50 protein-coding genes (2 of these 50 running past the window's edge) are annotated in these 57,671 nt (G+C 67.3%); 28 read left to right on the forward strand and 22 right to left on the reverse strand.

Going from position 1 to position 57,671, the window contains the following annotated elements; translation table 11 throughout:
• The 7 genes from AB3K92_RS20910 to AB3K92_RS20940 all read left to right on the forward strand — a co-directional run.
• Window positions 1-4,854: the 3' portion of an ESPR-type extended signal peptide-containing protein gene (locus tag AB3K92_RS20910; protein WP_369465801.1), read on the forward strand. Its footprint begins 3,018 nt before the window's first position; the window shows 4,854 of its 7,872 coding nt (coding positions 3,019-7,872); its start codon lies off the left edge, out of view; the stop codon is at window positions 4,852-4,854.
• Window positions 4,855-4,978: 124 nt separating this feature from the next.
• A complete protein-coding gene (locus tag AB3K92_RS20915; protein ID WP_021164373.1) occupies window positions 4,979-5,647 on the forward strand; it encodes an OmpA family protein in 669 nt (222 codons plus the stop codon).
• 403 nt (window positions 5,648-6,050) lie between these two features.
• On the forward strand, window positions 6,051-7,196 hold the full coding sequence (locus AB3K92_RS20920; protein ID WP_048025465.1) for a DUF2827 domain-containing protein: 1,146 nt from the start codon (window positions 6,051-6,053) through the stop codon (window positions 7,194-7,196).
• Window positions 7,197-7,210: 14 nt separating this feature from the next.
• Window positions 7,211-8,365, forward strand: a complete 1,155-nt coding sequence (locus AB3K92_RS20925; RefSeq protein ID WP_048025464.1) for a DUF2827 domain-containing protein — start codon at window positions 7,211-7,213, stop codon at window positions 8,363-8,365.
• 26 nt (window positions 8,366-8,391) lie between these two features.
• Window positions 8,392-8,859: a DUF4019 domain-containing protein gene (locus tag AB3K92_RS20930; RefSeq protein ID WP_021163030.1), complete on the forward strand. Its 468-nt coding sequence runs from the start codon at window positions 8,392-8,394 to the stop codon at window positions 8,857-8,859.
• Window positions 8,860-8,889: 30 nt separating this feature from the next.
• On the forward strand, window positions 8,890-10,026 hold the full coding sequence (locus AB3K92_RS20935) for a DUF2827 family protein (protein WP_369465736.1): 1,137 nt from the start codon (window positions 8,890-8,892) through the stop codon (window positions 10,024-10,026).
• A 23-nt stretch (window positions 10,027-10,049) separates the two neighbouring features.
• Entirely contained in the window at window positions 10,050-12,017 is a 1,968-nt protein-coding gene (locus tag AB3K92_RS20940) for an FkbM family methyltransferase (protein ID WP_369465737.1), read from the forward strand.
• Window positions 12,018-12,120: 103 nt separating this feature from the next.
• Here the strand turns inward: AB3K92_RS20940 and AB3K92_RS20945 are convergent, their stop codons facing one another.
• Complete coding sequence (locus tag AB3K92_RS20945; RefSeq protein ID WP_048025461.1) at window positions 12,121-12,537, reverse strand: hypothetical protein; 417 nt, start codon at window positions 12,535-12,537, stop codon at window positions 12,121-12,123.
• A gap of 93 nt (window positions 12,538-12,630) precedes the next feature.
• The gene (locus tag AB3K92_RS20950) at window positions 12,631-13,434 is read right to left on the reverse strand and encodes an EAL domain-containing protein (protein WP_027790583.1); all 804 of its coding nucleotides are present in this window, start codon (window positions 13,432-13,434) and stop codon (window positions 12,631-12,633) included.
• On the opposite strand from AB3K92_RS20950, the gene AB3K92_RS20955 reads away from it, so the two are divergent.
• Window positions 13,348-13,647 (forward strand): hypothetical protein, encoded by a 300-nt coding sequence (locus tag AB3K92_RS20955; RefSeq protein ID WP_162175308.1) that lies wholly within the window; start codon window positions 13,348-13,350, stop codon window positions 13,645-13,647. The genes AB3K92_RS20950 and AB3K92_RS20955 overlap by 87 nt on opposite strands.
• 572 nt (window positions 13,648-14,219) lie before the next feature.
• On the opposite strand, the gene AB3K92_RS20960 is transcribed toward AB3K92_RS20955, so the two are convergent.
• A complete protein-coding gene (locus tag AB3K92_RS20960) occupies window positions 14,220-15,362 on the reverse strand; it encodes a DUF2827 domain-containing protein (protein WP_042977538.1) in 1,143 nt (380 codons plus the stop codon).
• Window positions 15,363-15,676: 314 nt separating this feature from the next.
• Here AB3K92_RS20960 and AB3K92_RS20965 point away from each other — a divergent pair, with 314 nt between their 5' ends.
• Window positions 15,677-16,375 (forward strand): bifunctional 2-polyprenyl-6-hydroxyphenol methylase/3-demethylubiquinol 3-O-methyltransferase UbiG, encoded by a 699-nt coding sequence (locus AB3K92_RS20965; RefSeq protein WP_193094632.1) that lies wholly within the window; start codon window positions 15,677-15,679, stop codon window positions 16,373-16,375.
• A gap of 100 nt (window positions 16,376-16,475) precedes the next feature.
• Here the strand turns inward: AB3K92_RS20965 and AB3K92_RS20970 are convergent, their stop codons facing one another.
• The 6 genes from AB3K92_RS20970 to AB3K92_RS20995 form a co-directional block, all read right to left on the reverse strand.
• On the reverse strand, window positions 16,476-18,590 hold the full coding sequence (locus AB3K92_RS20970) for a phosphocholine-specific phospholipase C (protein WP_060125095.1): 2,115 nt from the start codon (window positions 18,588-18,590) through the stop codon (window positions 16,476-16,478).
• Window positions 18,591-18,632: 42 nt separating this feature from the next.
• On the reverse strand, window positions 18,633-18,836 hold the full coding sequence (locus tag AB3K92_RS20975) for a hypothetical protein (RefSeq protein ID WP_021163021.1): 204 nt from the start codon (window positions 18,834-18,836) through the stop codon (window positions 18,633-18,635).
• Between the two features lie 321 nt (window positions 18,837-19,157).
• Complete coding sequence (locus tag AB3K92_RS20980; protein WP_369465738.1) at window positions 19,158-21,155, reverse strand: acetyl-CoA carboxylase biotin carboxylase subunit; 1,998 nt, start codon at window positions 21,153-21,155, stop codon at window positions 19,158-19,160.
• Between the two features lie 36 nt (window positions 21,156-21,191).
• A complete protein-coding gene (locus tag AB3K92_RS20985; RefSeq protein WP_059619767.1) occupies window positions 21,192-21,977 on the reverse strand; it encodes an enoyl-CoA hydratase/isomerase family protein in 786 nt (261 codons plus the stop codon).
• Between the two features lie 19 nt (window positions 21,978-21,996).
• Entirely contained in the window at window positions 21,997-23,604 is a 1,608-nt protein-coding gene (locus AB3K92_RS20990) for a carboxyl transferase domain-containing protein (protein ID WP_369465739.1), read from the reverse strand.
• A gap of 31 nt (window positions 23,605-23,635) precedes the next feature.
• Window positions 23,636-24,817, reverse strand: coding sequence for an isovaleryl-CoA dehydrogenase (locus AB3K92_RS20995; RefSeq protein WP_021163017.1), 1,182 nt, complete (start codon window positions 24,815-24,817; stop codon window positions 23,636-23,638).
• Between the two features lie 170 nt (window positions 24,818-24,987).
• On the opposite strand from AB3K92_RS20995, the gene AB3K92_RS21000 reads away from it, so the two are divergent.
• A complete protein-coding gene (locus AB3K92_RS21000) occupies window positions 24,988-25,734 on the forward strand; it encodes a TetR/AcrR family transcriptional regulator (protein ID WP_021163016.1) in 747 nt (248 codons plus the stop codon).
• A gap of 54 nt (window positions 25,735-25,788) precedes the next feature.
• Here AB3K92_RS21000 and AB3K92_RS21005 read toward each other — a convergent pair whose 3' ends face one another.
• On the reverse strand, window positions 25,789-26,277 hold the full coding sequence (locus AB3K92_RS21005) for a MarR family winged helix-turn-helix transcriptional regulator (RefSeq protein ID WP_369465740.1): 489 nt from the start codon (window positions 26,275-26,277) through the stop codon (window positions 25,789-25,791).
• 199 nt (window positions 26,278-26,476) lie between these two features.
• Between AB3K92_RS21005 and AB3K92_RS21010 the strand changes: the two genes are divergently transcribed.
• From AB3K92_RS21010 to AB3K92_RS21030, 5 genes are all read left to right on the forward strand, one after another.
• On the forward strand, window positions 26,477-27,556 hold the full coding sequence (locus tag AB3K92_RS21010) for an aromatic ring-hydroxylating dioxygenase subunit alpha (RefSeq protein WP_059648887.1): 1,080 nt from the start codon (window positions 26,477-26,479) through the stop codon (window positions 27,554-27,556).
• Window positions 27,553-28,518, forward strand: a complete 966-nt coding sequence (locus AB3K92_RS21015) for a PDR/VanB family oxidoreductase (protein WP_048025453.1) — start codon at window positions 27,553-27,555, stop codon at window positions 28,516-28,518. Before AB3K92_RS21010 ends, AB3K92_RS21015 begins: the two co-directional genes overlap by 4 nt.
• Before the next feature lie 64 nt (window positions 28,519-28,582).
• Entirely contained in the window at window positions 28,583-29,638 is a 1,056-nt protein-coding gene (locus AB3K92_RS21020) for a Rieske 2Fe-2S domain-containing protein (protein ID WP_369465741.1), read from the forward strand.
• A gap of 154 nt (window positions 29,639-29,792) precedes the next feature.
• Window positions 29,793-31,136, forward strand: coding sequence for an MFS transporter (locus tag AB3K92_RS21025; protein WP_318827458.1), 1,344 nt, complete (start codon window positions 29,793-29,795; stop codon window positions 31,134-31,136).
• A gap of 101 nt (window positions 31,137-31,237) precedes the next feature.
• Window positions 31,238-32,344: a porin gene (locus tag AB3K92_RS21030; protein ID WP_369465742.1), complete on the forward strand. Its 1,107-nt coding sequence runs from the start codon at window positions 31,238-31,240 to the stop codon at window positions 32,342-32,344.
• A 22-nt stretch (window positions 32,345-32,366) separates the two neighbouring features.
• Here AB3K92_RS21030 and AB3K92_RS21035 read toward each other — a convergent pair whose 3' ends face one another.
• The 3 genes from AB3K92_RS21035 to AB3K92_RS21045 form a co-directional block, all read right to left on the reverse strand.
• The gene (locus tag AB3K92_RS21035) at window positions 32,367-32,810 is read right to left on the reverse strand and encodes a hypothetical protein (RefSeq protein WP_021163009.1); all 444 of its coding nucleotides are present in this window, start codon (window positions 32,808-32,810) and stop codon (window positions 32,367-32,369) included.
• 301 nt (window positions 32,811-33,111) lie between these two features.
• The gene (locus AB3K92_RS21040) at window positions 33,112-33,366 is read right to left on the reverse strand and encodes a PAAR domain-containing protein (protein WP_081058140.1); all 255 of its coding nucleotides are present in this window, start codon (window positions 33,364-33,366) and stop codon (window positions 33,112-33,114) included.
• A 320-nt stretch (window positions 33,367-33,686) separates the two neighbouring features.
• Window positions 33,687-34,562, reverse strand: a complete 876-nt coding sequence (locus AB3K92_RS21045) for a LysR family transcriptional regulator (RefSeq protein WP_369465743.1) — start codon at window positions 34,560-34,562, stop codon at window positions 33,687-33,689.
• Between the two features lie 408 nt (window positions 34,563-34,970).
• Between AB3K92_RS21045 and AB3K92_RS21050 the strand changes: the two genes are divergently transcribed.
• The 4 genes from AB3K92_RS21050 to AB3K92_RS21065 are packed head-to-tail and all read left to right on the forward strand — an operon-like array spanning window position 34,971 to window position 38,526.
• Window positions 34,971-35,762, forward strand: coding sequence for a transcriptional initiation protein Tat (locus tag AB3K92_RS21050; protein WP_369465744.1), 792 nt, complete (start codon window positions 34,971-34,973; stop codon window positions 35,760-35,762).
• Between the two features lie 8 nt (window positions 35,763-35,770).
• On the forward strand, window positions 35,771-36,844 hold the full coding sequence (locus AB3K92_RS21055; RefSeq protein WP_369465745.1) for a molybdate ABC transporter substrate-binding protein: 1,074 nt from the start codon (window positions 35,771-35,773) through the stop codon (window positions 36,842-36,844).
• Window positions 36,845-36,904: 60 nt separating this feature from the next.
• The gene (locus AB3K92_RS21060) at window positions 36,905-37,591 is read left to right on the forward strand and encodes a c-type cytochrome (RefSeq protein ID WP_060218594.1); all 687 of its coding nucleotides are present in this window, start codon (window positions 36,905-36,907) and stop codon (window positions 37,589-37,591) included.
• On the forward strand, window positions 37,588-38,526 hold the full coding sequence (locus tag AB3K92_RS21065; protein WP_021161189.1) for a c-type cytochrome: 939 nt from the start codon (window positions 37,588-37,590) through the stop codon (window positions 38,524-38,526). The genes AB3K92_RS21060 and AB3K92_RS21065 overlap by 4 nt, the downstream gene beginning before the upstream one ends.
• Window positions 38,527-38,578: 52 nt before the next feature.
• On the opposite strand, the gene AB3K92_RS21070 is transcribed toward AB3K92_RS21065, so the two are convergent.
• Window positions 38,579-40,501 carry an SMP-30/gluconolactonase/LRE family protein gene (locus AB3K92_RS21070; protein WP_021161188.1) on the reverse strand — a complete coding sequence of 641 codons (1,923 nt, stop codon included), beginning with the start codon at window positions 40,499-40,501 and terminating at the stop codon, window positions 38,579-38,581.
• Between the two features lie 59 nt (window positions 40,502-40,560).
• Here AB3K92_RS21070 and AB3K92_RS21075 point away from each other — a divergent pair, with 59 nt between their 5' ends.
• Window positions 40,561-40,815: a hypothetical protein gene (locus tag AB3K92_RS21075; RefSeq protein WP_124475770.1), complete on the forward strand. Its 255-nt coding sequence runs from the start codon at window positions 40,561-40,563 to the stop codon at window positions 40,813-40,815.
• A gap of 141 nt (window positions 40,816-40,956) precedes the next feature.
• Here the strand turns inward: AB3K92_RS21075 and AB3K92_RS21080 are convergent, their stop codons facing one another.
• Both AB3K92_RS21080 and AB3K92_RS21085 read right to left on the reverse strand, forming a co-directional pair.
• Window positions 40,957-41,388, reverse strand: coding sequence for a GFA family protein (locus AB3K92_RS21080; protein ID WP_021161185.1), 432 nt, complete (start codon window positions 41,386-41,388; stop codon window positions 40,957-40,959).
• A 100-nt stretch (window positions 41,389-41,488) separates the two neighbouring features.
• On the reverse strand, window positions 41,489-42,682 hold the full coding sequence (locus tag AB3K92_RS21085; RefSeq protein ID WP_059486986.1) for a porin: 1,194 nt from the start codon (window positions 42,680-42,682) through the stop codon (window positions 41,489-41,491).
• A gap of 305 nt (window positions 42,683-42,987) precedes the next feature.
• Here AB3K92_RS21085 and AB3K92_RS21090 point away from each other — a divergent pair, with 305 nt between their 5' ends.
• From AB3K92_RS21090 to AB3K92_RS21105, 4 genes are all read left to right on the forward strand, one after another.
• Window positions 42,988-43,620: a LysE family translocator gene (locus AB3K92_RS21090; RefSeq protein WP_021161182.1), complete on the forward strand. Its 633-nt coding sequence runs from the start codon at window positions 42,988-42,990 to the stop codon at window positions 43,618-43,620.
• A gap of 12 nt (window positions 43,621-43,632) precedes the next feature.
• Window positions 43,633-44,169 carry a GNAT family N-acetyltransferase gene (locus AB3K92_RS21095; RefSeq protein ID WP_369465746.1) on the forward strand — a complete coding sequence of 179 codons (537 nt, stop codon included), beginning with the start codon at window positions 43,633-43,635 and terminating at the stop codon, window positions 44,167-44,169.
• A 228-nt stretch (window positions 44,170-44,397) separates the two neighbouring features.
• Window positions 44,398-45,132, forward strand: a complete 735-nt coding sequence (locus AB3K92_RS21100) for a metallophosphoesterase (protein ID WP_060057942.1) — start codon at window positions 44,398-44,400, stop codon at window positions 45,130-45,132.
• Between the two features lie 53 nt (window positions 45,133-45,185).
• Entirely contained in the window at window positions 45,186-45,797 is a 612-nt protein-coding gene (locus AB3K92_RS21105; protein WP_021161179.1) for an alpha/beta fold hydrolase, read from the forward strand.
• A gap of 234 nt (window positions 45,798-46,031) precedes the next feature.
• Here AB3K92_RS21105 and AB3K92_RS21110 read toward each other — a convergent pair whose 3' ends face one another.
• Together AB3K92_RS21110 and AB3K92_RS21115 are read right to left on the reverse strand one after the other, a co-directional pair.
• A complete protein-coding gene (locus AB3K92_RS21110; protein WP_059486978.1) occupies window positions 46,032-47,360 on the reverse strand; it encodes an ATP-binding protein in 1,329 nt (442 codons plus the stop codon).
• A complete protein-coding gene (locus tag AB3K92_RS21115) occupies window positions 47,357-48,097 on the reverse strand; it encodes a response regulator (RefSeq protein WP_021161177.1) in 741 nt (246 codons plus the stop codon). The genes AB3K92_RS21110 and AB3K92_RS21115 overlap by 4 nt, the downstream gene beginning before the upstream one ends.
• Window positions 48,098-48,339: 242 nt before the next feature.
• Between AB3K92_RS21115 and AB3K92_RS21120 the strand changes: the two genes are divergently transcribed.
• Window positions 48,340-48,921 carry a thioredoxin family protein gene (locus AB3K92_RS21120; protein WP_059486976.1) on the forward strand — a complete coding sequence of 194 codons (582 nt, stop codon included), beginning with the start codon at window positions 48,340-48,342 and terminating at the stop codon, window positions 48,919-48,921.
• A gap of 91 nt (window positions 48,922-49,012) precedes the next feature.
• Here AB3K92_RS21120 and AB3K92_RS21125 read toward each other — a convergent pair whose 3' ends face one another.
• Complete coding sequence (locus AB3K92_RS21125; RefSeq protein ID WP_021161175.1) at window positions 49,013-49,651, reverse strand: FMN-binding negative transcriptional regulator; 639 nt, start codon at window positions 49,649-49,651, stop codon at window positions 49,013-49,015.
• 123 nt (window positions 49,652-49,774) lie between these two features.
• On the opposite strand from AB3K92_RS21125, the gene AB3K92_RS21130 reads away from it, so the two are divergent.
• Window positions 49,775-51,310, forward strand: coding sequence for a PLP-dependent aminotransferase family protein (locus AB3K92_RS21130; protein ID WP_369465747.1), 1,536 nt, complete (start codon window positions 49,775-49,777; stop codon window positions 51,308-51,310).
• 97 nt (window positions 51,311-51,407) lie between these two features.
• Window positions 51,408-53,639, forward strand: a complete 2,232-nt coding sequence (locus tag AB3K92_RS21135) for a penicillin-binding protein 1A (protein ID WP_369465748.1) — start codon at window positions 51,408-51,410, stop codon at window positions 53,637-53,639.
• 46 nt (window positions 53,640-53,685) lie between these two features.
• On the opposite strand, the gene AB3K92_RS21140 is transcribed toward AB3K92_RS21135, so the two are convergent.
• Both AB3K92_RS21140 and AB3K92_RS21145 read right to left on the reverse strand, forming a co-directional pair.
• Complete coding sequence (locus tag AB3K92_RS21140) at window positions 53,686-55,602, reverse strand: WG repeat-containing protein (protein ID WP_369465749.1); 1,917 nt, start codon at window positions 55,600-55,602, stop codon at window positions 53,686-53,688.
• A gap of 68 nt (window positions 55,603-55,670) precedes the next feature.
• Window positions 55,671-56,123 carry a hypothetical protein gene (locus AB3K92_RS21145; RefSeq protein WP_244113306.1) on the reverse strand — a complete coding sequence of 151 codons (453 nt, stop codon included), beginning with the start codon at window positions 56,121-56,123 and terminating at the stop codon, window positions 55,671-55,673.
• A gap of 279 nt (window positions 56,124-56,402) precedes the next feature.
• Between AB3K92_RS21145 and AB3K92_RS21150 the strand changes: the two genes are divergently transcribed.
• A complete protein-coding gene (locus AB3K92_RS21150; RefSeq protein WP_059496471.1) occupies window positions 56,403-56,849 on the forward strand; it encodes a nuclear transport factor 2 family protein in 447 nt (148 codons plus the stop codon).
• 33 nt (window positions 56,850-56,882) lie between these two features.
• On the opposite strand, the gene add is transcribed toward AB3K92_RS21150, so the two are convergent.
• Window positions 56,883-57,671, reverse strand: the 3' portion of a protein-coding gene (add, locus tag AB3K92_RS21155; protein ID WP_369465750.1) for an adenosine deaminase. The gene runs 312 nt beyond the window's last position; 789 of the gene's 1,101 nt are visible here — the last part of the coding sequence; its start codon lies off the right edge, out of view; the stop codon is at window positions 56,883-56,885.

The raw sequence follows: 57,671 nt of genomic DNA on the forward strand, positions 1-57,671 counted from the left end.
AACAATTCCGTCGCGCTGGGCGCCGGCTCGAAGGCCGACGCCGCGCCCGTCGGCACGAGCAGCGCAACCGTCGGCGGCGTCACGTTCGGCGGATTCGCAGGCACCACGCCGGTTGGCACCGTTAGCGTCGGCAGCGCCAACAACGAGCGGCAAATCACCAATGTCGCCGCCGGCCAGGTAACGTCGACCAGTACCGACGCGATCAACGGTAGCCAGCTTTATTCCGTCGCCCAACAGGTCGGTACCGCGACCAGTGCCATTTCGTCGCTGTCGACTTCGACCTCGACGGGCCTGTCGTCGGCTAACAGCTCGATCACGTCGCTGTCGACTTCCACGTCGACCGGCCTCTCGTCGGCCAATAGCTCGATCACGTCGCTGTCCACGTCGACCTCGACCGGCCTCTCGTCGGCCAACAGCTCGATCACGTCCCTGTCGACCTCGACGTCGACCGGCCTCTCGTCGGCGAACAGCTCGATCACTTCGCTGTCGACTTCCACGTCGACGGGCCTGTCGTCGGCCAATAGCTCGATCACGTCGCTGTCGACTTCAACCTCAACGGGTCTGTCCTCGGCTAACAGCTCGATCGATTCGCTGTCGACTTCGACCTCGACGGGCCTCTCGTCAGCTAACAGCTCGATCACGTCCCTGTCGACCTCGACGTCGACCGGCCTCTCGTCGGCGAACAGCTCGATCACTTCGCTGTCGACCTCGACCTCGACGGGTCTCTCGTCGGCCAACAGCTCGATCACTTCGCTGTCGACTTCAACCTCAACGGGCCTGTCCTCGGCTAACAGCTCGATCGATTCGCTGTCGACTTCCACCTCGACGGGCCTGTCGTCGGCCAATAGCTCGATCACGTCGCTGTCGACTTCGACCTCGACGGGTCTCTCGTCGGCCAACAGCTCGATCACGTCCCTGTCGACTTCAACCTCGACGGGTCTGTCGTCGGCCAACAGCTCGATCGATTCGTTGTCGACCTCGACGTCGACCGGTTTGTCGTCGGCTAACAGCTCGATCACCTCCCTGTCGACCTCGACCTCGACCGGCCTCTCGTCGGCCAACAGCTCGATCACGTCCCTGTCGACTTCAACCTCGACGGGTCTGTCGTCGGCCAACAGCACGATCACCTCGCTGTCGACCTCCACGTCGACCGGTCTGTCGTCGGCCAATAGCTCGATCACGTCGCTGTCGACCTCGACCTCGACGGGTCTGTCGTCGGCTAACAGCTCGATCGATTCGCTGTCGACGTCGACCTCGACGGGCCTGTCCTCGGCGAACAGCTCGATCACATCCCTGTCGACTTCGACCTCGACGGGTCTGTCCTCGGCCAACAGCTCGATCACGTCCCTGTCGACCTCGACCTCGACGGGTCTGTCGTCGGCTAACAGCTCGATCGATTCGCTGTCGACGTCGACCTCGACGGGCCTGTCCTCGGCGAACAGCTCGATCACGTCGCTGTCGACCTCGACCTCGACGGGCCTCTCGTCGGCTAACAGCTCGATCACGTCGCTGTCGACCTCGACCTCGACCGGCCTCTCGTCGGCCAATAGCTCGATCGATTCGCTGTCGACTTCGACTTCGACCGGCCTGTCCTCGGCGAACAGCTCGATCACGTCCCTGTCGACTTCCACCTCGACGGGTCTGTCGTCGGCGAATAGCTCGATTACCTCGCTGTCGACTTCGACGTCGACCGGTCTGTCGTCGGCTAACAGCTCGATCGATTCGCTGTCGACCTCGACCTCGACTGGCCTCTCGTCGGCCAATAGCTCGATCACGTCGCTGTCGACTTCGACCTCCACGGGTCTGTCGTCGGCTAACAGCTCGATCGATTCGCTGTCGACGTCGACCTCGACGGGCCTGTCCTCGGCGAACAGCTCGATCACGTCGCTGTCGACCTCGACCTCGACCGGCCTCTCGTCGGCCAATAGCTCAATCGATTCGCTGTCGACCTCCACGTCGACCGGTCTGTCGTCTGCTAACAGCTCGATCACCTCGCTGTCGACCTCGACCTCGACCGGTCTGTCGTCGGCCAATAGCTCGATCGATTCGCTGTCGACCTCCACGTCGACCGGCCTCTCGTCGGCCAATAGCTCGATCGATTCGCTGTCGACCTCCACGTCGACCGGCCTCTCGTCGGCCAATAGCTCGATCACGTCGCTGTCGACCTCGACCTCTACGGGTCTGTCGTCGGCTAACAGCTCGATCACGTCGTTGTCCACGTCGACCTCGACGGGCCTCTCGTCGGCTAACAGCTCGATCACGTCGCTGTCGACTTCGACCTCGACCGGTCTCTCGTCGGCCACCAGCTCGATCGGCTCGCTGTCGACCGGCCTCTCGTCGACCAACAGTTCGGTCACCTCGCTGTCCACGTCGACCTCGACGGGTCTGTCGTCGGCCAACAGCTCGATCACGTCGCTCTCGACTTCGACGTCGACCGGCCTGTCGTCGGCTAACAGCTCGATCGATTCGTTGTCGACCTCGACCTCGACCGGTCTGTCCTCGGCCAACAGCTCGATCACCTCGCTGTCGACCTCCACGTCGACCGGTCTGTCGTCGGCCAATAGCTCGATCACGTCGCTGTCCACGTCGACGTCGACCGGCCTGTCCTCGGCTAACAGCTCGATCGATTCGCTGTCGACCTCGACCTCGACCGGCCTCTCGTCGGCCAACAGCTCGATCACGTCGCTGTCCACGTCGACCTCGACGGGTCTCTCGTCGGCCAACAGCTCGATCACGTCGTTGTCGACCTCGACCTCGACGGGCCTCTCGTCGGCCACCAGCTCGATCGGCTCCCTGTCCACCGGCCTGAGCAGCACGAACAGCTCGATCACGTCACTGTCGACTTCGACCTCGACCGGCCTCTCGTCGGCCACCAGCTCGATCGGCTCCCTGTCCACCGGCCTGAGCAGCACGAACAGCTCGATCACCTCGCTGTCGACCTCGACCTCGACCGGCCTGTCGTCGGCGAACAGCTCGATCAGCTCGCTGTCGACCTCCACGTCGACCGGCCTCTCCTCGGCCACCAGCTCGATCACGTCGCTGTCCACGTCGACCTCGACCGGCATCAGCTCGTTGTCCACCGGCCTGAGCAGCACGGACAGCACGATCCTGTCGCTGTCCACGTCGACGTCGACCGGTATCGGCTCGCTGTCCACCGGCCTGAGCAGCACGAACAGCAACGTGGCCTCGCTGTCGACTTCGACCTCGACCGCGATCAACGCCGCGAAGACGCACTACTACAGCGTCAACGACAACGGCACGCAGCAGGCCAACTACGACAACACGGGCGCCACCGGCACCAACGCCCTCGCCGCCGGCGTGAACGCCAGCGCGGCAGGCGCGAGCAGCGTGGCAGTCGGCGACGGTTCGAACGCGCAGTCGGCAGGCGCGGTCGCGATCGGCCAGAACGCATCGGCCACGGGCGGCAAGGCCGTGTCGATCGGCTCCGGCAACACGGCCACCGGCGACGGCGCAGTCGCGATCGGCGACCCGAGCATCGCGACGGGTACCGGCGCGGTCGCACTGGGCGCGAACGACACGGCGACCGGCAACGGCGCAGTGGCGCTCGGCAACGCGAACACCGCAACCGGTGCCAGCGCGCTCGCCCTCGGCAGCTCGAACCAGGCCACCGCGGACAACACGATCGCGCTGGGCAACCAGTCGACGGCCAGCGCCGTCGGTGCACAGGCCTACGGCTCGAGCGCCACGGCCAGCGCCGCCGACGCGCTCGCCCTGGGTTCGAACGCCACCGCGAACGTCGCCAACTCGATCGCACTCGGCGCGAATTCGGTCACGGCCCCGGCCGTCGGTACCTCCAGCGCCACGATCGGCGGTGTCACGTACTTCTTCGCGGGCAGCTCGCCGGTCGGCGTGGTGAGCGTCGGCGCACCGGGTGCGGAACGCCAGATCACGAACGTCGCCGCGGGCCGGATCTCGGCCAGCAGCACGGACGCGATCAACGGCAGCCAGCTCAACGCGACGAACAACGCGGTCAACGCGCTGTCGACGTCCACCGCATCGAACGTCGCGTCGCTGTCGACCGGCATCAACTCGCTGTCGACGGGCCTGAGCACGACGAACAGCAACGTGGCCTCGCTGTCCACGTCGACCTCGACCGCGATCAACTCGCTGTCGACCGGCCTGAGCACGACGAACAGCAACGTCAACTCGCTGTCGACGTCGACCTCGACGGGCATCGGTTCGCTGTCCACCGGCCTGAGCACGACGAACAGCAACGTGGCCTCGCTGTCGACCGGCGTGAACAACATCAACAACACGTTGAACCAGCTGTCGACGACGATCAACAACAACACGACGCGCACCGCCAACAACAACGGCGTCGCGGCCGACATGAACGGCAAGGGCACCGACGTCCCGACCGTCACCGCGGGTTCGAACTCGGTGGCGATCGGCGCGAATTCGAACGACGGCGGTCGCTCGAACGTGGTGTCGGTCGGCAGCGACACGCAGCAGCGCCAGATCACGAACGTCGCGCCGGGTACGCAAGGCACCGACGCGGTGAACGTGAACCAGCTGACGCAGGTGCAGACGACGCTGTCGACGGCACTGTCGGGCCAGCAGGCGCAGATCAACTCGCTGGGTTCGCAACTGCAGCAGACCGACCAGATGGCGAAGCAGGGTATCGCGGCCGTCGGCGCGATGGCATCGATCCCGCAGCTCGATCGCGATGCCAACTTCGGGATGGGCGTGGGTACGTCGACCTTCCTCGGCCAGAAGGCGATGGCGGTCAACATGCAGGCGCGCATCACGGAGAACCTGAAGGCGTCGATCAACGGCGGCTTCAGCGGCGGTCAGAAGGTGATCGGCGCCGGCATGCTGTACCAGTGGAAGTAACGCGTCGCGCCGCCAGGCCGCCCGGCTCGCCAGCCGGACGGCCCGCGGCGGCCCCGACGGCCGGACGAGCCCGCCGCGCACCCCGTGGCGGGCTTCAGTCAACCCAAGTTTTGAGGATGTAACCGTGAACAAACTCGCTCTTGCGCTCGCGCTTTCCGCAACGGCCCTCGCCGCGTGCTCGACCGCATCCGGCCCGACCTTCAGCGCCTCCGAACTGCAGCCGCGCGACGGCGTGCGCACCTTCCAGGTGGACTGCCACGGCCTGCTGTCGGGCCCAGAGACCTGCATGAAGGCCGCCCGCAAGATCTGCGGCGAAGAGCCCGTGCGCGCTGTCGACTCGGCCCGCGCGCTGCGCGACAAATCCGATCCGGCCACGCTGATCTTCCAGTGCGGCGCGGCACCGGCCGAAGCGGCCCCGGCCGCCACGCCGGCGCCGGCGGCTGCCGTCGTCGAACAGGTCAACCTGTCGGGCGACGCGCTGTTCGCCACCGACCACGCGACGCTCGCCCCGACCGCGCGCGAATCGCTCGACCGTTTGCTGAGCGAGCGCGCCGACCACACGTACTCGCAGGTGAGCGTCACCGGCTTTACGGATTCGGTGGGCAGCGACGACTACAATCTCGCGCTGTCGAAGCGCCGCGCCGAATCCGTCGCGGCATACCTGAAGGCACACGGCCTGAAGACCGATTCGCTGACGGTCTCGGGTCGCGGCAAGGCCGACCCGGTCGCGTCGAACGCGACGCCCGAAGGCCGCGCCAGCAACCGCCGCGTCGAAATCCGCCTGCAGCACTGAGCGGGCCGCCGCCGCGCGCGGCGCCCCGATCCGGCCGGCCGTCAGCGCCGCGCCGGCCCGCACCCGCCCCCCTGCCGGACGAGCCAGGCGCCGCTTCGCCGGCGCCCGGCTCGCATGGGCCGGCGGCTATGTCAAAGTTCGTCACGTCCCGCCAAAACCGGCGGTTTCCGTGCCACAATCGCCGCAGACAGTCGCCGGGGCAACCTGTCCGAATCACGCGCCGTGCCAGGCGTGCCCGATGACACGCCGGAAACCGGCTGCCGCCCTCGCGAACCAGGTCGCCCGATTCGCCCGCCGCGGCGCACCGGCGCAAATGCAACCATGACAATCCACGGCGCGCCGCTTCCAGGCCAGACGCTCGACGCGATGCCCGGACGCACGACGCCGCAGAGGAAACCAACCGGTGACGGACATCAATGAAGCCGCCTCGGGCGGCACCCGCAAGCAACGGCCGGCGGTCGGCATCTCGCTGTTTGCGCGCGACGGCCAGGCGATCTGGGAAAACGGCATCCACCAGAACATCGCGTTCCTCGCGATGATGCTCAAGCGCTCGGATCGCGTCGGCCCGGTCTACTTCCTGAACGGCGGCGACGCCAACGCGCTGCCGGCCGGCCTCGAACTCGACGGCCTCGACATTCCGCTCGTGAAACCCTCCGACGTCACGCACGAACTCGACGTCGTGATCGAAATGGGCGCGCAATTGCCGGTGGAGTGGCTCCGACACATGAAGGCGCTCGGCAAGAAAATCGCCGCGTTCTTCTGCGGGCACGTGTACGCCGGCCTGTGCGAAACCCCGATCTTCGGGAAACCGTCGGGACACGTCTTCAACGGCGCGCCGTTCGACGAGGTCTGGTTGCTGCCGCAATACGACAAGACCGCGGCGCCGATGCTGCGGACCATCCTGCGCGCGCCCGTCCACCTGATGCCGCACATCTGGTCGCCGTACTTCCTCGATCGGCGCATCGCCGCGCTCGCCGCGGAAGGCGCGACGTTCGGCTATCGGCCCGGCCGCCGCCCGTGGTACCTCGCGATGCTCGAGCCGAACATCTCGGTCGCCAAGTCCTGCCACTATCCGATGCTCGCGTGCGACGCGTTCTACCGTGCGCGTCCGGACGCGGTTCAGCACATGTTCGTCGTGAACTCGTTGCACATGAAGGAGCATCCGACCTTCGTGCACTTCGCGAACAGCCTCGATCTCGTGCGCCAGCACAAGGCGACCTTCGAGCCGCGCCTCGACCTGCCGGGCTTCATGGCGCGTCACGCGGATGCGGTCGTGTCGCACCACTGGGAAAACGGGCAGAACTATCTGTATTACGACGTGCTGTACGGCGGTTATCCGCTGATCCACAACTCGACGCTGATCGGCGACGCCGGTTATTACTACCCGGACTTCGATTCCGCCGCGGGCGGCCGTGCACTGCTCGACGCGTGGCTGCATCACGACGAACGCCTCGACGACTACCGCGCGAAGGCCGGCCGGCTGCTGCAGTCGGTCTCGATCGACAACCCCGCGAACCTCGACGCGTTCGTCTCGCGTCTGGTCGCCTGAACCGGAGAATACGCATGTCGGACTCCAATGCCCGTCAAGCGCCCGGCGAGGGCAAGCGTCTCGTCGTCGGCGTGTCGCTGTTCGTGCGCGGCGCCGGCCAGTCGCTGTGGGAAAACGGCATCTTCCAGAACTGCCTGCTGCTGATCCTGCTGCTGCGCCAGTCGCCGCTCGTCGCGGAAGCCGTGATGGTGAACGGCGGCGAACAGGTCGCCGATCCGCAGATGATGCTCGGCGAATGGGACGTGCCGCTCCTGTCGATGGATGAAGCACTGCAGCGCTGCGACGTGCTGATCGAAATGAGCGCGCAGTTCGGCGCGGATTACCTGCGCGCATTCCGCGAGCGCGGCGGCAAGGTCGTCACGATGCGGGTCGGCAACGACTACGTGATCGACATCGAACGCGCGATGTTCAACAAGCCGTCGGGTTTCCTGTTCTCGGGTGCGCCGTACGACGCCGTGTGGACGATTCCCGAATTCGAGCGCTCATGCCTGCACTATTACCAGACGGGCCTGCGCGCGCCCGTCACGATCGTTCCGCACATCTGGCACCCGATGCTGTTCGACAAGGCGCGCGCGACACTCGGTGCCGGGCTGTCGTTCGGCTATGAACCCGGCAAGCCGCGCTGGCGCGTGACGATGTTCGAGCCGAACATCTGCATGGTGAAGACGAGCGTCATCCCGATGCTGGTGGCCGAGGAAGCGTATCGCGCGAAGCCCGATTTCCTCGAGTTCGTGCGCGTATGCAACACGCTGCACCTGAAGGAACATGCGACGTTCGTCCATTTCGCGAAAAGCCTCGACATCGTGAACCACGGGATCACGACGTTCGAGAGCCGCTACGCGGTGTACGAGTTCATGGCCGCGTTCGGCGACGCGGTGGTGTCGCACACGTGGGAAAACGCGCAGAACTACCTGTACTACGAACTGTTGTACGGCGACTACCCGCTGATCCACAACTCGCCGTTCCTCGGCAAGGCCGGGTATTTCTATCCGGACTTCGACTGCCAGGCCGGCGGCCGCGCGTTGCTGAAGGCGTTCGCCGAGCACGACGCGAACCTGGAAGCGTACCGCGAGCAGTCGAAGCACGTGCTCAGCTCCGTGAGCATCTACAACCCCGAGAACGTCGCCGCCTATACGGACGCGATCGCCACCCTCTATCGCGACGCGTGACGCGCCGCCCTCTTCCGGACTCCGACATGACCGCACGCACGACCCTCACCCGCGCCAAATGGCTGATCGGCTGCGCCGTCGCATCGATCGCGATCGGCGCGCATGCGCAAGCCGACGGCGAATCGGCCGACGCGCTGCTCCGCGACTCGGACGCCGTGTTCAAGCAGCTCGACGCCGGCCAGTACAACGACGTGTGGACCGATGCCGCCGCGTTCGTGAAGGCGCGCATCAAGCAGGACCAGTTCGCGTCGGACATGCAGCGTGCGCGCCAGTCGGTCGGCGCGGTCCGTCATCGCGGCTGGGCGCAGATCACGCGCATCCGCTACACCAACGCGTCGACGACACCCGACGGGCTCTACGCGAACGTCGATTACGCGACCACGCTGACGAGCGGCGCGACCATGTTCGAGAAGCTGAGTTTTCGCCGCGAGGATGACGGCCACTGGCGCCTGACCGGCTATGTGCCGCGCTCGTCGCAAAACTATACGCCGTAACCCGCGCAACGCCCGCACCACGGAGCCGTCATGAAACTCAATGTCGCGATAACGATGAACGTGCAGCGCGACGCGACGCAGTCGATCTGGTACAACGGCGCGAACCAGCACTGCGTGTACCTGTACATGCTGCTGAAGCAGTCGCCGCTGATCGGCGAGGTCTGGCTCGCGCACGACGAAGGCGTGACCGAGTATCCGCAGGCGCTGATGATGGACGCGTTCGGCGACGCGCTGCGGCCGCTGTCTGCCGTCGTCCACCAGACCGACCTGCTGATCGAGATGAACGCGTTCATCGACTCGACGCACACCGACGCCGTGCGCCGGCGTGGCGGCAAGTGCGTGTCGTACCGCTTCGGCAACGACTACGTGATCGCGGTCGAGACGATCAACTTCGAGAAGAACCAGTGGCGGCCGAACCCGCACCGCGTGCAGTTCGACGAGATCTGGACCAACCCGCAGCACATGCATACGTGCGCCGCGTATTTCCAGGCCGTGTACCGCGCGCCGGTGATCGAGCTGCCGCACATCTGGTCGCCGTATTTCATCGAGCGCAGCCTCGACGCCGATCCCGAACTGAAGGCGCGCTTCGGTTATCGGAACCACGGCCCCGCGAAACGCATCGCATTCTTCGAGCCGAACCTGAACGTCGTGAAAAGCTCGATCGTGCCGATGCTCGCCGCCAACGCGTGTTACGTCGAGCATCCGGAGCTCGTCGAGCACGTGTACATGACCAACACGTTCGACAAGAAGGAAAACGTCGCCTTCAAGCATCTCGCGCTCGGGCTCGAGATGGTGCGCGACGGCAAGGCGACCGCCGACGTGCGCGCGCCGTTCGTCGCGTGGGCCGCGCATCACACCGACATCGTCGTGTCCCACCACTGGGAAAACGGCCTCAACTACCTGCTGTACGACGCGCTGTACGGCAACTACCCGCTCGTGCACAACTCGCCGTTCCTGCGCGACGTCGGTTATTACTATCCGGACTTCGAGATCTTCGATGCGGCGCGTGCGATCGCGACCGCCGCGCAGACGCACGACGCACGGCTCGACGAATACGCGGCCGCGGCACGCCGCTGCCTGCATCAGGTCAACACGCTCGCCGCGCACAACGTCCACGCGTATTCCGCACAGATCCAGCAGTTGTTCGCCGGCCGCGCACTCGGCTGACCTTACTTCCCCTGCTCCCGCCCATGAATCAGACCGTCCGCAATTTCGTCGTGATCGATTCGATTCACGGTCCGTTCGTCATCAACCGGCACTGCGCGTACCAGGCCGAAGCATTGATCAAGACCGGGCGGCCGCACATCCAGGATGAGCTCGACACGATCCTGAAGGTGATCGACCAGTTGCCGGACGATGCGATCGCCGTGGACGGCGGCGCGAATGCGGGGCTCGTGTGCGTGCCGATCGCCCATCGGTTGCGTGCGCGCGGCGGCCGCGTGTACGCGTTCGAGCCGCAGCGCACGCTGTTCCATGCGCTCGGCGGCACCGTCGCGCTCAACCAGCTCGACAACGTTCATCTGCTGAACATGGGGCTTGCGGGCGCCAACGGCACGATGAAGGTGCCCGACGTCGACTACGGACAGGATGCCGACTTTGGCCAGGTGTCGCTCGTCGGCGCGCACGCGGAAGGCGGTACGCCGACGCCGGTCGTCAGGCTCGACGCGCTCGGCCTGTCGCGGCTGGATTTCCTGAAGCTCGACGTCGAAGGCATGGAGATCGACGCGCTGCGCGGCGCGCGCCGCCTGATCGAGACGCACCTGCCCTGGTGCTGGGTCGAATACTGGAAAGTCGGCGAGGCGCCGATCATCGCCACCTTTGCCGGCCTCGACTACACGTTCTACCGGATGGACCCGCTGAACCTGCTTTGCGTGCCCAACGCGCGCTGGGACAGGCAGCGGCTGGTCATCTCGATCGAGCCGATCGCCGTCGCGTCGCCGGCCGACGTCGATGCGCACCCCGACGCAGCCGCCGATACCGACGCGCCTGAAACGCACTGGAACCGCGCACTCGACCATGAGTCGCGCTGCGAGTGGGGGCACGCGATCGACCGCTGGCAACGCGCGCGCGGCCGCGGGCTCGACGACGATGCGATCGCGCTGCAACTCGCGTCGTGCTACGGCTTCGCCGGGGCACCCGATGCCGGGCTCGCGGCGCTCGAACGCTTCAGCAATCCGGACGCGTTGCCCGACGCGACGCGCGGCCGCCTCGAGCTGATGCGTTCGATGCTGCTGCTGCGTGCCGGCCGGCGCGACGAAGCGGCCCGCGCCACCATCGCGAGCGAAAACATCCTGACGGCCGCGCAGTTCGGGCTGCCGACGGAGCGGCTCTACCAGGGCCAGCCGCTGCAGGGCAAGCGACTGCTGGTGCTCAGCTATGGCGGTGTCGGCGATCAGCTTCAGTACGCACGTTACCTGCATGCGCTCGACTTGCTCGGCTGCACGAGCGTGACCGTCGTCGTTCCGGACGCGCTGACGGGCCTGATGCGTCACACGTTCCCGCACATCGAATTCATCGGCGCGCACGGCGCGTGGATCGACACGTCGCAGATCGCACACGATTACTGGTGTTCGTTCCTGGTGCTCGCCGCGCAGTTCGGCTACGCGCCGGCACCCAAAGGATCGGCGGGCGCGTACCTGTCCTGCCCGCCCGCGCAGGCGGCCGCGTGGCGCGAGCGCGTGTCGCGCGACGGTCATGCCGCCGGCACGCGCCGCATCGGGCTCAACTGGCGCGGGCGCGACGACAGCGACGCGCGCTTCCATCGCGCGGCCAGCCTGCGCGACCTCGCGCCGCTGACGCGGCTGCACGGTCACGCCGCGTACTGCATCAACCGCGACCTGTCCGCGCAGTCCGAGCAATCGGACCTGCCGGTGACCTTCCCGCATCACGCGATCGGCGATTTCAGCGACCTGGCGGCGCTGATGCTCGCGCTCGACGCCGTGGTGACCACCTGCACCGCGCATGTGCACCTCGCCGGAGCGCTCGGCGTGCCGGCCGTGCTGCTGCTCAGCCCGAAAGCCGACGCGCGCTGGGAAACCGGCTCGCGCACCGCTCTCTATCCGGGCGTCCGGATCGTGCGCGCCGCGCACGTCGGCCGATGGGACGACGCGGTCGACCGCGCGATGGCGTTCGTGCTCGGCGGATTCGGGAAGGATTGACCGGTATGGCGCGCTCGGGCCGCTACACGAAAAGATGAGATCGACGCGGGCCGCGCGCATCGCATCGCGCCGCGCCGGCGCCCGCGACCGGCGTGAACAGGCGCTAGACCAGCACCCGGTCGCCGCTCTGCGCGGCGAACACACGGCCATGCCGCCGGCCCGTTCGCGCGAGCACGGCAAAGCAACGCGCCGCCGGCCGGCTGATGCCGCCGGATAACTTGACGAGGCTGTCGGACACGCCGCGCGCGATCGCAGAATCGTCGCCGCACGCGCCCGCGATGACACCCGCGTAATAGTGCCGCGCGGCCAGTTCGCGGCCGCCGGCGTCGAGCGGCGTCATCCGCTGGATGCGGCGCGCAATGGTTTTCAGTCCGTCGAGATACGGCGCGACGTCGATCGGCACTTCGGTCGATTCGGCGCCCAGCTGCCACAGCATGTCGGCCAGCTCGGCGATCGCGACGAGTTCGCGCGCACCGGCTGCCTGCGTGCCCGTTCCGCTTCCGGCCTTCGTCCCCGCCATGCCCATGCCCCTTTGCGATTCGTCCCGGCCACGCGCCGGCCACGCCCGATACCGGCGTGCGTCGTGCACGCCACCCCGCCTGTTTCCGCGCCGTCACGCGGCGGCCGGCGACCGCCATGAAAAACGGATGCCCTGCGCCCAGGCGACGCCGGCATCCACGATGATCTGCCGGTCGATCTCGCTCTCCACGCCTTCGACGACGACGTGCCGCGCACCTTCATGCGCGAACGCGATCAGCCTGCGGAACTGGTAGCGGCCGATCGCGTTGCGCTTGATCATCGACAGGATCGACCGGTCGAGCTTCACGATGTCGGGATTGCCGACCACCAGGTTGTTCAACGCGCTGAAACCCACCCCGAAATCGTCGATCGCGATGCGGCATCCGGTCTGCCGGAAGCGGTTCACGAACGAACGACCCGCGACGGGATTCAGCGGCCCCGTCTCCGTGATCTCGACCACCAGCCGCGCCGCGACCGACGGCTCGCGCTCGAGCCGCCTGAAGATGGCCAGCCACGCATCGTCGACGACCGCGCTCGCCGCCGCCACATTGCAGCCGTAGACGGCAGCCGGATCGGCGCGCAGCGCGTCGATCGTCCGGCCGACCACGAGCCGGTCGAACCATCGCATCAGCCCGAGCGCCTCGAGGCGCGGCAGGAACGCGACCGGCGGCAGCGCATCGCGCTCGCCCCACCGCAATCGCGCCAGGCATTCCTGGTACAGCACACCGCCCGACAGGTCGGCCCGGCACACGGGCTCTTGCGCGAACGCGAGCCGGCTCTCCACGAAACTGCGTACCGACGCGAGGTCGGGATGATCGTCGGGGGCGCCGAACACGAGATCGATTTCGTCACGATTCGCTTCCCGATTCGCCTCCTGGCGAGCTTCGACCGCATTCATCCGGCGCTCCGGCAAATGGCGAGCCGCCGATCGCGGCTCGACCTCAACAAACATGCGGAGCAAACCGATCATGACGTGCTCCGCCGCCTACCCGGCCCATCCTGTTATGTCGATCTTTTCCGGGGAGCGTACTTTTCGCTTCGGCGCGCCGTCAAATTCGATATTTTCAACGATATTCAGTTACTGGAATACACCACGCATGCGCAACACTGATTGTGCGACAGGTCACACTAACGCAAATTACATAAACGCGATTCGGATATTGTTTATTCCAGGCACCTAAACATTCTTGTCCGAATCAATTCCCGCGTAATCCGCATGCCTCGCAAATTCGAAAATCTTCAATTAATCAGATCAATACCGGCCCGCGAGGCAGCGCCCTCGCCCGCTGCCGGACTCGCCGTGAAGGCTGGCGGCCCGGCTTGCGCGTCGCCGCAAATCGGCTGCCGCACGTCATTCGATCATCGCAGCGCTCAATTTTCCCGTTTCAAACGGATTATTAAATTTCCAACCCGAATCAAGCCATCGTTAATCAATAATATCAATTCAAATCATATGACGATTATCGATCAAACCATTTTTAACAATCTTGAATTCTTGTTAACCTATAAAATGATTTCCGACGGACTTCCCTCGGAGCCGTCAAATTCGTGCCTTCAAAAACCGTCGAACCGATCGGGTTCGGCGGTTTCTTTTTTAACGGCATTATTTCGTCAGACATTAGGGCGGGACAATCCCGATGGCGGGCCGCGGCGCAACGTGTGCGCCGCGAGAAAAACCGGGCCTTATGCGGCCGATGCGCCGACCAGGTTCGCGAGCAGGGCGTCGTATTCGGCGATGAGCGCGGGATTCGCCGACGTATAGCGGCTCAGGATGTCGCGCTGGCGCCGCGTGTACGCTTCCCAGTCGTCATCGTGCGTATGCAGCGCGCGCAGCAGCGCATCGGCGCCCTGCTGCACGTCGTTGTCCGGATAGTAGTAGCCGAGTTCGGGCGCGAGGCTCGCGTTGTGCACGAGCGGATAGCCCTGCCAGCACACGTCGAAATAGAAATAGTTGAGCGGGTTCGACCATTGGTGCGACACGACGATATCGGTCAGGTCGGCCAGGAACAACGGCGTATCGAAGCGCCCGACGAAACTCGCCTTGCCCGCGCGCACGATGTCCAGGTAGTTCATCAGCATCACGAACTCGGGGCTGTCGTGCGCGAGGCGATCGGCGTTCGTCACGTGCGTGAAGCAGATCGCATCCGGATCGCGGCGATACGCTTCGTCGATGATCAGCATCGGATACACGCAGAACTTCACGACGTCGTGGTTCGGCTCCATCACCGTCAGCCGCTTGCCCGGCTCGCTGCGCGGCCGGTATTCGCCGCGCTCCGGCAGCGACTGCGCGCGCGCGCTCAGGAACATCGGGTCCCACACGAACGGCACGACGCGCCCGGGGCAGCGGCGCAGCGACTGCAGGAACGGCAGCGACGACGGCGCGATCTGCGGAATCGCCCACACCTCGTCGTAGCCGCGATTGATGAACAGCGAATCCCACAGCCGGCGGCCGAACAGAATCGATTCCATCGCGTTGACGTACTCGACGCCGCAGCAGTAACTGACGAGCTTCGCGCCGCGCGCCTTCAGGTAGGCCGTCTGCTCGCCGTCGATCTGCCCGCCGAGCTCGATCACCACGTCGAGCGCATCCTTCATCTCGGCGAATGCGCGCGTGTCGTACACGCTGCGATCCCACGGCAATGCATCGGTGAGCGGTACGTCGGTGGTGTTGACCAGCGTCACGCGGTAGCCATGCGGCGACGCCATCAGCAGCTTCGCGAGAAACAGCGCGTTCTGCTTGATGCCGTTGATCCACATGCTTTCGTCAGGGGCACGCAGTCCGATCGTGATACCGATGCGCAGGCCGTTCAGGACAGGGGATGTCATCGTCGGCGGGATGGGAAGTTGGATGGGGATGGAATGGATGCAGTGTAGCGCGCGAAGCGCCGCCCGCGTCAAGCGGCGCACGCCGCCGGCCACCCGGCATTCTAGCGGAGTGCCCGCCGCATACTGTCAGGGATGGTCAGCGCCCGGCCGGCAAGCGCAGATCCGCGAGACGGTTGTGCGATACTCGTGCGACCCGCCGCGCCACCGGGTTGCCGGGCGGTATCGGCATCCAGGGTGGGCAGAAAACGACTTCGCAGCAACACTGCGACATCGCTACGATCAATTTTACAAACCAGCGTTGACGGGAGGTCAAAGTGGAGCAGATCGGGTATTCGTGGCCAACCTTCGATCAACTCACGCAGTATCTGGTCAAGGCGATCAACCCGGGCAAGATCCTGGATATCGGGGCCGGGGGCGGGAAATACGGGCGCCTGCTCAGGAAGGTCGTGCCGGATTGCCGTATCACGGCGCTGGAATGTGACGAGGAGACCCATCCGTTCCTGATCGAGAACGGCTACGACGACATCATTTCCGGCGTCAGCGACACGCTGTACGAACGGTCCGGCGACTCGTACGACACGATCATCCTGGGCGATGTCATCGAGCACATGCGCCACTCCCACGGTCGCGATCTACTGGAGTTTCTCAACTATCGATCGCGATACATCATCATCTCGACCCCCGAGTGCATGCCGATGAGCAGCGCATCGTACTTCGAGAGCCACAACTCCGTGTGGCGGCCCGATTCATTCATGTGGCATGACTTCTGGGCCCATCAGCAATGCGGGATCATGCACTTCTACCTGCTCAGGGGGCACCTCGACTGGAACGCACCGCGCCTCGATTCTCTCGTGAACTCCGCCAATGCGTCGAGCCTGTTCAATACGCGCGCCAGCAACGAACGCGAGGCCGCCGACGAGAAATTGCTCCAGCCGGTCAACCTGACGCTCCATGATTCCCGGTACCTGGAAAAACTCGACGGCGATCAATACGCAGTTTTTCGCCCGATCTGATTTCGTGTACCCGACTGAAAAAGGCGCCGCGCGGCGCCTTTTTCGTTTCTGACATGCGCTCGTCGCGTGCCGGCTCGGAGCCGGCACGCATGGATTGCCGTCAGATCGCCGAGATCGTCGGCGCCACGGCGGCCGGGTCGGTGATGCTGGCCTTGCCGGTTTCGACGTGCCCCGCGATGCGGCGCGTCCAGCCTGCGTTCCCGGCCACCGCGAACTGCAGGTCGTACCAGTGGCTGCTGCACGACAGATCCCAGTGCGCTTCAACGCGCTGCCCGGCGGGAACCGTCAACGTGCGCGGTGCGCCGCCGTACGCGACATCGGTCGCCGTGACCATGAGCGTGCCGGTGCCCGCGTTGGCGATCGTCACGTACACGTCGCCGTTGGCCGTGTCGTAACACGGCGTGATTTCAGGCTTTGCGCCGGCATCCGCGGCGGCCGATCCGGCGAAGCGCCGGAAATAGCCGTTCGGCCCCCACACGCTCACCAGGTAGTTGCCGTTCGCATCGAGCGCCCACGTGTCGGTCAGCTGCTTGCCCGCCTCGACCGTGTAGCGGCGCGGCATCGCGGTGGGGTCGCCCGTATAGACCCAGAAATGCGCGCCCTGCGTGCCGGTATTCGCGAACGTAAGCGCATAGCCTTGCGCCTGGAGCTGGCCGGTCACGTGCAATTCGTACGGCAGCGCACGCGCCGGCCGCGTGCCGGGCTCCTGTGCCGTCACGACCTGCTGCGCGGTGCTGGCCGGTGCGGTCTGCGACGACGCGCGCGAACATTGCAGGTCCGCCTGCGCGACATACGCCTGCGTGCTCGGCAGGGTCGGCAGCGTCGCATCCGATTTCGAGAAGTCGAGCGCGGACGTCAGGTCGCCGCAGATCGCGCGGCGCCACGGCGAGATATTCGTTTCCATCACGCCGAAGCGCTTCTCGATGAATTGCAGCACCGACGTGTGATCGAAGACCTGAGAGCACACGAAGCCGCCCTTCGACCACGGCGAGACCACGAACATCGGCACGCGCGGGCCGAGGCCGTATGGCAGGTTGTCCGCCGTGTACGTACCCGTCTGCGTCGAGGTCACGACGTTGTGCCGCTCGAGCGACACGTCCACGGTGCTCATGCCGGAGCCCGGCAGCGTCGGTGCCGACGGCGGCACGACGTGATCGAAGAAGCCGTCGTTCTCGTCGTACATGACGAGCAGGACGGTCTTGCTCCACACGTCCGGATTCGACGTCAGCGCATCGAGAATCGTCGACAGGTAATACGCGCCGTAAAGCGGCGTGAACTTCGGATGCTCCGAATACGCGGCGGGCGGCAGCAGCCACGATACCTGCGGCAGCGCGTTCGCCTGCACGTCGGCCTTCAGTTGCGTGATCGGGCGCGTGCTCATCCCGCGCGTCTGCAGCGACGAACCGGCCGGCGCATTCACGAAGTTGTTGAAGCACGCGAGCATGTTCGTGCCGTAGTTGCCGGTGAAGTTGTCGAACCCGGTGCCCTGCTGGTAGACCTGCCACGAGATGCCCGCTTTCTCGAGGCGCTCCGGATAAGTCGTCCAGCTGAAGGGCGGCAACTGGATCTTGTCGAACTGGTTGTCGATGTAGTCGGTGTTGTCGAGCAGCGGGCCGCCGCCCGTGCCGAGCGGGTCGACCATGCCCGTCATCAGGTACATGCGGTTCGGGTGCGTGTTGCCCGGGATCGAGCAGAAGTAGTTGTCGCACACGGTGAACGCATCCGCGAGCGCGTAATGGAACGGGATGTCGTCGCGGACGTGGTAGCCCATCGTCATGTTGGACTTCTGCACCGCCCACTGGTCGGCACGGCCGTTGTCGATCGCGCCGTGCGTCGTCGCCCACGTATGCGGCAGGCCGCCGATGCACTGCGCGTTGACGCCCGGGTTGGTCGTGTCGTAGCGGAACGGCGCGATCACGCTCGTCTTGTCCTCCTGCCGCGGCTGGAACCACACCGGCTTGCCGTTCGGCAGCGTGACCGGGAAGCGGTCGTTGTAGCCGCGCACGCCGCTCAGGTGACCGAGGTAGTGGTCGAACGAGCGGTTTTCCTGCATGAACACGACGATGTGCTGCACATCCTGGATCGTGCCCGTCACGGTATTCGGCTCGATCGCCAGCGCCTTGCGGATCGATTCGGGAAGCAGTGCGGTGGCGGCGGTCGCGCCGGCGAGGCCGGCGGAGAACTTCAGAAAATCGCGTCGCGAATGGGTGGCCATGCTGGTTGCTCTTGATTGGATTTCTGGTGGAAACAGCCGGGATCAGGAAGCGGGCGAGGAAGCAGGCGCGGTGAAACCGGGCGGGCAGTGCATCTGCGCGGTGGCGACCACGCCGCCGCCGCATGCGGCCTTCTGCTGCGCCACAGGTGCGGCGGGTGCGGTCAGGTCGTCGTTGCAGGCACCGAGGAGTGCGGTCAGCGCGATCAGGCCAACGACCGCGAAAGGCCGTAGGGCCGACTTTCGCATAACGTCTCTCCGTGGATGTGATGACTTGACACAGGCGCGGGTGCGCACCGGTCGTGTCGACGGCGAGATGCTAATTATCACGTGTTACACGACGGTGTCGTGCAAGGAGGCGCGCCGCGTGCACGCAAGGGGCGCACCTGTCGCGGCGGAGAGGATTACGAGAGGTTGACGTAATGCAATCGAAAGATTCGCATTGCTTCGTTTTTGCCGAAGCGATCGAAGCGAACCTGTCGCGGTGTCGGTCGAGCAACGCACCACGACGCCTGTATTACGGGCCGGCAGCCGCGGCGGCCGGCCCGCATATCGCGAAACCGGCGCCGCTCAGCCTTCCGCCATCATCAGCAACTGCGCGCCATCCGAAACCTGGTCGCCGACGCCGTACAGCACTTCCGCGACGACGCCCGCGCTCGGCGCGCCGATCGTGTGCTCCATCTTCATCGCTTCCATCACGATCAGCGGCGTGCCCGCCTCGACCTTCTGGCCCGGCTCGACCAGCACCGCGATCACCTTGCCGGGCATCGGCGCGGTCAGGCGGCCGCCGCCCTGCTCCGCATCACCCGCATGCGCGAGCAGGTTGCGCCATTCGAACGTCTCGGCCGCGCCTTGCGAGAACACGTGGAAGGTGTCGCCGTCCGCATACACGCGGCCGCTGCTGCGCACGCCGCCGAGCGTCACGTCGAAATCGAGCGGCGTGGCGCCACGCGTCCACGTGAACGGTTGCGCGGCCGCGCCGCCGGTCGCGAGGCGCGCGACAGCGCCGTCGTCCTCGTACGTGACCGTCACGTCCGCTTCGCGCTCGGCCGCATGCCAGTCGAGCGTGCGGCGATAGCCGCCGTTCAGCCGCCAGTCCGGCAGCGCGCCCCACGGCGACGAACCCTGCGCGGCCGCGCCGCGTTCGCGCGCGAGCAGCGCCGCGCATGCGAGCGCGAGCATCGCGCGCGGTGGCTCTTGCGGCGCGAACAGCACATCGTGATTGCGCTCGATCAGGCCCGTGTCGAGATCGGCCGTCGCGAACGGCTCGCACGCGACGATCCGCTGCAGGAACGCGGCATTCGTGTGCAGGCCGACCACTTCGCATGCACGCAGCGCGCGCAGCATCAGCCCCAGTGCTTCCGCGCGGTCCGCGCCGTGGACGATCAGCTTCGCGATCATCGGATCGTAGAACGGCGTGATCGCATCGCGTTCGCGCACGCCGCTGTCGACGCGCACCGATGCGCCGATCGCGAACTCGACGCCGGCCGGCAGCCGCAGGTGCTTCAGCGTGCCCGTGGACGGCAGGAAACCGCGCGCCGGGTTCTCCGCATAAAGGCGCGCCTCGAGCGCGTGACCCTGCACGCGCAGTTCGTCCTGCTGCAGCGGCAGCGGCTCGCCGGATGCGACACGCAGTTGCCATTCGACGAGATCGAGCCCGGTGACCATCTCGGTGACCGGATGCTCGACCTGCAGGCGCGTGTTCATTTCCATGAAGTAGAACGCGTCGCCCGTCATGATGAATTCGACGGTGCCCGCGCCGACATAACCGACCGCGCGCGCGGCCGCGACGGCCGCTTCGCCCATCGCCTCGCGCACGTCGTCGTGCAGGCCCGGCGCCGGCGCTTCCTCGAGCACCTTCTGGTGACGGCGCTGCACCGAGCAGTCGCGGTCGAACAGGTACACGGTATTGCCGTGCGTGTCGCCGAACACCTGCACCTCGACGTGACGCGGGCGCGTCAGGTATTTCTCGATCAGCACGCGGTCGTTGCCGAAGCTGCTCGCGGCTTCGCGCTGGCACGACGCGAGCGCCGCGGGGAAATCGTCGGAGCGCTCGACCACGCGCATCCCCTTGCCGCCGCCGCCCGCGCTCGCCTTCAACAACACCGGGTAGCCGATCGCGTCGGCTTCGCGATGCAGGTTGGCCGCGTCCTGGTCGTCGCCGTGATAACCGGGCACGAGCGGCACGGCGGCCGCGTGCATCAGCGCCTTCGCGGCGGCCTTCGAGCCCATCGCCGCGATCGCGTCGACCGGCGGCCCGATGAAGACGATGCCGGCCGCTTCGCACGCATGCGCGAAATCTTCGTTCTCCGACAGGAATCCGTAGCCGGGGTGGATCGCCTGCGCGCCGGTTGCGCGCGCGGCTTCGATGATGCGCTCGATGCGCAGGTAGCTGTCCGCGGCGGCCGAGCCGCCGATGTGCACGGCTTCGTCGCACGCGGCCACGTGTTTCGCGTTCGCGTCCGCGTCGGAATAGACGGCGACGCTCGCGATCCCGAGACGTTTGCACGTCGCGGCGACGCGGCACGCGATTTCGCCGCGGTTGGCGATCAGAATCTTGTCGAACATGGCTTCGGTGTCGTCCGGAAAGTTAGGGGCACGCCGTCATTCACGCCACGCAGGCGTGCGTTTCTCGAGAAAGGACGCGATCCCTTCGCGCGCTTCCGCGCCGGCCCGGGTTCGCGCGATCCAGTCGGCGGTCTGCTCGATCAGCGTCGCGTCGAGCGCGCGGCCGGCCACGTCGGCGACGAGCCGCTTGCATGCGCGCACCGCGTCGGGGCCGTTCGCGACGAGCGTCGCGGCCAGCTTCGCGACGGTTTCGTCGAGCGCATCGGCCGGCACCGCTTCGTGAATGAAGCCGAGCGACGCCGCGCGCGTGCTGTCGAACACCTCGGCCGTCGTGAAGTAACGGCGCGCCGCGCGCTCGCCCATCGCGCGCACCACGTAAGGCGCGATCGTCGCGGGAATCAGCCCGAGCCGCGCTTCCGACAGGCAGAACTTCACGCCGTCGGCGGCAATCGCGATGTCGGCCGCGGCCACCAGGCCCACGCCGCCCGCGTAGGCATCGCCGTGCACGCGGGCGATCACCGGCTTGCCGCAGCGATGAATCGCCTCGAGCATGCGCGCGAGCTTGCGCGCATCGGCGCGGTTCTCGTCGTCCGAGTAACCGGCCATCTTCTTCATCCAGTTCAGGTCCGCGCCCGCGCAGAACGCCGCGCCTTCCGCGGCGAGCACGATCGCGCGCACGCCTTCATGCGCGTCGAGCCATTCGAACGCGGTGGTCAGCTCGGCGATCGTCGTCTCGTTGAACGCGTTGCGCACATCGGGGCGCGCGAGCGTGACGGTCGCCACGCGGCCGGCTTCGCTTACCTTGATCGTTTCGTATCGCATCGGTCAGCCCTCCCGGCCGTTACATGCGGAACACGCCGAAGCGCGTGTCTTCGATCGGCGCGTTCATCGATGCGGCAAGGCCGAGCCCGAGCACGTCGCGCGTCTGCGCCGGGTCGATCACGCCGTCGTCCCACAGCCGCGCGCTCGCGTAATACGGATGGCCCTGACGCTCGTACTGGTCGCGGATCGGCTGCTTGAACGCGTCCTCTTCCTCGGTCGACCACGAACCGCCCTTCGCTTCGATGCCGTCGCGGCGCACCGTCGCGAGCACCGACGCGGCCTGCTCGCCGCCCATCACCGAGATCCGCGCGTTCGGCCACATCCACAGGAAGCGCGGGCCGAACGCGCGGCCGCACATCCCGTAGTTGCCGGCGCCGAACGAGCCGCCGATGATCACCGTGAACTTCGGCACCTTCGCGTTCGACACGGCCGTCACCATCTTCGCGCCGTGCCGCGCGATGCCTTCGTTCTCGTACTTGCGGCCGACCATGAAGCCCGTGATGTTCTGCAGGAACACGAGCGGAATCTTGCGCTGGCAGCACAGCTCGATGAAATGCGCGCCCTTCACGGCCGATTCGGAGAACAGGATGCCGTTGTTCGCGACGATCCCGACCGGGTGGCCCCAGATGTGCGCGAAACCGGTAACGAGCGTCGTGCCGTAGCGCGCCTTGAATTCGTCGAACTCCGAATCGTCGACGATACGCGCGATCACCTCGCGCACGTCGAACGGCTTGCGCGTATCGACCGGAATCACGCCGTACAGGCTCTTCGCGTCGTAGCGCGGCGGCTTCGGCTCGCGCAGCGCGACCGGCGGCGCGATCTTCGGCGCAAGGTGACTGACGATGGTGCGCGCGATCGACAGCGCATGCGCGTCGTTCTGCGCGAGATGGTCGGCCACGCCCGACAGGCGCGTATGCACGTCGCCGCCGCCGAGATCCTCGGCGCTCACTTCCTCGCCGGTCGCGGCCTTCACGAGCGGCGGGCCCCCCAGAAAAATCGTGCCCTGCTCCTTCACGATGATCGACTCGTCGCTCATCGCGGGCACGTACGCGCCGCCCGCCGTGCACGAGCCCATCACGACGGCGATCTGCGCGATTCCCGCGGCCGACATCGTCGCCTGGTTGAAGAAAATGCGGCCGAAGTGGTCGCGATCGGGAAACACGTCGTCCTGGTTCGGCAGGTTCGCGCCGCCCGAATCGACGAGGTACACGCACGGCAGCCGGTTTTCCGCGGCGATCTCCTGCGCGCGCACGTGCTTCTTCACGGTGACCGGGTAATAGGTGCCGCCCTTGACCGTCGCGTCGTTGCACACGATCACGCATTCGCGGCCGGCGATGCGGCCGATCCCGGTGATGACGCCCGCGCCCGGCGCGTCGTCGTTGTACATGCCGTTCGCCGCGAGCTGCGAGAACTCGAGGAACGGCGCGCCCGGATCGAGCAGTTGCGCGATGCGGTCGCGCGGCAGCAGCTTGCCGCGCGCCAGGTGCTTGTCGCGCGCGGCCTGGCCGCCGCCCTGCGCGAGCTGTTCGATCTTCGCGCGCAGATCGGCGACGACCGCCTCGAGCGCGGCGGCATTCGCGCGGTAGTCTTCCGAGCGCGGGTTCAGTTTCGATTCGATGATCGGCATCGACGGGGCTCCGTTCGCGTGACGTGGGGCGTTACATCGTTTCCGCGAACAGCTCGCGGCCGATCAGCATCCGGCGGATCTCGCTCGTGCCGGCGCCGATCTCGTACAGCTTCGCATCGCGCCACAGACGCCCGACCGGGTATTCGTTGATGTAGCCGTTGCCGCCGAGGATCTGGATCGCCTCGCCGGCCATCCACGTCGCCTTCTCGGCCGTATAGAGGATCACGCCCGCGCAGTCCTTGCGCACCTGGCGGATGTGGTCGCTGCCGGCCGAATCGAGGTGGCGGCCGACCGCGTACAGATACGCGCGGCACGCCTGGAACGTGGTGTACATGTCGGCGACCTTGCCCTGGATCAGCTGGAATTCGCCGATCGCCTGGCCGAACTGCTTGCGGTCGTGGATGTACGGCACGACCGCGTCGAGACACGCGGCCATGATGCCCGTCGGGCCGCCCGACAGCACGGCGCGCTCGTAGTCGAGGCCGCTCATCAGCACCTTCACGCCGCCGTTGAGCTGGCCGAGGATGTTTTCCTCGGGCACTTCGACGTCCTGGAACACCAGCTCGCCCGTGTGCGAGCCGCGCATGCCGAGCTTGTCGAGCTTCTGCGCGACCGAGAAGCCCTTCATCCCCTTCTCGACGATGAACGCGGTGATGCCGCGCGGGCCGGCTTCGAGGTCGGTCTTCGCGTAGACCACCAGCGTGTCGCAATCGGGCCCGTTGGTGATCCACATCTTCGTGCCGTTCAGCACGTAGCGATCGCCGCGCTTGTCGGCGCGCAGCTTCATGCTGACGACGTCCGAGCCGGCATTCGGCTCGCTCATCGCGAGCGCGCCGATGTGTTCGCCCGACACGAGCTTCGGCAGGTATTTCTGCTTTTGAGCCTCGGTGCCGTTGCGGTGGATCTGGTTCACGCACAGGTTCGAGTGCGCGCCGTACGACAGGCCGATCGACGCCGATGCGCGCGAGATCTCCTCCATCGCGACCATGTGCGCGGTATAGCCCATGTTCGCGCCGCCGTATTCCTCGGCCACCGTCATGCCCAGCACGCCGAGATCACCGAACTTCTTCCACAGATCCATCGGAAACTGGTCGGTGCGGTCGACCTCCGCCGCGCGCGGCGTGATTTCCTTCGCCGCGAACGTCGCGACGGCGTCGCGCAGCATCTCGATGTCTTCACCGAGCATGAATTGCACACCGGGCAGGTTGATCATGTCTCCTCCGTCTCCAGAAAGTGTGTGGCACCCACCGATTTCTGAGTTTCGCTCAAATCGAATGAATGCACCGATTCATTGACCAATACAGCGTAAATTTTGCACAGTTTCGCGCCTCGTCGGGTTCGGCGTCAATAGTTTTTTGAGTGACACTCAGATATCATGCCGAGATGACAGCCGCTACCGCCGACACCATGACCGCCACCGTCAAAGCCGATCGCGCCGACACGTCGCGCGCGCCCGCCGGGCGCAAATCCCAGCAACGCGTGCAGGACATCCTGCGCGCCGGCCGGGAAGTGTTCGCCGAAAAGGGTTACGAGCATGCGACGGCCGCCGAGATCGCGCAGCGCGTCGGCGTATCGGAGGCGACGGTGTTCAGCTACTTCCGCGGCAAGCGCGAGCTGTGCGCGCGCGTCATCGCGGATTGGTACGACGAAAACATCGCCGCGTTCGAGCAGGGGATGCCGCAGGAAGCGTCGGTGCGGCAGCAGTTCGCGTTCATCGTGCGCACCCACCTGCGGCTGATGCTGGTGAACGGCACGGGCCTGTGCGCGCTGGTGTTGTCGGAAGGCCGCGCGAAGCAGCATGCGCTGAGCGACGAACTCACCGCGCTGCAGCGCCGCTACACCGCGCCGCTGATGGACGTGCTCGCGCGCGGCCAGGCGGCCGGGCAGGTGCGTACCGACCTGCCGCTGAGCCTGCTGCGCTCGATGGTGTTCGGGCCGATCGAGCACGTGCTGTGGGATGCGATCCTCGGGCACCGCAAGCTCGACACGGAAACGACGGCCACGCAGCTCGTCGACATGCTGTGGGCCGCCGTGCAGCCGCCGGCGCCGGAGCAGGCGGCGCTCGTGCGGTTCAGGAATGAAGTGGCGGAAGCCGTGCGGCGGCTGGAAGGGGAAGCGTCACGCCCGTGACGCAGGGGTGCGGCCCCGGCGCGCGTCGCATCGTGCGCCACACGTAACCGACCGCTAGGAATCCTCGCCGACACGCAGCGGCGCGCGGCTCTGCTCGTTGTTCAAATGGACGAACTTGCGCAACAGGCGTACGAGCTCCTGCGAATCTTCCTCGCCCATCCCGTCGAACAGGCCGGCACGCAGCTCCTGCACTGACGGAATCAGGCGCGCGAGCAGTTCGACGCCCGTCGGTGTCAGCAGCAGGCGCCGCTGACGCCGCGGCAGCACTTCGCGAACGATCAATCCTTTCGCTTCGAGCCGGACCGCGAGGTCGGCCGTGGTCGACGTGTCGAGCGCCACCCGCTGCGCCAGCGTCACCTGATCGAGCCCCGGACACTCGTAGAGCATCCGCAGGACGGCGTACTGCACCGGCGTCACGTCGCGGCCCAGCTTCTCGTAGAACATCGCGACGGCAATCTGGTGCGCGCGCCGGATCAGGTGCCCCGGCTCGTCGTACAGGTCGAGCGGGAAAGCCGGCGCGTCGGCGGGATTCGTTTTTTCCATGAATGAGTCGATGACATAGGCGGCGCGCGCCGGTTGCGCGCGCCGACGGCATGGCGCTGCCTCGCGCCATTTCCCGGGAAAACCAGTATACCGCTCGCCTTGCCCCGGCTTATCTCAATGCGTACACTGAATCTCATTCAGTACACGGAATGAAGAACTGCCGCATGTCAGCGGCACCGCCCCGAAGGAGACGACGAACGTGTTTCTCAAGAACGCTTGGTATGTGGCGTGCACGCCCGATGAAATCGACGGCAAGCCGCTGGGCCGCAAGATCTGCAATGAATCGATGGTGTTTTACCGCGCGGCGGACGGACGAGTCGCCGCGCTCGAGGACTTCTGCCCGCACCGCGGCGCCCCGCTGTCGCTGGGATTCGTGCGCGACGGTGTGCTCGTGTGCGGTTATCACGGGCTGGAAATGGGCTGCGACGGCAAGGCGTCCGGCATGCCGGGCCAGCGCGTCGGCGGCTTCCCGCCGATTCGCAGCTTCCCGGTGATCGAGCGCTACGGATTCGTCTGGGTCTGGCCGGGCAATGCGTCGGAAGCCGATCCCGCCAAGCTGCCCGCGCTGGCCTGGGCCGAAGACCCGGCCTGGGCGCACGGCGGCGGCCTCTATCACATCCGTTGCGATTACCGGCTGATGATCGACAACCTGATGGACCTCACGCACGAAACCTACGTGCATGCGTCGAGCATCGGCCAGAAGGAAATCGACGAAGCGCCGCCGAAGACGATCAGCCGCGGCGACGAAGTCGTCACGAGCCGCTTCATGGAGAACGTGATGCCGCCCCCGTTCTGGCGGATGGCGCTGCGCGGCAACGGGCTCGCCGACGACGTGCCGGTCGACCGCTGGCAGATCTGCCGCTTCACGCCGCCGAGCCACGTGATGATCGAAGTGGGCGTCGCCCATGCGGGGCACGGCGGCTACGACGCGCCGGCCGAGTTGAAGGCGTCGTCGATCGTGGTCGACTTCATCACGCCCGAGACGGACACCTCGATCTGGTATTTCTGGGGCATGGCGCGCAACTTCCGGCCCGACGATCACGCGCTGACCGCCGAGATCCGCGAAGGCCAGGGCAAGATCTTCGCCGAGGATCTCGAGATGCTCGAACGCCAGCAGCTCAACCTCGAGCAGTGGCCGGACCGCAAGCTGCTCAAACTCAACATCGACGCCGGCGGCGTGCTGTCGCGCAAGGTGATCGACCGGCTGCTCGCCGAAGAAAACGCGGCGAGCCCGCAGCGGCCAGTGATTCCGGTCGCGCAGGTCAAGGAGGCGTCATGAGCGCCGCGACATTGACGGTCCGGGTGGCCCGCAAGTGGCAGGAAGCGCGCGACATCTGCGGTTTCGAATTCGTCAGCGACGACGGTTCGCCGCTGCCGGGCTTTGAAGCCGGCGCCCACATCGACGTGCATTTGCCGGGCGGGCTCGTGCGCCAGTACTCGCTGTGCAATCACCCGGAACACGCCGATCGCTATCAGATCGCCGTGCTGCGCGATGCCGACGGCCGCGGCGGGTCGCGCGCGATCCACGACGAAGTCCGGCAAGGCGATACCGTGCGGATCGGCGTGCCGCGCAACCAGTTTCCCCTCGCCCCCGACGCTCCGCACCACCTGCTGCTCGCGGGCGGGATCGGCGTCACGCCGATCCTCAGCATGGCGGAACGACTGTTCTCGTCCGGCATGCCGTTCGACATGCACTACTGCGCGCGCTCGACTGATCGCATGGCCTTCGTCGAGCGGATCAACGCGGCCGGGTTTCACGATCGCGCCCGCCTCCACGTCGACGACGGCGATCCCGGGCAACGCTTCGACCTCGCCGCCGTGCTCGCCGCCGCGCCCGCAGGCACGCACCTGTATGTATGCGGCCCGCGCGGCTTCATGGACGCAGTGCTGAACGCCGCGCGCGAGCGCAACTGGGCCGAAGCGCGGCTGCACTACGAGTTCTTCGGCGGCGCGGTTGCGTCGTCCGGCGCGGACCGTGCGTTCCAGGTTCGGATCGCGAGCAGCGGCATGGTGATCGACGTGCCGGCCGAATGCACGGTCATCGCGGCGCTGGCGGCGAACGGCGTCGACGTGCTGACGTCGTGCGAACAAGGCGTATGCGGCACCTGCGCGACACGTGTGCTCGAAGGCGAGCCCGATCATCGCGACGCGTATCTGACCGACGACGAAAAGGCAGCCGGCGATCAGTTCATGCCGTGCTGCTCGCGATCGCGAAGCGACCTGCTGGTCCTCGATCTGTAGATCCGCAAATCTGTAGACGGACCGCCCGACTCGCGGCGGCCAACCACAATACTGGAGACGATCAATGGAGCAACATGCCCCGTCACCGCTCAGTACTACTCAGTTCCCGGCCGACCGATGGTGGGTCGCCGCGCTGTCATCCGAGCTGACGGACAAACCCGTCGCCCGCACGCTCCTCGGCCGCCCGGTCGTCCTGTTCCGGTTGCCGTCCGGGGAAGTCGGTGCGCTGGAGGATCGCTGCTGCCACAAGTCGCTGCCGTTGTCGTGCGGCTCGCTCGAATCGCGCGGCCTGCGCTGCGGCTATCACGGCCTGCTGTTCGACCGCGACGGCACGTGCGTGGAGATTCCCGGCCAGGACCGGATTCCGGCGAAGGCGTGCGTGTCGTCGTATCCGGTACGGGAACAGGACGCCATCGTGTGGATCTGGCTCGGCGCCGACGCGCACGCTCGGCCGACGAGCGCGCCGCCACGCTATGCGTTCCATGCCGATCCGCAATACCGGTTCGGCGGCGGCCACTACCATTACGACGCACCGTATCAACTGATTCACGACAACCTGATGGACCTGAGCCACCTCGGTTATGTCCATCTGAAAACGATCGGCGGCAACGCGGCGCTGCACATGGGTGCGGAAACCCGCGTCAGCAGCGACGGCGATACCGTGACGCTGGTTCGCCGGATGCCGGATTCCGACCCGCCGCCAACCTATACCGCTGCGTGGCCGTTCGCGGGCCGCGTCGACCGCTGGCAGGAAATCGAATTCCACGTGTCGCACATCCGGATCTGGACCGGCGCGATGGATGCCGGCACCGGCGACCTGCACGATCCGGCACGCGGCGGCTTTCACATGCGCGGCTTCCACGGCATCACGCCCGAGACGGAAACGACGACGCACTACTTCTGGACCGTCGCGACCAATCCGCAACACGACGTCGAGCGCGTCGCGCAAACGGTCATCGAGCAATCCGCGGCGACGTTCGACGAGGACAAGGCCGTGATCGAAGCGCAATACCGGAACCAGCTGCGGTTTCCGGGCGGCCGCCAGATCGACATTCACGTCGACGCGGGCCCCAATCGCGCGCGGCGCGTGATCGAGCGGCTGCTGCTCGAACCCGCTTGAGCATCGCGCCGCTCCGCCGACAACACCCGCCGGTCGCGACGGGCGCTCTGCAGGGTGTCCCGTCGGCCCGTTCAATCGCTTTCGCCCCATTCGCCAACACCGGTCTCGATTTCATCCCATTTAATTAGTCATACTATTTACAAGGATCTTTGACGTGAGCGCAAACATCCGCAATACGATCGACGAATCCCCGATGAGCACGTTCCAGACGATGGCGGTCACCGCCTGCGTCGTGCTGAACATGCTCGACGGCTTCGACGTGCTGGCCATCGCGTTCGCCGCGCCGCACCTGGCGGCCGAGTGGAAACTGAGCGGCAAGGAAATCGGCCTGCTGCTGAGCGCCGGGCTGGCCGGCATGGGCATCGGCTCGGTGCTGATCGCGCCGCTCGCCGACCGCGTCGGCCGCCGCCGCATCATCCTGCTCTGCCTCGCCGTGATCTCGACCGGGATGCTCGCCTGCGCGGCCACGCACAGCACGATTCAACTCGCCGTCACGCGTGCGTACACGGGGCTCGGCATCGGCGGCATGCTGGCGAGCCTGACCGTCATCAGCGGCGAATACGCATCGAGCAAATGGCGCAGCGCCGCGATCGGCATGCAGTCGACCGGCTATGCGATCGGCGCGACCGGCGGCGGCGTCATCGCCGGCTACCTGCTGTCGACGTGGGGATGGCGCAGCGTATTCGCGTTCGGCGGCATCCTGACCTTGCTGGCGATCCCGATGGTGCTCGCATTGCTGCCGGAATCGCTCGACTTCCTGCTGGCAAGGCGTCCGGACAACGCGCTGCAGAAAATCAACCGCATCCTCGCGAGAATGAAGCGCGCGCCGATCGACATGCTGCCCGCGGCGACTGCCGCCGTCGACTCGGCGAACGCCGCGTCGAGCTGGACGGCCGTGCTGCGCGCGCCGCTGACGCGCCGCACGATCGCACTGTGGATCGCATTCTTTCTCGTGATGGGCAGCTTCTACTTCGTCGTGAGCTGGACACCGAAGCTGCTGGTTCAGGCCGGGTTGTCGGCATCGCAGGGGGTCACCGGTGGCGTGCTGCTCAATCTCGGCGGCATTGCGGGCGCGTCGCTCTTCAGCCTGCTGTCGACACGGTTCGGCCTCCGTAACCTGCTCGGCGCGACGCTGCTGCTCGGCGGCGCGCTGATGGTCGTGTTCGGCGCGAACACCGGCTCGCTCGGGATCGGGATGACGGTCGGGGTATTCCTCGGCGCCGTGATCAATGCGTGCGTGGCCGGCATGTATGCGCTGTCGCCGACGCCGTATCCCGCCGAAATCCGCACGACCGGCATCGGCCTCGCGGTCGGCATCGGCCGCCTCGGCGCGATCCTGTCGCCGATGACGGTCGGTGCGCTGCTGGACGACGGCTGGTCCGTGTCCCATCTGTATCTCGCGTTCCTCGTGCCGATGATTGGCGCGGCGATCGCCGTCGCCGTGGTGGGTACGCGTGCCGCGGCACCGCACAGGCAACGCGACCCGGCGATGTCGTAACGCACGACGCACGCAGCCTTGCCGATACCCGTCGGCATCCCGGATCGGCTCGGGTCATAAAAATATCGATAAGCATATCTACATACTGTTTGGAGACAGCCATGAAAACGAAACTGGGCGCCGCACTCGCGACGGCGATGGCACTGACGCTGGCGCTGGCCGGACCGGCCTGCGCACAAAGCAGCGTGACGCTGTACGGGATCATCGATACCGGCGTGTCCTACTACAACAACGCCGCACATGGCGGATCGTTCACGGGTATGCCGACACTGACCGGCGAAGTGCCGTCACGCTGGGGGCTGAGGGGCACGGAGGATCTCGGCGGCGGCTACCAGGCTTTCTTCATGCTCGAGAACGGCTTCCAGCCCGGGACGGGCGCACTGAACTACGGCGGGCGCCTGTTCGGGCGACAGGCGAACGTGGGCGTGAACAGTCCGTTCGGCGCGCTGACCCTCGGCCGCCAGATGAACATGTCGATGATCGTGCTGACCAATGCGGACGTGATCGGCCCGTCGATTCACTCGATGGCGGATTTCGATTCCTATCTGCCGAACGCGCGCAGCGACAATGCGATCGGTTACAAGGGCACGTTCCACGGTGTGACGCTCGGCGCCACCTACAGCTTCGGCCGCGACGCGGCCGGGCCGGCCGGGCCGTCGGCGACAGGCTGTGCCGGACAGGTGCCCGGCGACTTCGTCGCTTGCCGCCAATACACGGCGATGCTCGCGTATGACGCGAGCAATTTCGGGCTCGCCGCGTCGCACGACGTGATGCGCGGCGGCGGCGGTGCGCTCGCGCCGCTGAACAATCCGGCCTACACCGACACGCGCGACATCGTCGCCGGCTACGTGAAGATCGGCCCCGCGAAACTGGGCGCCGGCTGGATTCGCCGCAATCTCGCGGCAGCCGAGCACCTGCAGGCCGATATCGTGTTCGCCGGCGGCACGTACTACGCGACGCCCTACCTCGCGCTCGACCTTCAGGGCGTCCGCTACCTGCAACGCCGGGAAAACAGCGAAGGCGGCACGAACGCCACGCTGCTCGTCGGCCGCGCGAACTATTTCCTGTCGAAGCGGACGACCGTCTATACGTCGGTGGGCTACATGTTCAACAGCACGCTGGCCGCGAACGCGGTCGCCGCAGGCGGGACGGTCGGCACCGGGATGAACCAGCTCGGCGTGATGGCCGGCATCCAGCAGAAGTTCTGAACGCCGGACGCCCGTGCGCCGGTCAGTTGGCGAGACGGCAGTGGGCCAGCTTCAGGCCCGGCAACACGGGCGCATCGATATAGCCTTCGTTCACGCAGCTGAAGCGGAAAGCCGCCGACGTGACGAACGGCTTGATTTCGCCGCCGGGGAATTTCGGCTTCAGCGCATCCTGATCGGCCACGTCGAAATGCGTATCGAACTGCTCGCCGTCGGCCGTCAGCGCGCCGAAGTAAGTGCCGCCCGGATCGCTGCCCATCCGGATCACGGCGCCGACGAACGTGAGGCGCTTGCCGTCGTACTTCGCCTTCGCGGCGGCCACGTCCTGCGTGTAGGCCTCGATCACGGCGCCGTAGTGCGCGTCGATCGCGTCGGCATCGGAAGCCGCGCAAGCAGCCTGGTGAATGCCTGCCAGCAGCGCGCAGGCCGCAAGCGCGGCCGCCGCGAACGGCGCGGAAATCTTCTTCATGGGTGGTCTCCCGTCTAGTGTGGTGGTTGAAGTGATTGAAGCCCGGCGCAACGCCGGATGAATTCGCTTCCGTTGCTTTAATCGTTCGAATGGCGGATGACGGCTGCGATCACTTCATCGCCCGCGTGGTCGTGCGCGGTGCGTGGCGTCGCGCGGAACGCGACGTGACAGGAAGATGACATGGTGCGGCCCCCGGTTCTCTCGTTGAATTTCACTGCGTCTGATTTTTGCTACGTTAGCAGGCGGGTGAATGACCTGCAATATCGGTTTGTAATAGCGCCCCGGATACTGTGGACATCCGTTAAACGGTAGGGCCTCCGCCGGTAACGACGAGCGTCGCGCCGCAGCTTGTGCTGCTGCCGTGGCGGGCGATTCGGCGTCCGCTCACTGTCCCGAAACCACCGTTAGTGATGACCCCCGGACCGTGTAACGGGCACGATACCGTATCACCGACACACGCGACCGGACGACCATCAACGACGACGCCCGCGTCAGCCGACGTCACCTCCCCTCCATGTGTCGTCGACGTACCAATGGTTGCGATTGGTGCTGGCATTCAGATATCCCTCAATTTAATTACCCATCTCTTCCAAGGAATCGACATCTGACTATCGGCGTTCCGCTTTCTATTTTCTATCGGGCCTTCCAAAATAATTCGCCAGCACCGAACAAACGCAGAGGTAACCGACCGCGCAGATGAAAAACAGCCAACCTCCCCCAAGATACCTCTTCACCGGCTCATAAAGAAAAGCAAGGGGTGAAAAGAAAATTATGTATAGCCATGTCTTGCTTACTCTTCGCATTTCCTTTCCTCGCCAAGTACACATTTCCCGCCTTGTTTTAGCCCGTGGCCCTGCACGGGCGATGCCCCGGCCGCTATCGATAACGGTCGAATGCAGCCGCGATCTCTGCGGTGACCGCCCGAACGCGCGCCGTCCGGTTCAGGTCGGTATGCGATACGAGCCAGACCTGATACGGCGCGGCTCGCGCCCGGTCGGGCCAGATTCGCACGAGCGAATCGTCGTCTTGCGCCATATACGCGGGGAGTTCGCCGATGCCGATACCCGACCGGATCGACGCCGCCAGCATCAGGCTCGAACTCACCTGCACCACGATGCGCCCGCGTTCCATCGATTCGCCGCACAGCGCGTTCCCCTGGTTCGACGTCGTGCCGGGCTGGTAGACGACCAGGTCATGCCCTTCGAACGCGGCTCCGATCGCGGGCTCGCCATGCGCATCCAGATACTCGCGGCTCGCGAACAGCCCGACCTCCCATTCGGCGAGCTTGCGGCGCACGAGGTCGGGATTTTCCGGCATCACGGTGCGAATCGCGAGATCCGCATCGCGTCGCGTCAGGTTGAGCACCTGCACGGACGTCGTCAGGATCACGTGTATCGCCGGACATTTCCGGCGCAGCTCCCGTATCGCGGGAACGACGAAATCCATCGCGAGGGAATCGGTCGTCGTCACCCGGACCTCGCCTTCGAGGCGATCGTCCGAGCCCTGGACGCGGCGCTCGAATTCGCACGCCGCCTGCTCCATTGCTTCCGCGGCCTGCAGCGAATGCTCGCCGACCGGCGTCACGACATAACCGGACGATGTCTTGAGAAACAGCTTCGCACCGAGCGCCTTCTCGAGTGCGGTCAACCGTCGCCCCACGGTGGCCTGGTCGACATCGAGAACGGCCGCGGCCTCGCGCAGCGTCCCGGTGCGATGAACGGCCAGAAAAACGCGGGCATCGTCCCAATTCATGAGTGACGTTCTCTCTCTCGGTCAGGCATGTGTGAATTCGCAGGAGGCGATTATACAAGTCGATCCAGTGCAGCCCGCTCCGGATAATCAGCTATCCATATCAACAGGACGATCGATTCGCCGATCAAAACCGAAACCGTCAGCAGGAAACCCCTGAACGACGGGCTCGCCGACCGAAGCCGGGTGCAATGACCGAACCGATGGTCGTTTCACCGATCGCCCCAACCCCGGTCGCCCAATCATCAGCCTCCCGAATATCTCCCATCCGATACCGCGATTTTCCGTACCGGACGCGCGCCGCTAGACTGGCTACGCATTCGCGACGCCGCAGCGCCGTACCGCCGTACCGCCGTACCGCCGTACCGCAACGCGGCATGCCCCCCACAAAAACGATTCCGGGAGATACCCATGTCCGACCGGCACGCGCGCCGAGGCGCGCTCAAGACACTCGGCCTCGCGGCCGGCACCGCGCTGCTCGCCGCCGCGCGCCCCGCTCGCGCCGCCGCGCCCGAAACCGGCACGCTGCTGCCCGGCGGCGCCACGCACCTCGCCGACCTCACGCGCCGCCTCGCGGCCGCGCCGCGGCGGCGCGACTTCAAGACGGTGCCGATGATCCTCGAACGTCCCGACCAGTGGGATCATGCGGCGCTCGCCGAACTGGCCGGCTACCGCGGCGGCCCGAAGCAGGTGTGGGACAACACCGAGCTCGGCGGCCCGTGGCTGAACCTGATGCGCAATTCGCTGAACGCGCAGATCTGGTCGTATCGCCATCCGGATTTCCTCGTCGTATCGGCCACGCACGGCAGCGCGCATCTCGCACTGTTCGACCAGGCCGCGTGGGACAAATACAGCCTCGCGAAATTCGCCGGCGCCGCGTTTCCGGCCAACACGCTGCTCGACGCGAAACCCGCGCAATCGAAGGGCGCGCAAGACCACGAGTCGCACGACGGCGCGTTCTCGTCGCACGACAACAGCATCGCCGCGCTGCAGCAGCGCGGCGTCGTGTTCCTGTCGTGCCACAACGCGATCTGGGAACTCGCGGAGCGGCTCGACGGCGCGAACGCGAATCCCGACAAGCTGCCGCTCGATGCGCTCGCGGCCGACCTGACCAACCATGTGATCCCGTCGGCAATCGTCACGCCGGGCGCGGTCGGCACGCTGCCCGAACTGCAGCAGGCCGGCTTCACGTACGCAAAATGAGCACCGCGATGACATCGATCCCCCTGCAACCGCCGTCACCGTTGCCGCGCCGTCGGCGCACGCTGCGCGCCGTGCTGGCCGCCTGGCTCTGCTGCGCATCGGCGCTGTCGCTCGCCGCGCCGGCCGGCCCCGCCGCGAACGTCTTCCCGCCCTGGCAGGACGGCCGCAACAACGACGCGACGCATCGCGGCCTCGAATTCACGGTGCCGCAGGTCGACGTGCTCGCCGATTTCCACGGCGACCTCGCCGCGCCGAAGCTCGTGCTGTTCGTCGGCGGCAACTATTTCTTCGCGATGGCGCCGCTCGTCGCGAAGTTCGAGGAAGACCATCCCGAGTACCGCGGCCGCATCTACTGGGAGACGATCCCGCCCGGCCTGCTCGTGAAGCAGATCCATGCGGGCGGCACGATCACCGTCGGCAACATGACGTGGACGGTCAAGCCCGACGCGTATTTCGCGGGACTCGGCAAGATCGACGGCTTGATCGCGGACGGCACGCTCGCCGGCCCGGCCGTGCCCTACGTGACGAACCAGCTGACGATCATGGTGCGCGCCGGCAATCCGAAGCGCATCGCGTCGCTGAACGACCTCGCGCGGCCCGACGTGCAGCTTGCGATGCCCAATCCGGCATTCGAGGGCGTCGCGCGGCAGATCCGCGCATCGCTCGTGAAAGCCGGCGGCGACGCGCTCGCGCGTACCGTCTACGACGACAAGGTGCGCGCCGGCACGACCGAGCTCACGCACATCCACCATCGGGAAACCGCGCTGTTCCTGATGCAGGGGCGCGCGGACGCGGGCGTGCTGTGGCAATCCGAGGCGGCGTTCCAGGAACAGGTCGGGCATCCGCTGATGCACATCGACATTCCGGCCGAGCAGAATACGACTGCGATCTACGCGGGCGCGATGGTGAAGGACGCGCCGCATCCGGAAGCCGCGCGCGCATGGCTCGCGTTCATCCGGTCGCCGGAAGCGTTCGAGATCTTCCAGCGCTACGGCTTCGGCCGATACGATGCGGCGACACCGCCGCAGCACCTCGCGCCGGCGCAGCATGAGAAGCAGGACAAGCAGCCCGATGCGGGCTGACCTCGCGGCCGCGCCGGCTGCCCGGCGGCGCGCTCGCGGCCTACAACAAGGAGGGGACACGTGAACGATACGGTGCACACACCGCGACGCCGGTTCGCGCCGCTGCTGCTCGCCGCGGCGACGCTGCTGGGCGGCCACGCGCGCGCGGACGACGCGGCGCTCGGCAAGACGCTCGCGACACAGGGTTCGACGACGGGCGTCGCCGCCTGCATCGGCTGCCACGGCAGCCAGGGCGAAGGCAACGCGGCGGCCGGCTTCCCGCGCCTCGCGGGCACGAGCGCCGCGTATCTGTCCGCGCAGCTTGCCGCGTTCGCCGACGGCAGCCGCCAGAATCCCGTCATGCAGCCGCTCTCGAAACTGCTGACGCCGCACGAGCGCGATGCGGTATCCGCGTACTTCGCGAGCCTGCCCGCGCCGGCCGGCATCGTCGCCGCCGACGACACGTCGATCGATCCGGCGAACACCGGCGCGTGGCTCGCGACGCGCGGACGCTGGTCGCAAGGCCTGCCCGCATGCGCCCAGTGTCACGGCCCCGGCGGCCTCGGCGTGGGCAGCGCGTTTCCGCCGCTCGCGGGCCAGCCCGCCGCCTATATCGCCGGCCAGTTGAACGGCTGGAAACACGGCACGCGCCCGCCGGGGCCGATGGCGCTCATGCCGGCGATCGCCGGCAAGCTGTCCGACGCCGACATCGACGCGGTGGCCGCCTACTACGCGCGCGGCGGCGCCGCGCAGGGAGACAAGCGATGATCGACCGCACGACGCTGATCCGCCGCACCCGCGCGGCACTGCTCGGCGCGGCCTGGATGCCCGCGCTCGCGTTCGCGGCCGCACCGCAGGACGCACCACCGGCCAACGCTTCCGCATCCGCGCCTTCCGCCGTTGCGGCGGCCGCCAGGCCGTTCGCGCCGCCCGCCGAATCCGCGATCCCCGCCGACGAGTTCGGCAAGACCGTGAAGCTCGGCGAGCAGATCTTCCTGCACACGCCCGAGTTCGCGGGCAAGTACGTCGGCAACAAGCTGACCTGCGCGAGCTGCCACCTCGACGCGGGCCGGCGGCCCGACTCGAGCCCGATGTGGGCCGCGTACCTGCTGTATCCGGCGTACCGCAGCAAGAACGGCCACGTGAACACGTTCGCCGAGCGCCTGCAGGGATGCTTCCGCTACAGCATGAACGGCAAGGCGCCGCCGGCCGGCGACCCGATTCTCGTCGCGCTGGAAACCTATTCGTACTGGCTCGCGAAGGGCGCGCCGGTCGGCACGAAGCTGCCGGGGCAGGGTTTCCTGAAACTGCCGCCGCCCGCGCAGAAGGCCGACTATGCGCGCGGCGCCGCCGTCTACACGCAGCACTGCGCGCTGTGCCACGGTGCGGACGGCCAGGGGCAGTCGAGCGGCGGCAAGGCGGTCTTCCCGGCGCTGTGGGGCGCGCGTTCGTTCAACTGGGGCGCGGGGATGGGCGACATCCGCAATGCGGCCGGCTTCATCAAGGCCAACATGCCGCTCGGGCTCGGCGGCACGCTGACCGATCAGGAAGCGTGGGACGTCGCGACCTTCATGGACAGCCACGAACGTCCGCAGGACCCGCGCTTCACGGGCTCGGTGCACGACACGCGCGCGAAATTCCACGATTCGCCCGATTCGATGTACGGGCTCAGCGTGAACGGCCGCGTGCTCGGCGCGCCGTGACGCGGGCGCCGGGCAGGCCGGGCAGGCCGCGCGGCCTGCCCGGCCCGCGCGTTCACGGACGCCAGCGATACACGATCATGCTGGTGCCGTTGTAGTTGTCCTTCGTGATCACGTATTCGCCGGTCGAGCGCAGGTACGCGCGGATCCCGTACATCGAGTCGACGTCGTTGCCGACATCCATCGCCGACGTGTTCGAGTTGGTCAGCGTCGTGACGAGGGCGCCCGTGTTGAGATCGAACACGTCGACGTTCGGCACGGTGTGCACGTAGCCGACGAACAGGTAGTGGCCGGCCGCCGCGATCGATTTCGGGTTCGCGCTCGTCAGGTTGATCACCGGGTTCGGTGCGCTCGTGTTGCCGTTCTTCCAGCCGTGATAGACCTCGATATGCCCGTTCATCGCGGTCCAGTCCCAGTTGCCGGCGAGGCCCTGCGCGAGGATCATCGTGTCGCTGTCCGCCTGGTAGATGATGCGCGTGACAGGCGCCACGGTGCCCGGCACGGCCGTCGTCGTCGGCTTGCCCCACGACGGCTTGCCGGTCGCGTCGAAGCCCGTCATCGGGTAGCGGGTAATCACGTTGGAGCCGTTCAACCCGGCCCACACGTCGCCGTTGCCGTCGATGTCGAAACCGGCCGTGACCTGCAGCGTCGTGTTGAACGGCTTGCCCGGCAGCGAGCCGGCCGGATTCGCGATATAGCCGGTCGCCGGCGTGAAGTAGTAGAAGTTGAAGTTGCCGGGGTTCTGGCCCGATGCGACGAGGATCCGGTTGCCGCCGACCGTCACGAGCTGGCCGAAGTGCTGGCCGCGCTGGTAGTCGTTCATGTCGAGGCGCGGGTCCTTCGGATAGCTGAACGGATCGACCGTATTCGCGACGAACGTGCCGCCCGCCGAGCCCGTGTACACGTTGTTGCCGCTATAGAAGAACGCGCCGTCGGTCGCCGGGTCGGGCGCGGCGATCGCCTCGAAGTTCAGCGCCTGCAGCTTCCATTGCAGCGTGCCCGTCGGGCCGTATGAATGCAGGTCGGTGCTGCCGTTGCGTCCGAGATCCCAGCCCCCGCCCCACGCATTGTTGAGCACGTACAGGTTGCCGCCGGCATCCTTGCCGATGCCGACCACGCGCGTGAAGCGCTTGTCGCCGACCTGCCCCTTGATGCCCGATGTCGTGTCGAGATAACCGCCCTGCACGCCGAACGTGCCGACCTGCTGCGGCAGCCCGGCGAGGCTGTAGAGCTTGATGTTCATGTCCGGGCCCTGGTCGCCCACCAGCAACTGCCCCGTCGACGCGTCGAAATACAGCGCCGACGGCCGTGCGCCGGCCGCCATCTGGATCGTGTTCATCAGCGTGCCGGTCGCGCTGTACTGCACGACCACGCCCGCGCTCATGCGCGCCACCCAAAGGTTGCCCGCCGCATCGAGCGCCAGCGCACCGGGCCCGGTCACGCCGATGTCGCGCTGCCAGACGCCGTCGGTCGTATACACGCGCACGCGGTTGCCGTAGAAATCGCTCGCATACAGCAGGTTGCCGGCCGTCGCGAGGCCGGTGATCACGTCCGGATTCGGCAGGCCCGTCCACGTGCTGACCGGGATGCGCAGGTCGCGCTGGTTCGTGCCACGGTTGTAGCGGCCCACCGAGCCGCTGCCGAAGTTGCGGTTGTAGCCGAGCGCGACGAAGATCGACGTCGCGTTGCCGGTGATCGCGCCGCCCTGGAATTCGTCGTGGATGCCGATCGTGCCCATCGGCTGCCCGTTCTGGTAGAGCGCGACACCGCCCGCGTTCTCGTCCCAGCGCGACGCCGTGTAGATCACGCCCTCGGGGGCGACCCACATCGAGCGCGCGGCATTGCCCACGTGCTGGGCCAGCGTGCCGTACGTGTTCGCGAGCCAGTCGGTCGAGTACGACACCTGCGCGTGACTCGCCGGCGCCAGCATCGCCATGCACATTCCCAGCAATGCCGCCCGAATTTGTTTCATTGACATGAATAATGCTCCCGAACGTTCAATTGTCGACACTGTAAATCGCGGCGCATGAAATATTGGTGATTCCGGCTAAAGCGCATTCGCCTTCCTCCCGAATTATTCACGCCATTCTTTTTGCCGTCCGGCGCTTTTCCGTCAACGATGGTCAAACCCGCCCACCGCGCCGCAACGGCTTGCCGGCCGCACGGCTTCGGCGCTTTTCCCCGGCATTTTCTTCCGGATTGCCCAATGCAAATACGTCATTTTTTCTGAAATTCACGCATTGCCTTTTTCATTCCCCGGAAATGGGCTCGATGATTACAAATCGAAATTGAAATGAAAGGGAAAAAATATTATCCGGCTCGATCGCGTCGGCGCGATTCAGCGCGGCGGCATGCAGCGGGAGGAAGGAAGGAGAAAGCGGGATACGGCGGAGAGAACCGCGCGCCGGCCGTGCCGGCACGCGCCGCGATCGTTCAGTTCGCGTCGTCGAGCGTCGGGCCGTCCCAGCCGTCGAGAAATTTCGGCAGCGCGTCCACGACGTCGATCACGCGGTGCCGGTAGAACAGGTGCATCGTCGGCTGCAGGTCGCCGGGCAATTGCCCGCCGTGCGCACGCGCGGCCAGGCTGTTCGGTACGACGCGCATGCCGAGCCGGTTGGTGCCGCACACGATCTCGCCGCAGGACGCGCAATACGTGCGCGACATCGACTTCGCCGGATGCGGGAACGTCGCATGGCCGCCCTCGACGGCCACCTGCTCCGGCGGCCACGCGGTCGCGGACAGCACCGGCGTGCCGTAGAAATCGCGGCAGGTCGCGCAATGGCAGTTCGCGCGCGCCGCCGGCTCGCCGCGCAACGTCACGGTGACGGTTCCGCACAGGCAACTCGCGGAATACGTTCGGGTCATGTCGTCTCCTCGAAGAACGGAGGCGACAGTATAGGGGCATGCCTGCAACGTTGCCCGCATCGGCTGCGGGCAACGTTGCGGGCGCAACGATCGCTGCGCGTCAGAACTTCTGGCGCAGGCCGAGGCTGACGATGGCCTGCGACCGCGAATCGGACGAGTGGCCGTTCGCCTTGTCGGACACCGACGCGGTCGCGGCCACCGGCCGGCCGAGCGCGTCGAGCGTCATGCCCGATGCGTGCTGGTACGCGCCGAGCAGGTACACGCTGGTGCGCTTCGACAGGTCGTAGGTGGCGCCGAGCGTGACGTTGTGGTACTGCGCGCGGTCGTCCACGCCATCGACATCGCTGCCGCGCGTGTAGCTGTAGCCCGCGAACAGTTGCGTCTGCGGGCGCACGTTCCAGCGCGTGAACACGCCCGCGACGTTGAACGTCGCGTGGCCCGTGAACCGCGACTGGTCGCCGCTGCGGTACTGCACGTTGCTGTAGTTCACCCCGACGACGGCCGGCCCGAAATCGTAGGTCGCGCCGGTCGCGATGATCTGCTGCGACTGCGCGCTCGCATAACCTTCGTTGATCGACGAGTTGAACAGCCCGTCGTCGGTGCTCTGCCACTTGCCGGCCGTCGGGTCGGTCGCGCCCGTCTTGCTGTTGTCCGAACGCTCGTAACCGACGCCGACGCGCAGCGGGCCCGCCGCGTAGGCCGCGCCGACGCTCCACGTGTTGCGCTGCTTCATGCTGCCCGGCTGGCTGCCGAAACCGTACAGCGCGCCGAACGTGAAGCCCGAGTAGTTGGCGCTCGTGTACTTGATCGAGCTGTCGACGCGCGCCGTCTGGTCGAGGTCGTCGATATCGCCCGGGTGTGCGCCGAAGCCGCCGATGAACGACGACGGGCCGACCGGGCTCACGAAGTCGTCGAGCGACGTGTACTGGCGGCCGAGCGTGACCGTGCCGTAGCGGTCGCTGCCCAGGCCGACGAACGCCTGGCGGCCGAACTGGCGGCCACCCTGGCCCGACGTGCCGTTCGTGATGTCGAAGCCGTTCTCGAGGACGAACAGCGCGCGCATCCCGCCGCCCAGATCCTCGGCCCCCTTGATGCCCCAGCGGCTGCCGGACAGGTTGCCGGTCGTGAGCCCGACGTTCGAATGGCCGGTGTACGCGCCCGCGGAGCCGACCCGTTCGTTGCTGCGATAGGTCACGCCCGCGTCGACGATGCCGTACAGCGTGACGGAGCTTTGCGCGGCGGCGACGCCCGCGAGCGAGAGCAGCAGCGGGGCCGCGATCAGTTGCTTGTTCATGATTGTCGTGTCTCCGGGCGGTGAACCCGTTGTTCTGGCTGTCAGTTGCGAGTAGCGCGCGGGCGGCGAGATCCGCCGGCGGTGCGAGGCCGGCATCGTCCGCGCGCGACGACGCGGCGGGCATGCCCGCTGCGGCCGCCATGGTAGATGGAACCGGTTTCAATCTGAAGCGGAATAATGAAAAAAGTTTATTGCCAAAATCGAGATAGTCGACCGGGCGGCCGTGTGCGCGGCGCGCCGTCCCTGTACAGCCCGGGCGGGCGCAGCCGATAATCGAGCGCGCCCCTTCCCTCGGGAGTTCCGTCATGCATGAAACGACCCTGCTGGTCTTCGCCGCCGTCGCCTTCGTCGGCATCGCGACACCCGGCCCGACCGTGCTGCTCGCGCTGACCAACGGCTCGCGCTACGGCGTGCGACGCGCGGCTTACGGCTTCGCGGGCGCGATGCTGTCCGATTTCGTGCTGATCGTCGCGGTCGCGCTCGGCCTCGGCGCGCTGCTGATGGCGTCGGCGTTCTGGTTCTCGGTCGTGAAGTGGCTCGGCGCCGCTTACCTCGCGTACGTCGGCATCCGGCTGCTGATGTCGAAGGGTTCGCTCGACGTCGCCGCCGCGCACGGTGAAGCGGTATCCGGGCGCAACGCGTCGATCTTCGCGAAGAGTTTCCTCACGGCGGTGACGAACCCGAAGGGCTACCTGTTCTTCTCCGCGTTCCTGCCGCAGTTCCTCGATCCGTCCGCGCCGCTCGCACCGCAATACGTCGCGCTCGCGGTCACCTTCGCGCTGCTCGACGGCGCGGTGATGTTCGGTTACGCGCTGCTCGGCGCACGCGCGGTGCGGCTGCTGAAGCGCGCGGGCGCGCTGTGGCTCGAACGCACGTGCGGCGCGATGCTGCTCGCGCTCGCCGGGTCGCTAGCGTTGTACCGGCGTCATGCGGCGTAGGGGCGGACACCGATGAAAAGCGCCGCACCGCCCCGCTCCTGCTTGCCGGGCCTGTCGCTCCGCCAGCTCGAACGCGCCGACCTCGACGCGTGGTACGCGTACCTGTCGAACCCTGACGTCTTCCGCCACACGAGCTGGAACCTGCGCTCGCCAGACGATCTGCTGCCGCTGTTCGACGCCATCGAATCGACCGACCCCGATTCGATCCGGCGTCTCGCCGTGATCGACGACGCATCGGGCGCGCTCGCCGGGACGATCGGCCTGCATACCGTCTCCACCGCGAACCGCTCGGCCGAGATCGCTTACGATCTCGCGCCGTCGCACTGGGGGCGCGGAATCGCGAGCGCGCTGTGCGCGGCCGTCACCGCGTGGGCCTTCGCGGACGGCGGCTTCATGCGCGTGCAGGGCGTGGTGCTGACCAGCAACGCGGGCTCCGCGCGCGTGCTGCAGAAGTGCGGCTACCGCTACGAAGGGCTGTTGCGCGCGTACAGGATGGTGCGCGGCACACCGGGCGATTTCGCGATGTACGCGCGCCTCGCGACCGACTGACGCGACATCTGCAGCTTCACGCCAAACCGCTTGCGGCTTGCCGCTTGCCGCTCGCGGCTTGCGGCTTGCGGCTTGCGGCTTGCGGCTTGCGGCTTGCGGCTTGCGGCTTGCGGCTTGCGGCTTGCGGCTTGCGGCTTGCGGCATCGCATATATGCATACACGCGCAAGCCATTGGACGACCCGAGCCGAATTGGCGACAATCGCCGTTCCCTTCCCCGACGATCCACCATGAAAATCGCCGCGCTGTCCGACATCCACGGCAACCTCGCCGCGCTCGACGCGGTGCTCGACGACGTCCGCCGCCGCGGCGCCGACGTGATCGTCAATCTCGGCGACATCCTGTCGGGGGCGCTCCATCCGCCCGAAACGGCCGACCGCCTGATCGCGCTCGACCTGCCGACCATCAAGGGCAATCACGAACGGCAACTGCTCGGCGGCGATCGCGAGTCGATGCGACTGTCGGATCGCTGGGCGCACGACACGCTGCGCGCCGACCATCTCGCATGGATCGCCGCGCTGCCCGAACGCGCGACGCTCGACGGCGACGTGTTGATGGTGCACGGCACGCCCGGCAGCGACGTCGCCTATTTCCTCGAAACCGTCACGCCCGACGGCTGCCGCGCGGCGACGCCCGCGGAAATCGCGCAACGCGCGGGCGACGAACCGGCATCGCTGATCCTGTGCGGCCACACGCACATCCCGCGTACGGCCAGACTCGACGACGGCCGGCTGATCGTCAACCCGGGCAGCGTCGGGCTGCAGGCGTACGCGGACGACCTGCCGCACCCGCACCGCATCGAGACGGGTTCGCCGCATGCGCGCTACGCGATGGTGTCGCGCACGACGGCCGGCTGGAACGTCGAATTTCATGCGGTCGAATACGACTGGCACACGGCGGCCGCCACCGCGGCATCGCGCGGGCGCGACGACTGGACCGTCGCGCTGCGCACCGGCCGGTGCTGACACGCGCTGCCCGCCACCCGCTGTTACTTCATTCACAGGAAAACCGCGCCACCATGCCCGTTCCGTCGCAACTGCTCTTCCTGCCCGGTGCATCGGGCAGCACCGCCTTCTGGCAACCGCTCGCCGGCAGCCTGACGCACCCGGCCGAGCGCCGGATCGTCGGCTATCCGGGTTTCGGCGACACGCCGCGCGATCCGGCCGTCGACGATTTCGACAGCCTCGTGCGTCATGTCCTGGAAACGATCGACCGGCCGACCGCCGTGATCGCGCAATCGATGGGCGGCGTGATCGCGATGCGCGCGGCGCTCGACAAGCCCGGCCTGGTCACGCACCTCGTACTGACGGTCACGTCCGGCGGGCTCGACATGGAAGGGCTCGGCGCGCAGGACTGGCGGGCCGGGTTCGCGCAAGCCAACCCGCAACTGCCCGACTGGTTCCTGACGTTCCGTGCCGACCTGTCGCGGGAAATCGGCCGCATCGCGCAACCGACGCTGCTGCTGTGGGGCGACGACGATCCGCTCAGCCCCGTCGCAGCCGGCCGGCGCCTGCTCGAACGGCTGCCCGACGCGCAGCTGCACGTCGTGCCGGGCGGCCGGCACGATCTCGCGGCCGTGCATGCGGCGACGCTCGCGCCGCTCGTCGACGCGCATCTGCAGCGCGTGTGACGTCGCGCGCTTCGGCGTCGGCATCGGCGTCGGCATCGGCGTCGGCATCGGCATCGGCATCGGCATCGGCATCGGCATCGGCATCGGCATCGGCATCGGCTTCGGCTTCGGCGTCGGCTTCAGCTTCAGCTTCAGCTTCAGCTTCAGCTTCGGCGTCGGCGTCGGCGTCGGCGTCAGTTTCCGCTACGGCTGCGGCACGAACCTGAAACCCCGCGGCTCACGCGCCGCCCCGCGTCACCCCGCATTGCGCAGCGTGAGTCGCGCCTCCAGCCCGCCGCCGTCCGCCCGGTTGTTCAGCGTGAGCGTGCCGCCCATCGCAAGCGCGAGTTGCCGCGCGATCGCGAGGCCGAGCCCTGTGCCGCCCGTCTCCCGGTTGCGCGACGTCTCCACGCGCCGGAACGGCTCGAACACCGCGTCGAGCTGATCGTCCGGAATGCCGGGCCCGCGGTCGAGCACGGCGATCACCGCGCCGCCGTCCGGCGCGGCGTGCACGTCGATCTCGGCGGCGCCCGCGAACTTCAGCGCGTTGTCGACGAGGTTGCCGACGATGCGGCGCAGCGCCTTCGGCCGCGTGACGAGCGCGAGCGGCGCGCGGCTGTGCAGCGCGACGTCCTGCCCCGCATCCGTGTAATCGCACACGATGCTGTCGAGCAGCGCATCGAGATCGATGCGGCGCGCGGCCTCCTCGGTGCCGTGCAGCGTCCGCGCATACGCCACGCCCTCCTTCACCAGATGCTCCATCTCGAGCAGGTCCTGGCGCAGCTTCGCGCCCTGCGTGTCGTCGTCCATCACGTCGACCCGCAAGCGCATTCGCGTGATCGGCGTCTGCAGGTCGTGCGAGATCGACGCGAGGATCTGCATGCGCTCGGCCATGTACTGCGCGATGCGGTCCTGCATCGCGTTGAACGCCCGGGCGGCGCGCGCGACTTCCGACGGTCCGCCCTCGTTCAGCCGCTCGCCCTTCAGGTCGGGGCCGAGCGCATCGGCGGCCTGCGCGAGCTGCTTGAGCGGCCGCGTCGCGAGCCGCACCGCGAGCCAGCAGCACGCGGCCAGCACCGCGAGCTGCAGCAGGAGCACGACCGGCAGCCAGCCCGACAGCGGCACCGTCGACATCGGATGGATGTCGATCGTGAGCGGCGACCCGTCGGTCAGGCGCAGATGCACCTGCAGATGTTCGCGGTCGCCGGGAATCGCGTTCGCGGTCAGCGGATAGTCGCCGCCGATGCCGTCGGAAATCGACCGCTCGACGCGCGCCGACAGCCGCGCTTCCGGCGGCGTGCCGGTCTCGCCGGGCCCGAGGATGAACGCATAGCTGCGCCGCGCGAGGCGCGGCAGCCAGGCGGCCCGCTCGGCCGGCGGCAGGTGGTCGAGCAGCGCGACCGAGCTGGCGACCTCGCGCTCGATGTAGCCCATCATCAGGTTGGTGGTCGCCTGGTCGCGCTCGGTCACCGTGAGCCAGAACGACAGCGTCTGCGCGAGCGCGAGGCCCACGCACAGGATCAGCGCGAGCCGCGCGAACAGCGAGCGCGGCCAGTGCCACAACGTCAACGTGCGCGCGCTCATGGCGTACCGTCGACGGCGGTCACGGCCGACGAGAACACATAGCCCTCGTTGCGCAACGTCTTGATGTAGCGCGGCTCGCGCGCGCCGTCGCGAAGGCGCTGGCGCAACCGGCTCACGAGCAGGTCGATCGACCGGTCGAACGGGTCGGACTGGCGCCCCTGCGTGAGATTGAGCAACTGGTCGCGCGTCAGCACGCGCTGCGGGTTGTCGAGGAACACGCGCAAGAGCCGGTATTCGGCGCCGCTCAGCGCGACCAGCGTGCCGTCGGTATCGAGCAGGTGGCGTCCGGTCGTGTCGAGACGCCATTCGCCGAACGCGAGCATCGCGGCCGTTTCCGTCACCTGCATGCCGGGCGGCAGCATGCGCGCGCGCCGCAGCACCGAGCGGATTCGCGCGAGCAGTTCGCGCACCGCGAACGGCTTGGCGAGGTAGTCGTCGGCGCCCATCTCGAGGCCGATGATGCGGTCGGTTTCCTCGCCGCGCGCGGTCAGCATCAGCACGGGCACCGTCCGGAACTTGCCCGCGCGCAGGTCGCGGCACAGCGTGAGGCCGTCCTCGCCCGGCATCATCAGGTCGAGCACGATCAGGTCGGGCGCGCCGTCGTCCAGCACGTTGCGCATCTCGCGGCCGTTCGCGGCCAGCGATACGCGCATGCCGTTCTTCTCCAGATAATCCGCGATCAGTTCGCGGATCGCGCGATCGTCGTCGACGATCAGCACGTGGTCGATCTTGTCCATGGGTCGTTTCGGTATCGAGGTATCGATGATTCGATGAGTCGAGGCAGGCGATGTCCGCTTTTATACCGCACGGCGGGCACGCGTTTGTATCCCAATGTATCGCGCCGCCGTGACGACACACAACATTGCACACGCGCGGCTTGCCGGACACATCGCAGATACGTCGGCGCCGCCTAATGGGGCCTGTCGAAACCCGTCCGGCCGCCGCCTCCGAGCGGCGGCCTCCCGCTCAGGAGAACGCCATGCTGCCCCGACTCAAGACCGCCGCCCTCGTCATCGCCCTCGCCGCCACGGCCGGGCTCGCCGCGTTCGCCGGCACCCGCGACGAGGCGAGCATGCCGGCCTCGCAGGCCGGGACGGCGGCACCCGATTTCACGGGCATCGACCGCTGGCACAACAGCGCGCCGCTGACGCTCGGCCAGTTGCGCGGCAAGGTCGTGCTCGTCGATTTCTGGACGTACTCGTGCATCAACTGCATTCATACGATTCCGTACGTGAAGGAGTGGGACCGCAAGTATCGCGACCAGGGGCTCGTGGTGGTCGGCGTGCATACGCCCGAGTATCCGTTCGAGCGCGACGCGGGCAACGTCGCCGATGCGATCAGGCGCTTCGGCATCCGCTATCCGGTCGCGCAGGACAACCGCTACGACACATGGCGCGCGTACGGCAACCAGTACTGGCCCGCGCTCTACCTGATCGACGCGAGCGGAAAGGTCGTCTATACGCGCTATGGCGAAGGCGCGTACGACAAGACCGAGGCCGCGATTCGCGACGCGCTCGCGCAGGCGGGAGAAGGCACGAAGGGCGCGACGCGCACGCAATGACGGGCGCCGGTGCGCGGGCGTGGCACTCGCCCGAGCGCGCCGCCGGGGTCACGGCGTGCACGCCGCTTGCGCGTCACTCGCGTCACTCGCGTCATTCGCGTTTCGCGTCGGCCGCCGCGAGCATCGCCTCCCCGATCGCGAGGTTGCCCTCCGCGACCAGCGCTTCGCCCGCGCCGCGGATATCGGCTTCGTCCTTGTTCTGCCCGAGCTTGCGATTGCCGACGAGCCGCGTGATCTCGATCTGCAGCCCGACGATCGACTCCAGCATCCTGTCGATGTAGTCCTTCGGCGCGTCGCCCATCTTCCACGGCACCGGCTGCGACGCCTCGTGCGTGCGCGTCAGCCGCGCGACCACGCCGCGCACGAACTTCTCGTCGTCGCGCACCGTGATGCGGCCGTGCGCGTGCACGACCACGTAGTTCCAGGTCGGCACCTGCCGGTGCGCCACGTGCTTGCTCGGATACCAGGTCGGCGAGATGTAGGCGTCGCCCGCACGGAAGATCGCGAGCACCTCGTCGCCGTTCGCAACGTCCTGCCAGACCGGATTCGCGCGCGAGACGTGCGCATGCAGCTCGCCGAGCCCGCCGTCGTCGGGCAGCAGTTCGAACGGAATGTGGTTCGCGTCGAGCCCGTTCCTGCCGTGCGTGATCAGGCTGCCGAACGGATGCTGCACGATCAGCTCGCGCATCGCGTCGGGGTCGGGCTCGTTGAATTCGTCGGGGACGTACATGTCGGCTCCACGGTCATGCGGGGTTGGAAATGGCGCGGGCGCGAGCCCGTCACCCGCCGATTGTGACTTCAAACTGGTTTATGCTGTAGAGCCGGTTTGGAACAATTTAAGCAGACCAGAATCATGGCAAGAACGACCCGGATCGTCGAAATCCCGTCGCTCGGCGCGCTCGACCGTGCGGCCGGCGACCTGAGCCGCCAGCTCGCGCAGGCGCTGCGCGAAGCCGTGCGTCGCGGCGACGTCCGGCCGGGCGATGCGCTCCCGTCCACGCGGCTGCTCGCCACGTCGCTGCAGGTTGCCCGCGGCACCGTCGTCGATGCGTATGCGCAGCTCATCGCCGAAGGCTTTCTCGAATCGCGCGGCGGCGCGGGCACGCGGGTCGCGAACGCGCTCGCGGAACCGTCGCCCGGCCCCGAATCCGCGCCGCCTGCGCCACGACGGCGCGCGGCCCACGCCGGGCTGCCCGAGCCGGCCGCCGCCTTCGCGCGAATCGCCCGCGAATTCCGCCCGCTGCCGGCGATGCCGTTCGCGATCTCGGTACCGATCGGCCTCACCGCGCCCGACGACATCTGGCGCCGGCTCGGCAACCGCCTGCGCGCGCGCGGCGCCGGTGCGCCGTCCGGCTACGCCGATCCGCAAGGCGCGCTGCCGCTGCGCGAAGCGATCGCCGACTACGTGCGCCGTTCTCGCTCGGTGCGCTGCGAGGCCGGCCAGGTCGTGATCACGAGCGGCACGCAGCAGGGGCTGCACCTCGCGAGCCAGCTGCTGCTCGGCGCGAGCGACCGCGCGTGGGTCGAGAACCCGGCCTATCGCGGCATCACCGCGCTGCTCGAGAGCACCGGGCGACACGACGCGATGGTGCGCGTGCCGGTCGACGCCGACGGCCTCGACGTCGACGCCGGCATCCGTCTCGCGCCCGATGCGCGCGCCGCGTTCGTCACGCCGTCGCACCAGTATCCGCTCGGCATGCCGCTCAGCATGGCGCGGCGCAATGCGCTGCTCGCGTGGGCGCGTGCACGGCACGCATGGGTGGTCGAGGACGACTACGACAGCGAGCTGCGCTACGAAGGCTATCCGTTCCCGTCGCTGCAGGGTCTCGACCCCGATCGCGTGATCTACCTCGGCACGTTCAGCAAGATCCTGTTTCCGTCGCTGCGGCTCGGCTACGTGATCGCCCCCCACGATCTCGTGCCCGCGTTCTGCGGCGCGCGCGCACTGATGGATCGCCATGTGCCGACCGCCGACCAGCACGTGCTGGCCGCGTTCATCGCGGAAGGCCATCTCGACCGGCACATCCGCCGCGTGCGCGGCGTGTATGCGGAGCAGCGCGCGCTGCTGATCGACACGCTCGGTGCGCGGCTGCCGCGCGAACGCGCGTGGGTGCAGCCGGGCGATCAGGGGATGCACGTCGTGCTGTGGCTCGCAAGCGGCATCGACGATCTCGACGTGGTCGAGCGCGCCGCGCAAGCCGGCGTCGCGGTGCGCGCGGTGTCGCCGATGTTCGCGCCGGGCACGGCCCGCCCGGGGCTCGTGCTGGGCTTCGGCGGGTTCGGCCGCGCGCAGATGGAAGCGGCCGCGCAACGGCTCGCGGACGTCGTATCGTCAGCGGAATCGCGGCGGCGGGTGCCGCAAAAGGTTGTCGATGGGCAACAAACGTAATCGTCTGTAAATCCTGCAAGCAAACGGCCGTTTCAGCGGGCGTCGCACGTGGGTCGTTTGCTAGGATCGCGCCTCCTCCATCCGCGCTCCTGCCGCCTTGAACCGCTTCGTGCCGCTTCTTCGAGACGCGTGGCTCCGTTGCCGCGCCCGCGTCGCACCGCTGGCCGCCGCCAGCCGCGCGCGCATCCGTGTGCTGTGCGCCGGCGCATGGCATCGCCTGCGCCATCCGACGCGCCGCGGCGTCGCGCTGACGCTCGCCGCGATACCGATGGCCGGGCTGCTGGTGCTGCTCGCGTTCGTGCCGTTCACGCCGAGCATCGGCGACATCCGCAAGGCCCGCATCGACCGCCCCGCGCGCGTGCTGTCGGCCGACGGCCAGGTCATCGCCGAATTCCGGCCCGTCAACCGCGAATGGGTGCCGCTCAAGCAGATCTCGCCGCACATGGTCGACGCGCTGATCGCGACCGAGGATCACCGCTTCTACGCGCATCACGGCATCGACTGGCGCCGCACGCTCGCGGCCGGGCTGCATACGTTCTCGGGCAGCCGCCAGGGCGGCTCGACGATCACGCAGCAACTCGCGCGCAACCTGTACCCGGACGAAGTCGGCCGCGCACCGACGCTCACGCGCAAGGTGAAGGAGCTGATCACCGCGTTCAAGATCGAGACGGTGTACAGCAAGGACGAGATCCTCGAGACCTACCTGAACACCGTGCCGTTCCTGTACAACGCGTACGGCGTCGAGATGGCCGCGCGTACCTACTTCGGCAAATCGGCCGACCAGCTCGACATCGTCGAGAGCGCGACGCTCGTCGGGATGCTGAAGGGCAACAGCTACTACAACCCGGTGCTGAATCCGGAACGCGCGGTCCAGCGCCGCAACATCGTGCTCGCGCGGATGGCGGCGATGGGCATGCTGTCGCCGCGGCAGCTCGCGCAATTGCAGCGCCGGCCGCTGCGCGTCGACTTCGAGCCGCAGACCGCTCAGCCGGGCCCGGCTCCGCACTTCGCGGTGCAGCTGCGCAAGTGGCTGATCGCCTGGGCCGACCGCAACAACTACGACCTCTATTCCGACGGCCTCGTCGTGCGCACGACGCTCGATGCGCAACTGCAGGACATGGCGACGCAAGCGCTGACGCAGCAAACCGATCGCCTGCAGGCAGTCGCCGACAGCGCGTGGCGCGGCCCGTCCGGCTGCGGGCTGCGCAACGACCTGTTCCGCGGCTTCATCCGGCAGACGCCCGACTATCGCGACGCGCGCGCCGCAGGGCTCACCGATGTCGCCGCGCTGAAGCAGCTCGGCGCGAATCGCGCGTTCATGCATGCGTTGTGCGAACGCAAGACGCAGGTGCAGGCCGGCTTCGTCGCGATCGATCCGCGCAACGGCGCGATTCGCGCATGGGTCGGCAGCCCCGACTTCGGCAGCGAGCCGTTCGATCACGTGGTGCAGGCGCGGCGCCAGCCGGGTTCGACGTTCAAGCCGTTCGTCTATGGCGCCGCGTTCGCGGACGGCATGCGGCCGGGCGACACGTTCGTCGATCGCCCCGTCGCGATCCCGATCGGCACGCACGCGGTGTGGCGTCCGACCGATGCCGAGCCGCCGACCGACGCACCGATGACGCTGCGCGACGCGCTCGCGCTGTCGCGCAACCGCATCACCGCGCAGGTGATGCAGCGCGAAGGCGCGGCCAGGGTCGCGCAGCTCGCGCGCGCGATGGGCGTGCGCGAAAGCCCGCTCGACGCGGTGCCGTCGCTCGCGCTCGGCACGAGCCCCGTCACGCTGAAGGAAATGGTGTCCGCCTACGGGACGATCGCGAATCGGGGCGTATACGTCGCGCCGCAGATGATCACGCGCATCGAGGATCGCGACGGCAAGGTGCTCGCCGCATTCAACAGCGCACCGCCCGAACGCGCGTTGCCGGTGGCCGCCGCGCAGACGCTGGTCGACGTGATGCGCGGCGTCGTCGATTACGGAACCGGCGAGGACATCCGTTCGCGCTACGGAATCCGCGTCGACGTCGCGGGCAAGACCGGCACGACGCAGGACAACACGGACGGCTGGTTCATCCTGATGCATCCGCAACTGGTGGCCGGCGCGTGGGTCGGCTTCGACGACGGCAACGTGACGCTGCGCAGCGACTACTGGGGCGCGGGCGCGCACAGCGCGTTGCCGATCGTCGGGGCGTTCTACAATGCGGCACTGCGTACGCGCGCGATCGATCCGCGTGCGCAGTTCTCGCCCGACTTCCGGCCGCGCAGCGCACCGGCGCCGGCGCCGAAGCGGCGTCCGCACCCCGGCCTGTTCGACTGGCTGAGGTTCTTCCGCTGAACGTCGTGCCTGCATGCCACGCCGGCATGCACGCCAGCGGCCCCGGCTAGCGCCGCGTCGTCGTCGCGTGCCCGTCCGCGTACAGCCATACCGGCACGCCGTCGTCGCGCAACGCGGCGACCGGTTCGCCCATGCTCCAGTTCTGCGCGACCTCGGCACGACGGACGTACCACGGCATCAACGTCGTGTGCCCGGCAGCGGCATCGGGATCGTCGTCGAACAGCGCATCGTCGCCGATCCGCGTGTAACGCGCCGGATGCAGCACGGTGCCGTCCGCGCGAAACACCGTCGCCCGCACGTCGTCACCGCCCTCGTCCTGCACGCAGGCCAGCCAGCCGTGATCGGCACCCCAGAACAGGCCGGCCACGTCGTCGTAGCGCCCCTGCACGACCGTCGCGCCCGTCTCGAGATCGCAGATCGCAACCTTCACCGGCTCGCCCGGCAGCACGCCGATCGCGTACCGCGTGAACAGTTCGCCCGGCACGGCTTCTTCATCGGGCAACCACGGCAGCGCCCCCATGTTGACGAAATCGAACGGCGTCAGCACGTGGCCCTGCCCGTCGACGATCGCGCAACGCCCGTCGTCGCGCCGCACGACATGGCGGATCGCACCAAGCTCGGACAGCATGTCCGTCCGTTCGTCGTCGGTCAGCGTGGCGATTTCCGCGTAAAACGGCTCGACGACGACCCGGCCTTTCGCATCGACCAGGCCCACATGGCCGTTGCGTCGCGCGAGGAAGGCGCCGCATTCGGACGACCATTCGAGCGCGGTCCACTCGGGCGGCGCGCGCCATTGCCCGTCGCGCCCGATCAGCCCCCACTGCTCGCCTTCGGATACCGCCGCGACGGCGCCGTTCACGAATTCATGTGCATCGTCGAAGCGCGGCGGAATCACCCACGCGCCGTGCGTGTCGACGAAGCCCCAGCGGCCGTCCAGGCTCGCGGACGCAACCCCGCCGGTGAATTCGCCGAAATCGTCGAGCGACGGTTCGAGCACCCACGCGCCGTCCGTGCCCACGAGCCCGAACCGCTCGCCGACGCGCACGCACGCGACGTCGCCGCTGAAATCCCACACCGCGTCGAACGCCGGTTCGCGCACGATCCGCATCTCGTCGCCATCGCCGTCGACGTCGCCATCGGCGAACAGCAGGCCGACCTTCCCGTCGCGCGCGGCCCACAGCAACCGGCGATCGCGCGCGCCGCTCGTCCACAGATTCGTCCACTCGGGCGGCACGATCACGTGCCACGCGTCGCCGACTTCCCGCCGCACGCCCCACAGGCCGTTGCGCGCGCGAAAGCTGAACGTGCCGTAGCCGAGCCAGTTGCCGTGCACTTCGCCGGCGTCGAACATCTCGGCAAACGCCACGCCGCGCGGCGGCTCCTGTCGCTGGAAATAGTAATGCGACACGCCGCCGAACCCGAAGCCCCACGCCCAGTCGCGCCAGTCGGCGGGCGTATCGATCTCGAGCACGTCGCGCACGCCGCGCACGTCGCGGAAATCCATGCAGTTCGCGACCCGCCACCACAGGCGCGTGCAGTTGTCGCGTTCCTCGCGGATGAATTCATCCGGATCGCCGCCGTCGAGCCATGACAGTTCGTCGAGATTCGCGGACAGCCGCGGTGCGCCGTGCGCATCGCCGAACGCATCGATCGACTCGCCGAGGTGACGCACGAGCGCATCGAACTGGCGCGCGAGCGCCGGATCGTCGCCGGGCAGCGGATACGCGACGACGAACGACGCGAGCCGGCTGAGTCGCGCATGCGCCGCGCGTGCATCGCTCACGAGGTTCGGCGTGCCGGCGTCGCCGAACACGCGCTGATCCGTTATCGCGTCGCCTGCGCCGCCGTCGGCGAGCAGCACGCGCCACAGCAGCGGAAAGTGATTGTTGGATTCCGCGAACTCGATCGTTCGCGCGTCGTCGCCGTCACCGGCCTGGAGATAAAGCCATGATCGATTGCCCATCGGAAGGGTCGCCCTCGTCGTCGTGTCGTTGTGTCGTCGTGTATCGCGGGACGTCGGCTCGTACGCCGTCAGCGTGCCGCGGCCGGCGGCGAATCGCCGCGGCGCGCAACCCGATACAGCTCGATACCGTCGACCTGGAAGCCCTGTACCCTGCGCAGCAGGACGCCCGTGGTCGAATGCTTCGTGGTGAAGCTGTTGCCCGTGATCGACGTGACCTGATACGGCGAGCCGATCGGCATCTTGATCAGTTCGCCGCCCGGCACCTCGAGCACACAGGCGCCCGGCGGCGCCTTGTCAGGGCCGTCGGTTTCCAGCTCGGCTTCCTGCGTCGGTGCCGTTTCGGCACTCCACTGGCCGGCGTCGCGCCCGCGCAGCACGATCTTGCCGCCCACTTTCTCGACGCGCAGCGTCGCCGGCTTGCCGGCGGCCGGCGCGTAATCGCCGAGCAGCCCGTCGCAGGCACTGCCGGCTCGCGCGGACATCGAGACGAACAACATCAGACAGAAAACAGGAATGCGCACGGCGGCCCTCTCAGGATTCGAATTATTGTCGGAATGCCGGCGCGAGCGCGCACGGCGGCAGCGACACGACCGGGTGCCGCCGTGCGCCAATATAGCGAACGCGACCGACGTACGCCAGCCCGCAAGGCTGGCAGGTCGCGCCAGGCGATGCGAAGCCATGGCGGGATGCGTGCGCGGCATCGCGCCTGAACGATGCGCCGCCTTAGTCCACCTGGACGAAGCGGCGCGGCCCCGCACCGCGCACCATCGCCGTCATCGTCCATCGATGCCGGAGGCCGCATGACCGCAAGCGCTGTCGAGATCGCGAACCTGCTGTACCGCTACGCGGCGTTGCTCGACGCGGGCGACCTGCCGGGCATGGCGGCGCTGTTCCGGCACGCGCGGATCAAGGTCGCGGAAGATGCGCCGACGATCGGCGCCGATGAATTGCTCGCGCTGTTCGACGCGCGCGTGAAACGCTACCCGTGCGGCACGCCGCGAACGAAGCATGTGATCACGAATCCGGTCATCGAGATCGACGAAACCGCGCAGCGCGCGACGGCTCGCTCGTACTACACGGTGCTGCAGGCCACCGAAGGCTTTCCGCTGCAGCCGATCGCGGCGGGCCGCTATCACGACGCGTTCGAGCGCGTCGACGGCGCGTGGCGTTTCGCGTTTCGCGACTACACGCTGTGCGATCTCGCGGGCGACCTGCGTTTCCACCTGAACGAAGTACCGGCCGGCTGACGCGCCGGCCGGCCGATATGGCAGGCAATGCGCTCAACCGGCCGCGAGCGTCGCGGCCAGCGTATCGAACTCCGGCACCCACGCCGCACGCCACCCGGCCTTCGTCGCATCGTCGACCCACGCGCCGTCGATCCCGTTCAGCATGAATTGCTTGAGATCGGCGAGCGTAAAGCCGAAATGGCTGAACATCAGCTCCCACGCCTCCGACGGGTTGACCTTGTGCAGCGTCGGATCGTCCGTGTTCGGGTGGATCTTCAGCCCGAGGCCCGGCATCTTGCGCATCGGATGCCGTTCCGCCCATTGCTCCGGCGGCAGCGTGCGCAGGTAGTACGAATTCGTCGGCACGACGGTGAAGACGATCCCGCGTTCCGCGTAGCGCGCGCACAGCTCGGGGTTGTCGACGATCGTATAGCCGTGATCGACGCGATCGACCTGCAGCAGGTCGACGGCCGTCTCGACGTTGCGCCACGGCATCCCGAACTCGCCCGCATGCGCGGTCGTGCGGAAGCCGGCCGCGCGCGCATTTCGGTAAGCCTTCCAGAACAACTCCGGCGGCCGGTCGTTCTCGCGATAGTCGATCCCGAGCCCCGCCACCTCGTCCGCGCGATTCGCCTTCATCCATTCGACGATCGCCACGGCCTCGTCCGGATCCTGCTCGCGGTCGATGCTCGGGATCAGGCGCGCGCCGATTCCGAAATCGCGCGCGGCGTCGCGGATCGCCGTCACGATCGCGGCCTGCGCGTCCGCATACGCGATCCCCGACACCCGCACCGTGCCCGTCGGATTCCAGAAGCATTCCGCATGCCGCACGTTGTGCGCGGC

Origin of the sequence: Burkholderia sp. Bmkn7 (assembly GCF_041103175.1) — a bacterium.
Lineage (GTDB): Bacteria > Pseudomonadota > Gammaproteobacteria > Burkholderiales > Burkholderiaceae > Burkholderia > Burkholderia cepacia.

What these genes read in the sequence shown, in the direction of transcription:
- AB3K92_RS20925 (WP_048025464.1), top strand. Translation starts at nt 7,211, where the DNA reads ATGTCGGACTCCAATGCCCGTCAAGCGCCCGGCGAGGGCAAGCGTCTC.
- AB3K92_RS20930 (WP_021163030.1), top strand. Translation starts at nt 8,392, where the DNA reads ATGACCGCACGCACGACCCTCACCCGCGCCAAATGGCTGATCGGCTGC.
- AB3K92_RS20935 (WP_369465736.1), top strand. Translation starts at nt 8,890, where the DNA reads ATGAAACTCAATGTCGCGATAACGATGAACGTGCAGCGCGACGCGACG.
- AB3K92_RS20940 (WP_369465737.1), top strand. Translation starts at nt 10,050, where the DNA reads ATGAATCAGACCGTCCGCAATTTCGTCGTGATCGATTCGATTCACGGT.
- AB3K92_RS20945 (WP_048025461.1), bottom strand. Translation starts at nt 12,537, where the DNA reads ATGGCGGGGACGAAGGCCGGAAGCGGAACGGGCACGCAGGCAGCCGGT.
- AB3K92_RS20955 (WP_162175308.1), top strand. Translation starts at nt 13,348, where the DNA reads ATGATCGTCGGGGGCGCCGAACACGAGATCGATTTCGTCACGATTCGC.
- AB3K92_RS20950 (WP_027790583.1), bottom strand. Translation starts at nt 13,434, where the DNA reads ATGAATGCGGTCGAAGCTCGCCAGGAGGCGAATCGGGAAGCGAATCGT.
- AB3K92_RS20960 (WP_042977538.1), bottom strand. Translation starts at nt 15,362, where the DNA reads ATGACATCCCCTGTCCTGAACGGCCTGCGCATCGGTATCACGATCGGA.
- AB3K92_RS20970 (WP_060125095.1), bottom strand. Translation starts at nt 18,590, where the DNA reads ATGGCCACCCATTCGCGACGCGATTTTCTGAAGTTCTCCGCCGGCCTC.
- AB3K92_RS20975 (WP_021163021.1), bottom strand. Translation starts at nt 18,836, where the DNA reads ATGCGAAAGTCGGCCCTACGGCCTTTCGCGGTCGTTGGCCTGATCGCG.
- AB3K92_RS20980 (WP_369465738.1), bottom strand. Translation starts at nt 21,155, where the DNA reads ATGTTCGACAAGATTCTGATCGCCAACCGCGGCGAAATCGCGTGCCGC.
- AB3K92_RS20985 (WP_059619767.1), bottom strand. Translation starts at nt 21,977, where the DNA reads ATGCGATACGAAACGATCAAGGTAAGCGAAGCCGGCCGCGTGGCGACC.
- AB3K92_RS20990 (WP_369465739.1), bottom strand. Translation starts at nt 23,604, where the DNA reads ATGCCGATCATCGAATCGAAACTGAACCCGCGCTCGGAAGACTACCGC.
- AB3K92_RS20995 (WP_021163017.1), bottom strand. Translation starts at nt 24,817, where the DNA reads ATGATCAACCTGCCCGGTGTGCAATTCATGCTCGGTGAAGACATCGAG.
- AB3K92_RS21000 (WP_021163016.1), top strand. Translation starts at nt 24,988, where the DNA reads ATGACAGCCGCTACCGCCGACACCATGACCGCCACCGTCAAAGCCGAT.
- AB3K92_RS21005 (WP_369465740.1), bottom strand. Translation starts at nt 26,277, where the DNA reads ATGGAAAAAACGAATCCCGCCGACGCGCCGGCTTTCCCGCTCGACCTG.
- AB3K92_RS21015 (WP_048025453.1), top strand. Translation starts at nt 27,553, where the DNA reads ATGAGCGCCGCGACATTGACGGTCCGGGTGGCCCGCAAGTGGCAGGAA.
- AB3K92_RS21020 (WP_369465741.1), top strand. Translation starts at nt 28,583, where the DNA reads ATGGAGCAACATGCCCCGTCACCGCTCAGTACTACTCAGTTCCCGGCC.
- AB3K92_RS21030 (WP_369465742.1), top strand. Translation starts at nt 31,238, where the DNA reads ATGAAAACGAAACTGGGCGCCGCACTCGCGACGGCGATGGCACTGACG.
- AB3K92_RS21035 (WP_021163009.1), bottom strand. Translation starts at nt 32,810, where the DNA reads ATGAAGAAGATTTCCGCGCCGTTCGCGGCGGCCGCGCTTGCGGCCTGC.
- AB3K92_RS21040 (WP_081058140.1), bottom strand. Translation starts at nt 33,366, where the DNA reads ATGCCAGCACCAATCGCAACCATTGGTACGTCGACGACACATGGAGGG.
- AB3K92_RS21045 (WP_369465743.1), bottom strand. Translation starts at nt 34,562, where the DNA reads ATGAATTGGGACGATGCCCGCGTTTTTCTGGCCGTTCATCGCACCGGG.
- AB3K92_RS21050 (WP_369465744.1), top strand. Translation starts at nt 34,971, where the DNA reads ATGTCCGACCGGCACGCGCGCCGAGGCGCGCTCAAGACACTCGGCCTC.
- AB3K92_RS21055 (WP_369465745.1), top strand. Translation starts at nt 35,771, where the DNA reads ATGACATCGATCCCCCTGCAACCGCCGTCACCGTTGCCGCGCCGTCGG.
- AB3K92_RS21065 (WP_021161189.1), top strand. Translation starts at nt 37,588, where the DNA reads ATGATCGACCGCACGACGCTGATCCGCCGCACCCGCGCGGCACTGCTC.
- AB3K92_RS21070 (WP_021161188.1), bottom strand. Translation starts at nt 40,501, where the DNA reads ATGTCAATGAAACAAATTCGGGCGGCATTGCTGGGAATGTGCATGGCG.
- AB3K92_RS21080 (WP_021161185.1), bottom strand. Translation starts at nt 41,388, where the DNA reads ATGACCCGAACGTATTCCGCGAGTTGCCTGTGCGGAACCGTCACCGTG.
- AB3K92_RS21085 (WP_059486986.1), bottom strand. Translation starts at nt 42,682, where the DNA reads ATGAACAAGCAACTGATCGCGGCCCCGCTGCTGCTCTCGCTCGCGGGC.
- AB3K92_RS21090 (WP_021161182.1), top strand. Translation starts at nt 42,988, where the DNA reads ATGCATGAAACGACCCTGCTGGTCTTCGCCGCCGTCGCCTTCGTCGGC.
- AB3K92_RS21095 (WP_369465746.1), top strand. Translation starts at nt 43,633, where the DNA reads ATGAAAAGCGCCGCACCGCCCCGCTCCTGCTTGCCGGGCCTGTCGCTC.
- AB3K92_RS21100 (WP_060057942.1), top strand. Translation starts at nt 44,398, where the DNA reads ATGAAAATCGCCGCGCTGTCCGACATCCACGGCAACCTCGCCGCGCTC.
- AB3K92_RS21105 (WP_021161179.1), top strand. Translation starts at nt 45,186, where the DNA reads ATGCCCGTTCCGTCGCAACTGCTCTTCCTGCCCGGTGCATCGGGCAGC.
- AB3K92_RS21110 (WP_059486978.1), bottom strand. Translation starts at nt 47,360, where the DNA reads ATGAGCGCGCGCACGTTGACGTTGTGGCACTGGCCGCGCTCGCTGTTC.
- AB3K92_RS21115 (WP_021161177.1), bottom strand. Translation starts at nt 48,097, where the DNA reads ATGGACAAGATCGACCACGTGCTGATCGTCGACGACGATCGCGCGATC.
- AB3K92_RS21120 (WP_059486976.1), top strand. Translation starts at nt 48,340, where the DNA reads ATGCTGCCCCGACTCAAGACCGCCGCCCTCGTCATCGCCCTCGCCGCC.
- AB3K92_RS21125 (WP_021161175.1), bottom strand. Translation starts at nt 49,651, where the DNA reads ATGTACGTCCCCGACGAATTCAACGAGCCCGACCCCGACGCGATGCGC.
- AB3K92_RS21130 (WP_369465747.1), top strand. Translation starts at nt 49,775, where the DNA reads ATGGCAAGAACGACCCGGATCGTCGAAATCCCGTCGCTCGGCGCGCTC.
- AB3K92_RS21140 (WP_369465749.1), bottom strand. Translation starts at nt 55,602, where the DNA reads ATGGGCAATCGATCATGGCTTTATCTCCAGGCCGGTGACGGCGACGAC.
- AB3K92_RS21150 (WP_059496471.1), top strand. Translation starts at nt 56,403, where the DNA reads ATGACCGCAAGCGCTGTCGAGATCGCGAACCTGCTGTACCGCTACGCG.